The organism is Streptomyces sp. CG 926, assembly GCF_003148825.1.
In the GTDB taxonomy this organism is placed as follows: Bacteria; Actinomycetota; Actinomycetes; order Streptomycetales; family Streptomycetaceae; genus Streptomyces.
On the sequence record NZ_QGGZ01000021.1, the window covers coordinates 1 to 57,671 of the forward strand.

Consider the following 57,671-nt stretch of genomic DNA (forward strand, 5'->3'; position numbering starts at 1 on the left):
CCGTGAACGTCTCCACCCACACCGGCTCAGCCCTCAACACCCCACCCATACAGGCAAAATGCCCAAAACTGAGCCTTCTGCAACAACCTTTAGGCTTGCCGTTTAACCTCATGGGCAGTCCGCGCTTACCGTAGGTGCGTGAACGACATCAACACCGAAACCCTTGGCTGGGACCTCATCGGTTGGGACAGCGACGAGCAGGCCGCACATGTCACTGGTCTCAACAGAGTTGAGATTCTGAGGATCAGGGACCTGCTCCCCGGCCGGGACGACGACTTCCTTGAGACGGCCGTCTACGAGGTGCCGCCCGCGCTGTACTCAGCGATGCAGGGTGCAATCCCGCACCTGGAGTTCCGTGAGGGGCTGGAATACCAGATCGGTGGATTCCTCCTACGAGTCTGAGCTTGACGGCCCGCTGGTGCGTCGGGGCTTCGTGCCGACCTTGTGGTGTGCGGGTCGCGTGTAGGGCTCGCCGGTGGCGAGGACGCGTCCGACGCCGTAGCGGGAAGCCGGTCGCCGATTCTTGGAGCCAGGAGGGCAGCCGGGGCCGGGCCGGCTGGGTTTCGGTGCACGGGCTGGCGTGCCGGTCTTCGCGTGCAGGTTCCTGAACCCTCGGCGGACTCGGGCAGGGGTGAGCCTGTTCGGTTCCGCCGGTCGTTCCCAGGGTCGGCGCAGGTCCCACGCGAGGGGGCGGGCGAGGCAGAGTTGGGCATGTGCGGCCAGAACGAGCCAGGTCCAGCGGTCGGCCGCAGCGGAGTCCCGGAGCTTGGGCCGGGTCCAGCCGAGGGTCTGCTTAAGCAGGCGGAAGGTGTGCTCCACATCGAAGCGGCGGAGAAACGCCTGCCAGCACCGGTCAACGTCGCCCCTGACGGCGCCGGTGCCCGACCACCACAGCCAGACAGGCTTGTTCACCCCGCCGCTGGGCAGCTTCTCGACCGTCAGGCGGATCACGGTGCCCTCGATGACCGGCAGCGGCCCCTCATGGTCGAGCCACGCCGCCCGGCGGGTCAGCCGGGGATGGAGCCGGTCCCACGCCTCCGCGGTCGCCGTCCCATACCGGTCGGTGTTGGTGACGGTCACCGCGGTGACCTCGCCCCAGGTCTCAGGCCGTCCGAAGACGAACTCACCGCCGTGTTTGGGCGGACGACCGCCCTGCGGCGGGCAGATCCACGGCACCGGGACAGGCTTGCGCATCACTCGGTCCGAGCGCAATCGGCCCAGCACCTCGACTGGCAGATCACTCAGGAGATGGGCGATGCGGGGTGCGTCATAGCCGGCGTCCAACACGACCAGGACGTTCGGCGCCCCCAATTGCCACTGGCCGGCGTCCTTGAGACGTTGGACGACGTCGCGGACCTGTTCGGCCGTGACCGCGGCCAAGTCGGCGCCGGGCTCCAGCCGGATGGCGTCCAGCAGGGCCGTCCATGAGGTCCGGCCCGTCTCCAGTGCGGCGACGATCGAGTACGGCCAGCCGGGGACCATCTGGTGCTTGCCCTGGCCCCGGCCGAAGGTGTGGCAGAAGGAGCGGTCCGAGCAGGTGTCGGCGTCCGGCCGAAGCCAGGGGGAGACGTCCACGGCCAGCACCAGGCGACCGTCGTTCGCCCGGGGCAGCGGCACACCCGCCAGTGCGCGACGCAGCCGGGCGACGTCGATCCGGCCTCGGTTGATCCCGGAGTACAGGGCGCCGTGCCCGCGTCTGTGTTCCGGTGCGAGCGCCAGGTCCACAAGGGTCCGGACCGGTCCGTCGGTGCACAGCAGCGCGTCGCACAGGTCGAACAAGGCGTCCGCCCGTGACGTAATGCACCCGTACAGTTCAGACCGGAAATCCGACAACTTCGACAACGCGTCTCGCTGAGCGCTGTGCTCGACCAATCCCACGATCCCGGCCTCCGTGCTACATCAACCTTGAGTACAGGATCGGAGCCCGGCCTCGCGCACGTCCGGTGAACTGCGGAAACTCCGAACAAGTTCGAGCCCGGTTCGACGCCGGTGGATAAACGGCAAGCTAGGGCATCTCCTTGTGCGCTCGACCGGCCAGGAGAGCAGAGCCTGGCGGTACGCGGGGAAAATCCAGGGGAGCGGACGGCCGCGCGCTGCTACGGTCGGGCGCCATGAGCTGGCTTCCCGATGACTTCGTCCACCCTGTCCTGGTACCGCTGCCGGGCGGTGGCCATCACCTGCGGCCGATCCGGGAGGTGGACACCCCGCTCGACTATCCGGCTGTGATGGGTTCGCGCGAGCGGCTGTGGACCATCTTCGGCCCGGCCTGGGGCTGGCCCGCGGACACCATGACCTACGAGGCCGACCAGGCCGACCTTCTGCGGCACGAGAAGGAGATCGCCGCGCACCAGTCCTTCAACTACGCGCTGTTCGACGCGGCGGAGACAGTCCTGCTCGGCTGTGTCTACATCGACCCTCCGGAGAGGGCCGGTGCGGACGGCGAGATCTGCTGGTGGGTGGTGGACGAGCTGGTGGGCAGCGAGGTCGAGCAGGCCCTCGACGTGCTGGTGCCGCAATGGATCGCCGCCGACTGGCCGTTCGAGCAGCCGCGCTTCCTCGGCCGTGACATCTCCTGGTCGGACTGGCTCGCCCTGCCGCAGCCTGCCGACGCGTAAGGCCCGGCCTCCGTGGCCCGCCGCAAGGGCCGCGACGGTATCGCCATCGCCGACCGGGGCGGCCGGGCCCGCCACTCCCGGTCAATGCTCGGCTCCATGCAGCACGGCGCAGGGACCGTTCCCCTGATGGGGCATCATCTCCGAGGGCCCCGACGGCGGGGCATCGCGTGGAGGAGACGTCGCATGGTCGAGTGGAAACGGATCAGTTCGGGCGTTCGTCCCGTACCCAGCCCTGCCGCGACCGGCTCGGTCTGGGCCGCAGCGGCCGTCGCGGCCGTCGCTCTGGTCGCCGTGCTCAATCTCCTGGACGGGCCCGACGATCCCACCGTCGACCTCTTGGCGCTCTCCCTCGCCGTGGCCGTGGTGAGCCGGGGAGCCCGCCTCACCGCGGCACCCGGGACCGCCTTGCTCTGTTGGCTCGTGCTCAACTTCTTCGCGACCGCGCCCGTCGGTGAGCTGAGCTGGGAGACACCGTACGACGTGGTACGCCTCGTCTGCCTGCTCGCCGCGGCGGGCGCGGGAACCGTCGTCGCCCGCCTCCTCCACGCGCGCGCCGCGCACCACCGGCTCACGCCGTAGGGGACGCGCGGCTGCGGGTCAGCCGGCGGGCGTGGCTCCGGAGGTCTTGCGCAGCACACCTATCTTGTCGATGCGGTGCTCGGGATTGCCTTGCGCGTCGCTCCAGAAGTTGCCCTCGGCGTGGTCCTCGGGCGTGGCGCAGGTCGAGATCGTGATCATGGCCTGGGTGGGGGCCGCCCCGGGCTTCCCGGGCACCGCGGCACGCTGTTCGCCCAGTGAGCGCTCCGACCGGAAGGACGTCTTGCGGGTCTCGGTGATCTCGTAGATGTACACCACCTCCCCGACGGTCACCTGGACCGTGTCGCCCACCTCGACGGCGGGCAGGCGCCCCAGCGGGCCACCGGCCGACAGGCGGTGCGCGGTGATCAGGAAATTGCCCACCTGCCCGGGCGCGACCCCGCCCCGCTTCCCGTAGGGGCTGGCCGCCACTCCGAGGTCCTGGATGCGGGTTCCCGGTACGTCGTCGGTGGTGCCCTCGTACGGAACCACGCGCAGCCCGGTGATGCCGGCGGCGGGTATCGACAGCGTGGACTCCACGGGCGCGGACGCGGGTGCGGGGGCCGCAGCGCGGGTGACCACCGCCGGAGGCCGGGCGGCCGTAGCGGATGCAGATGCGGATACGGATGCGGATGCGGACACCGCCGCACCGGCGGCCGTCGAAGGGGTGCACGCCACCAGCAGGGCGGTCGCGGCACCGGCCAGGACGGCGGGAACGGCTCGGTACGGGAACGGCAAGGACATGGGCGTTTTCCGTGTCGGTCGGGTCGGCCGGAACAGAGCGGGCCGGGGCGGGCCGGGCGGGCGGCGCCCGGGTGAGCCGATGCGCCCGGCCAGAGTGACATACGGAGCAAGAGGTCCATAAGGGTCCGACCCTGTGACCTGGCTCCCGCGGGTCGGCACACGGAATCGACGGAATCAGAAGTCACGGGAACTTCTCTCCGCCCCGCTACGACTACCTCGCCGGAGGGAGTGCCGTCCCGGCTCCGGCACGGCCCGATCGGCACCCCGTCCGTCTGGAACCGAGTACAAGAATCCGGAGTGACGATGACGGACCGGCTTGAGTACCCGACCCTGGCGATCACCGCGCTGAAGCGGTGGGCGCCGCCGCCCGCTCTCGCCGGCTTCGTGGCGCTCCTCATAGTGATGTTCGCCGTCGCGTACGGGGTGGGGGCGAGCGCCGGACCCGTGGCCCCCGGCATGCGCTCCACGGAGGTCGACGGCCCCGGATTCGTCGGGGACCTGGGACGGCCGCACGGGCACACCGGCGGTACGGGTGGTACGCGGTGACGGCCGAGCGGACCGAGGTGGTGACCACCACCGATCTGGTGGTCGGCGGGATGACCTGCGCGGCCTGTGTCACCCGCGTGGAGAAGCGGCTGGCGAAGATCGAGGGCGTGAGCGCCACGGTCAACCTCGCCACCGGGCGGGCCAGGGTGCTGCACCCGGCGTACGTGACGAGCGGCGACCTCGTCGCGGTGGTCGAGCGGGCGGGCTACCGCGCCGAGGTGCCGGCTCCGCCCGAGCCCGCGCGGGACCGGGCGCCGGCGGAGCCGGCCGAGGGCGCCCCGGGCGGCGAGGAGGTGCGGCGGCTGGTGATCACCGCCGTGCTGTCCGTGCCGGTGCTGGTGCTGTCGATGGCGCCCGCCCTGCAGTTCCGCAACTGGCAGTGGCTGTGCTTCGTGCTGGCCGCGCCGGTCGCCGTCTGGGGTTCGCTGCCGTTCCACACCCGGGCGGTGCGGGGGCTGCGGCATGCGGCGGCGACCATGGACACCCTGGTGTCCCTGGGCGTGGTCGCTTCCTTCTCCTGGTCGGCGTACGCGCTGTTCCTGGGCGGGGCGGGCGATCCGGGGATGCGGATGCCGTTCAGCCTGTTGCCCTCGGCCGGCGGCGGGGTGGCCCACATCTATCTGGAGGCCGCGGTCGGGGTCCCGCTGTTCGTACTGACCGGGCGCTTCCTCGAATCCCGGGCACGCCGCGGCACGGGTGAGGCACTGCACTCACTCGCCGATCTGGCAGCCAAGGACGTGACCGTACGGGAGGACGGCCACGAGCGGTCGGTCCCGATCGGGCAGTTGCGGGTGGGGCAGGAGTTCGTCGTCCGGCCGGGCGAGCGGGTCGCGACGGACGGGGTGGTCTCCTCCGGCGGTTCGGCCGTCGACCTCTCCCTGGTCACCGGCGAGAGCGAGCCCGTCGAGGTGGGCCCCGGCCAGGCCGTGATCGGCGGTGCGGTGAACGCGGGCGGTCTGCTGCTCGTCCGGGCCACCGCGGTCGGTGCGGACACCCAGCTCGCCCGGATCACCCACATGGTCACCGAGGCGCAGGCCGGAAAGGCCCGGGCCCAGCGGCTGGCCGACACCGTGGCGGGGGTCTTCGTACCGGTGGTGCTGGCGCTGGCCGTCACCGTGCTCGGCTTCTGGCTCGGGGCCGGAGCAGATCCGCAGGCCGCGGTCACGGCCTGTGTGGCCGTCCTGGTGGTGGCCTGCCCCTGTGCGCTCGGGCTGGCGACGCCCACCGCCCTGCTGACGGCCACCGGCCGGGGCGCGCAGCTGGGTCTGCTGGTCAGCGGCCCGCGGGCGTTGGAGACCCTGCGGCACGTGGACACCGTGGTCCTGGACAAGACGGGCACGCTGACGACCGGCCACATGACCGTCGCGCGCGTGACGGCGGTACCGGACGGGGTCGGCCCGGAGCGGGCCCTGTGGCTGGCCGCGGCCGTGGAACAGGGTTCCGAACATCCACTGGGCCGTGCCGTGGTCGCCTACCACCGGCAGGAGTCGTACGGCCGGCCGCCGGGCGAGGTGTCCGATTTCCGGGCCACCGCGGGCATCGGGGTGACCGGGGTCGTGGAGGGCCACCGCGTGGAGGTGTGCGCCGCCGGCGCCGACCTGCATCCTTCGCTGGACCGGGCCCTGGCCGAGGCGGAGGCGGCGGCGCACACGCCGGTCCTGGTCCGCGTGGACGGCGCCGACCAGGCCCTGATCGCCCTCGGGGACGTCCTGCGCCCCGGCAGCTACCGGGCCGTCGACCGGCTTCGGCGCCTGGGGGTGGAACCGGTACTGGCCACCGGCGACCGCGAGGCCACCGCGTCCCGGGTCGCCGCCGCGCTCGGCATCACCGACGTGCACGCGCACTGCTCGCCCGAGGACAAGGCACGGCTCGTACGGGAGTTGCGCGCTCAAGGGCGCCGGGTCGCGGTGATCGGCGACGGGGTGAACGACGCCGGGGCCCTGGCCGGGGCCGATCTCGGCATCGCGATGGGAAGCGGAACGGACGTGGCCATCGGCGCGGCCGACGTCACGCTGGTACGGGGCGACATCGAGGCGGTCGCCGACGCCGTCGAGCTGGCCAGGCGCACGCTCGGGACGATCCGGGCCAACCTCGTCTGGGCCTTCGGGTACAACGTGGTCACGGTGCCGCTCGCCGCGGTGGGGATGCTCAACCCGATGGTCGCGGCCGCGGCGATGTCGATGAGTTCGGTGATGGTGGTGGCCAACAGTCTTCGGTTGCGTACCTGGCGACCGGCGCCGCAGTCGCACCGGGCGGGAACGGGCAGCCGAGCGAGAGGTACGGGACGATGACGCGTTCACCTTCGGAGCAAGCCGTGGGCGGCCGGCTCACGACCCGTCTACGCGCGCGCGAGGGGCTGCGGGCCGCGCTCGTCCCGGTGGTGGCCTGCTCGCTCGCGCTGGCCGGGCTGACGGCCTGGACCTCGTCCGGCGCCGCGGGCAGCCCGCCGCGGATCGCCGCCGGGAACGGTCGTGTCCTGCTGCCCCAGGGCAGCAGTCGGGACACGGCCGCCTTCTTCGACATCACCAACATCGGTGGCTCGGAGGACCAGTTGACCGAGGTGACCTCACCCGGGGCCGAGGAGACGTTGCTCAGCCGGCGCGAGCGCGCGGGGCTCGGGGCCGCCGACCTCGTCCGGACGACGGGTTCGGTGAGGGTGCCCGCGGGGGGCACGGTCACGATGTCCCCCTTCGACCTGAGTGTCACGACCCGGGCGAAGGAGCTGGGTTGGCAGGCGGGCGACCTGGTGCCGTTCGTCCTCCACTTCCGCTACAGCGCACCGATCGAGGTGGTGGCGGTGGTGGTCCGGCCCGGCAGCTGACCGCGGGTACCCGCACGCGTTCCCGACACGGGCCCCTGCGAGGGTGTGTCGTAGGGGCGAACTCGTGGAGGAGGTCGACGATCGGGACCGTGTCGTGGCGGTCGTGGACCGTGCGGCGGCGATCCGGGGGCGCCGGCCGCACCGGGTCGCGACCGTCGTGTGCCGCGACGGCGACGGACGGTTCCTTGTGCACCGTCGCCCGGACGACGTGTCCCGCTTCCCGGGGCAGTTCGACTGGATGCTCGGCGGCGCCGTCCAGGCCGTCTCTTTCGGATCGTGGCGGCCGAGCCCGCGGCGTCCGGTGCCGTGCCCGACAACGCGGCCGGGTGCGGTGCCGGACGCCGCGGGCCCGGCAAGATCCGAAAGAGACGGCCTAGGTCGGCGAGTCCTACGAGGAAGCCGCCGCGCGGGAACTGGCGGAGGAGCTCGGTGTGCGCGGCACCCCCGCTTCGTGCTCAAGTTCCTGTGCGACGGGGCCATCAGGCCCTACTGGCCGGGCCTGCACGAAGTCGTGGTCACGGCACCGGTTCGACCCGACCCGGGTGGGGTCGCCTGGTTCGACCGGCCGACCGAGCCCGCGCCCGCGCTCGACGAGCTCGTACGCGGCTCCGCGAATCGGCCGTGAGTGGTGTGCGTGGCGCCGCATCGATCCGGATCGACCGGGTAGTCGCGCGAGGACGAACACGGCCGTCGTACCGACTCCGCGTGACATCGCGTGACATCGCGTGGTGGACGGTCGGCGCCGTGACCGGTACCGAGCCGAGGTGGTCCCCGTGCACGCCCTTCCCGACGACCCCGTACCGCCCAACCCGACGCCGGCGCCGGGACCCGGCCCCGGGCCGGAGCCAGGTCCGCTTCCGGGGCCCGTTCCCGGTCCCGGCGGCCCCGATCCCGTACCTCCGGAGCCTCCGCGGCCCGAACCCGATCCCTGGCCGGATCCCGCGCCCGGGCCCGATCCGCTGCCTCCGCCCGGCCCGCTGCCCGGTCCGGTTCCGGCACCCGCGCCCGTGTCCACCACGGGCTGAGACGGGCCGACGGTCCGCCCGTCTCAGCTCGGCCGCTCACGAAGGGTGACGTGCGGCCACGGCGTGCACAGCTTCAACCTGCCGGTAGGGGGGTATGTGGTGGTGAGGGAAACCCCCGAGGAGGCGACATGCCTGCCACTCTCCGTACCGAGGCCAGCTCGGCGCCGCTGCGGGACATCCGCGAGATTCGCGATCCGCAGTCCGTGAGCACCGCTGAGGCCCATGACCTGTCGGTCACCCTCTTCCACCGGCTGCGTGCACTGGACGAGGGGACCGCGGAGTACTCGTACGTACGCAACACCCTGGTCGAACTGAATCTGAGCATGGTCAAGTACGCGGCCACGCGCGTCCGGCACGTCGGCGCACCGTGGGAAGACGTCCTGCAGGTCGGCACGATCGGCCTGATCAAGGCCATCAACAGGTTCGATCCGGAGCGTGGGTTCGAGTTCATGTCGTTCGCCCTGCCCACCATCGTGGGAGAGATCAAGCGGTACTTCCGTGACACGACCTGGGCCGTCCGCGTACCGCGGCGGCTGCAGGAGTTGCGCATCGACCTGGCCAAGGCGAACGACGCCATGGAGCAGGAGCTGGGCCACACCCCGAGGGCGCGGGAGCTCGCCGAGCGGCTGGACATCACGGTGCGGGAGGTGTGCGAGGGTCGGCTCGCGGCCAACGGCTTCACCAGCCTGTCCCTCGACGTACCCGCGACAGGGGAGGACAACGAGCCGCCGGGAGTGTCGGCCCGCAGTCTCGGTGTCGAGGAGAGCCGCTACGAGACGGTCGAGGACCTGGAATCGCTCAAGCCGCTGATGGGGGGGCTTTCCGAACGGGACCGGACGATACTCGCCCTGCGTTTCGGGGAGGAGCTGACCCAGGCCGAGATCGGCGAGCGCCTGGGCATGTCCCAGATGCACGTGTCCCGGCTGCTGGCCCGCATCCTGGGCCGGTTGCGGGAGGGACTGCTCGCCGAGGAGCCGCAGGCCGAGGTGGTGTGAGGTATACCCTTCCGCACGGGACGGACAGGCATATCGCGCTGGAACCCGGGCAGGTGCAGCAGTGCACGAGGGAAGGGTGATGCCGGATGGTCCCGGAAGCGAAGAGCGAACGCTTCACCGTCGCGGTCCAGGCCGTGGACGGAGCCGTAGTCCTCGCGCTCGCGGGGGAACTGGACCACGACACGGCGCAGCCGTTGCGCGATGCGCTCGACGGGGCACTCGCCCCCGGTCGCCGGCTGCTGGTCGATCTGGCAGGGCTCGGATTCTGTGATTCCACGGGGCTGAACGTGCTGCTGAACACGCGCCTCGCGGCTCAGGAGACGGGAGCCACTCTGGAGCTGGTCGGCCTGCACGGACCTGTCGCCCGCATGTTCCGGATCACCGGTGCGGACGGTGTGTTCCCCGTCCACTCCGATATGGGGGAAGCCCTGAGGACGTCACGCGGCGGAGGAGCCTGAGCATCATGGAGCACCCCGGGCCGTCAGACCGGACCTGGAGCCTGATGCTGTCGGGGACCACCGACGTGGTCTCACGCAGCCGTGACTTCGCCCGCCAGGCACTGACCGCCTGGCATTGGCTCCCGGGGACGGGAGAGATCCGCGAGACCGCCGAGGACGTGCTCCTGCTGGTGTCGGAGGTGGTGGCCAACGCCTGCCTGCACGGCGGAGGGCCCCGGGCACTCGTCCTGGACTGCTCGCCCGAGCGGCTGCGGATCGAGGTCACGGACGGTAATCCTGCCCCGCCGGTGCTCGTACCGGCCCATGGGTCGGGAGACCGGGGACAGCCGGGCGGCCACGGGCTGTTGATCGTGGAACGGCTGGCCCGGGACTGGGGTTCCGAATCGGGGGTGGACGGCAAGCGCGTCTGGTGCGAGGTGTCGTGCCCACCCGGGATCCGCGTTCCCGGCTGACGGCGCCCAGCCGGGCGGGCGCCCGGGATGTCCTGGGCCGCACCGCGTGTCACAGTGGTTGCGGAGGCGTCCATGGACGATGCGCGACAACGCCCTGAGCTGGGTGAGGAGGCGCTGCGGCGGCTCCTGGACGGGCTGACGGCCGTCCGCGACGGAGACTTCACCACCCGGCTGCCGGCCGACTCCGAGGGCCTCCTGGGCGAGATCGCCACGGTCTACAACGGCATGGTGGAGCAGCTGTCCCTGGTGACGTCGGAGGTGACCCGGGTGGCTCGCGAGGTGGGCGGCCAAGGGCTGCTCGGCGGGCACGCTCAGGTACACCGGGTGAGCGGCATCTGGCAGGAGCTGGCGACCGGGGTCAACACCATGGCCGACAACCTCACCTCCCAGGTCCGCTCGATCGCCCAGGTCGCCACCGCTGTCGCGGGCGGCGACCTCACGCGCAAGATCCGGGTGGAGGCGAGCGGCGAGATCCTGGAGCTGAAGGAGACCATCAACACGATGGTCGACCGGCTCTCCTCCTTCGCCGAGGAGGTCACGCGCGTGGCCCGTGAGGTCGGCACGGAGGGCAAGCTGGGCGGCCAGGCCACCGTGCAGGGCGTCTCCGGTACCTGGAAGGACCTGACCGACAACGTCAATTCCATGGCCGACAACCTGACCAATCAGGTGCGCAACATCGCCCAGGTGACCACGGCGGTCGCCAAGGGCGATCTCACGCGCAAGATCGACGTGTCGGCCCGGGGCGAGATCCTGGAACTCAAGACCACCATCAACACCATGGTCGACCAGCTGTCCTCCTTCGCCGCCGAGGTCACCCGCGTGGCGCGCGAGGTCGGCAGCGAGGGCAAGCTGGGCGGCCAGGCCGAGGTCGAGGGCGTCTCCGGTACCTGGAAGCGGCTCACCGAGAACGTCAACGAGCTTGCCGGCAACCTGACCCGCCAGGTGCGCGCCATCGCGGCGGTGACCAGCGCCGTGGCCGAGGGCGACCTCACCCGGTCGATCACGGTCGAGGCGCCGGGCGAGGTCGGGGATCTGAGGGACAACATCAACGCGATGGTCGAGTCGTTGCGCATGACCACCCGCGCGAACCAGGAACAGGACTGGCTCAAGACCAATCTCGCCCGGGTCTCGGCCCTGATCCAGGGAACCCGGGACCTCACCGACCTGGCGCAGCTGATCATGAACGAGGTACCGCCGCTGGTGAACGCGCACTACGGCGCCTTCTTCCTCGCCGAGGACGACGAGGAGGGCAGGTACCTGATCATGCGGGCCGCCTACGGGATGCCGGACGACCCCGCCACTCCCCCGCGCCGTTTCCGCTTCGGCCAGTCGCTCGTGGGACAGGCCGCCGGCGGGCGTCGCACCCTCACCGTGGAACGGGTGCCGCCCGGGTACGCCACCATCGCCTCCGGCGCAGGAGCCGCCGAGCCCGCCGTCCTCGTCGTCCTGCCCATCGTGGTGGAGGGCCAGGCCCTCGGCGCTGTCGAACTGGCCTCGCTCGCCCCCTTCTCCCCCATCCACCGGGACTTCCTCGACCACTTCATCGAGGCCATCGGAGTGAGTGTCAGCGCGCTGATCGCCAATGCCCGTACCGACGAGCTGCTGGAGCGGTCGCAGAGCCTGACCGTCGAACTGAGCTCGCGGTCGCAGGAGCTCCAGTCCCGTCAGGGCGAGTTGCAGCGTTCCAATGCCGAGTTGGAGGAGAAGGCCGCCCTGCTGGCCGATCGGAACCGGGACATCGAGCGCAAGAACCTGGAGATCGAGCAGGCGCGGCGGGAACTCGAAGTGCGGGCCCAGCAGCTGTCGCGGACCTCCATGTACAAGTCGGAGTTCCTGGCCAACATGAGCCATGAACTGCGCACTCCGCTCAACAGCCTGCTGATCCTGGCCCAGTTGCTGTCGCGCAATCCGGACGGGAACCTCACCGACAAGCAGGTCGACTATGCCGAGGTCATCCATTCCGCCGGCTCCGACCTGCTCCAGCTGATCAACGACATCCTCGACCTCTCCAAGGTCGAGGCGGGCAAGATGGACCTGCATCCCGAGGTCTTCCCGCTCCAGCAACTCCTGTCCTCCCTCGACGCCACCTTCCGGCCCGTCGCGGCCGCCCGCGAGCTGGAGTTGCGGGTCGTCACCGGGGGTGGGCTGCCCGACGTCCTGTTCACCGACCAGGCCCGGTTGCGGCAGGTGCTGCGCAATCTGGTCGCCAACGCGGTGAAGTTCACCGAGCAGGGGCATGTGGAGCTGCGGGTGGACCGGGCGGGTGGCGACGAGCTACCGGCCGCGTTGGGCCAGGGCGACACGCCCGTCGCGGCCTTCCGGGTGACCGACACGGGCATCGGCATCCCCGAGGACCGGTTGGAGACCGTTTTCAACGCCTTCCAGCAGGGCGACGGCACCACCAGCCGCCACTACGGAGGCACGGGGCTGGGGCTGTCCATCAGCAGAGAGGTGGCCCACCTGCTGGGCGGCCTGATCGAAGTCCGGTCCACGCCGGGGGAAGGCAGTGTCTTCACCCTTTTCCTGCCGCTCCGCACGCCGGAGCAGGCCGCCCTGCGGTCCGCGGCGCCGCCGAGGTCCACCGCCGCGGATCCCTCCGACGCGGATTCCCCCGACGCCGATTCCCCCGACGTCCCGGTGGACGGAGCGGCGGCGACCCGGCCTCTCCCGCACCCGACCGCCGACGTGCTGCAAGGCTCCGTACCGGCCGAGCCGGTCCCCGAGGAGCCCACGGTGGCACCCGGCCCCACCGTGCTCGTCGTGGACGACGACGCCCGCAACGTCTTCGCGCTCACGGAGATACTCCGACGCGAGGGCATGCGGGTCCTGCGGGCCGAGGACGGCCGCACCGGCCTGGAGCTCCTGGCCGAGCACGACGACGTGGACCTCGTGCTGATGGACGTGATGATGGCGGGCATGGACGGCTACGCCACCACCGCCGCCATCCGCGCGCTGCCCGGTTACACGAACGTCCCGATCGTCGCCGTCACCGCCCAGGCCATGCCGGGGGACCGTGAGAAGGCGCTGGCCGCCGGAGCGGACGACTACGTCACCAAGCCGGTCGACGCGGACGACCTGGCCGCCCGCATCCACACCTGGCTGACGTGACCCCCGCCCTGCTCCTCTCCCCTACCGCAGGACCCGGACGAGCACCAGGCTGGTGTCGTCGTCGGTGTCCCCCCGCACCTCCGCCAGCAGGCTGTCGGCCATGTCGTCGAGTTCGGCGCCCGCATGCCTCTCGACGATCCGGGTGAGCCGCCTCACCCCGTCGTCCAGCGAGCTGTGGTGTCGCTCGACGAGCCCGTCGGTGTAGAAGACCAACAGGTCACCGGCTTGCAGCGGGGTCACCGTCTCCGCGTAGACGACCGAGGGGACCGCGCCCAGCAGCACGTCCCGGGGCGTGTCGAGCAGCACCGCCCGGCCCTCCCGGAGCAGGATCAACGGCAGGTGGCCGGCGCTGGACCACCGCAGGACCCCCTCGTGCGGGTCGTAGTGGGCGCAGACCGCGGTGGCCGTGGACCGCCGTGGGTCCGCGAACGCGACCCCGTTGAGCCATCCCATCAGTTGACCGGCGGAGCCGCCGGTGAAGGCCAGGCCCCGCAGGGCGTTGCGCAGCGCCACCATCGTGGTCGCCGCGCCGACCCCGTGCCCGGCGATGTCGCCGACCACCAGCATCACCCGGTCCCCGGGCAGGGGCAGTACCTCGTACCAGTCACCGCCCACCCGATAGTCCTGGGCCGCGGGCCGGTAGCGGGCGGTGACGAGCAGCCCGGGGAGCCGGATCGGAGCCGGCACCTCGGGCAGGATGGCCTTCTGGAGCTGGAGGACGAACTGGTGGCGCAGTACGGCCTGCGCCTGCGCGGCGGTGAGCTCGTCGTACGTGGCGCCGAGGGCCAGTTCGGTGCGGTGCTGGGCGGAGACGTCCTGGAAGACCCCGGTGACCGCCACGGTGAGCGGCCCTTTCAGCAGCGGTTCCGCGCTGATCCGCACGTGGCGCATGCCGCCGTCGTCCCGGATCACCCGGATCAGGGTGTGGGCACCTTCCTGACGTACGGTCAGTGCCTCCAGGAGCGCGGCCAGTTGACCCTTGTCGTCCCGGTGGGTCCGGGTCATCAGGTCGCGCAGCGGGACTCCGGGGCCGCTCCGGTCCATTCCGAAGATCGAGTACGCGCGTTCGCCCCAGCGCGACACCCCGCTGACGAGGTCGTCCTCGAACAGGGCCAGGTGGTCCAGCCGGTCCAGCACCGAGGGCAGCAGCAGGCCGGGGTCGTCGGAGGTGTGCCACAGGACCACGGCCCGATCCGGCCCGAGTGGGAGTGTCCGTACGTCGATCAGCGCCCCGGCGCCCTTGTTCGCGATCCGGTCCACCCGGCGGGGAGCGGCTGTCGTGCGTGCCTCGTCGATCAGGCGCACCAGGTCCATGCAGTGCGCGGGCAGCACCTGGGCCAGATGGCGCCCGGCAGGGCGTGGCACGCCGGCGAGCTGCCGCGCCGCGGCCGGGTTGGCGTGGGCGATGAGCCAGTCAAAACCGTCCGGCCCCTCGGTGCGGGTGAGCGCGAGCGCCGCGTCGGTGAGGCAGTCCAGCAGGATCCGGAGCATCAACGGGCCGTCGAAGCCGTCCGGATCCGGCGCGGCGTCCAACACCCGCACGGCGTTCTCGGCGACCGCTTCCACTTCCTCGCGCATGGGCGGGTCGAAGGCCACCGGTCCCGACCAGCAGGCCAGCAGGACGCCGACGACCGCTCCCCGGGTCCGTAGGGGGAGGACGGCCCGCCCGGCGTCGGGCACCGGGCCGGGCAGCGGATCTCCGTCCGGTGGGCCGTGGGGCAGCCAGCCGCACTCACCCGTGTCCAGCGCGTGGCGCAGGGCGCCGTCCACGTGGGCGGGCAGCCACTGCCAATGCGTGGACTGCAGGTCGTTCCCGCCGGCGTGCGCGGCAAGCTCCAGACAGTCCGTGGCGGTTCTGCGCCACAGCCACACCGCTTGTGCGCCGAGGTGGCTCAGACCGCCGTGCAACAGTGCTTCGGCGGCCTGACCGGCGGCCGATGCCACCCCCAGGGCGGCATCGGTCCGCCGTAGCCGACGTGCCGTCGCCGGGTGGTCCTCGGCGGCCGGCGGACGGGGGGCCGCGGTGGTGGACCCGGCGGCCGCGTTGACGATGTCCGCGGCGACGTCGGGCGCGGCGACTCCCGTGCTCGCGGCCAACCGGCTCAGGTGATCGGCCGCTGCCGAGGGGGGCGAGGCCAGCTGGGCGACCAGGATCCCGGTCGCCAGATCGAGCAGGTGACGATCCGCGCGCTCGGCCTGAAGCTCGGCGATCTCCTCGGCCAGGGCCCGTACGGCTCGCTGGAGGCCACTGGGATCGGAGGGAGGGCGGGTGGCCGATCCTTCGGCGGGGACGTCCATGTCGGCTCCGGTGGGCCGGGGGGACGGCACCGACCGCGCAAGGAAGAGGTCCGGGTCGAGTCTACTCGGGCACGCGCCCCGGCGCGGGGCGGCCGGCGCCGTCCGCCCCGCCCACCGGGAAGGTTTTCGGTCCGGTCCGCCGGGCAGAAGCCGAATGCCGCCCTGTGGGAACGACCGCGGGGCGGACCAGAGCTCCCCCAGGGCCGCGCAGACGTCGTCCAGGTCGGCCGGCTTGCGGCTGGTGACCAGCGTCGCGGGTTCGGTGTGGCAGACGTGGACCGCCTCGTCCACCCAGGTGCCGCCCGCGTTGCGGATGTCGTTCGCCAGGCTGAGCCAGGAGGTCAGCGTCCGCCCGCGTACGGCGTCGGGATCGGCGACGCCGCCGGGCAGGACGAGGGCGTCGAAGCTCTTGGCCGTGCGGCCGGCAAGAACCCGGTCGACGGGATGCGTGCCCGCCTTGTCCAGGTGGTGGAAGGCTTGGATCCGGCCCGGTTCGGTGGAGACCAGCTGAGGGGTCCAGCCGGCTTCGAGCACGGCTTTCCAGGGTTCGTCGTGTGGTCTCGGCCCGGCCCTCAGTCAGGGGGTTCCGGTACCGCCGGCGGCCTGTCGGGGTCGGGGCTCGGAGCGGCGGGTTCACCGGGCGCTCCGCCCGGGTCCGGCCGGCCGGGGTCACGCGGCACCGGGTCGGGCGACGTGGGGGTGGGTCCGGGCCCCTCGGGCTCCGGCTCGGTGGTCCGGTCCATCCGGCTCACCGTCCTTATCTCCTCGGTTACGGGCACGTCCTGCGCCTGCCCGGGCCGGCGCGCGTCAAGCCGGTCCGGCGCATCGGTCCGGGCGCGTCGGTCGGTTCCTCGACGCAGATCCGATGTCGGGGTGCTCCCGGGCCACCCCTGCCTTTGGGCCCGGCTGCGCTACCTCCGGACGCGACGGCGCCGACCCGGCGACCGACCCGCCTCATCGGCACCGCACGGTCAGGCCCTGGATGACCTCATCGGCGGCAGGCCGGGCGTCGCCTGCGGCCGCTTCGCATGCGTCCCCGGTTCTTCGCGTGCCAGGCTCTCGCCGTGGAGGCACCGTTCGCCGGCGGCCTGGACACCGCCTCGCGAACCCGCGGGCCCTTGACCGGCGTCGGACCCCGTCCCGGACGCGGCCGCGCCCGCCATCACGCGCCGCGCACCGACGGGCCGAAGGGGATCCGCCTCACACGCCGGGCACGGCACGCACGCTCACCCGGGAGGAGGGCTCCTGGTGACCGCCGCTCGCGATCATGCGTACGTCGCCCTGGTCGCTGATCTCCGCCTGCACGATTCCGGTGTCGTCGGCGTAGATCGGGTGGCCGCCGGGACCGGTCCGGTCGGTGCGATGCACGAGGACCGATTCCTCGCCGCCCGGTGCCGCATGGTCAGGAACGGCGAATACCAGTTCGTACCTGCTGTCCCGTCCCATTCCGGCCTCCTCCGAGCGAATACCTCTTCAGCGCCCATTATCGGGCACACCCACCCACCCGCGCGCTGCCGATCCCGGTCCGGAGGAGGAACCGTCAACGGGAAGAACGGCCCGCTCCCACTCAGGGTTCCGGATCTCCATGTGATCTTCCCCTGCCCCCGCGTGCCTTTCCGGCACACCTCTCACCTGCGCATACTCCAGGACCCGCCACACCCTGAACCACCCAGGGACATTGGCCGATCGGATGGAGTTGATCAATCAGATGACGTCGCACACGGTCTCCGCGGCAGCTTCGGGCACCTGGGTGCTCGGTGACCTCACGGTCAACCGGCTCGGCTTCGGTGCCATGCGTCTGACCGGCAGCGCCGCCTTCCACGACGGCACGCCCAGCGACCGCGGCCGGGCGATCGCCGTCCTGCGCCGGGCGGTCGAGCTCGGCGTCGACCACATCGACACCGCCGCGTTCTACTTCTCCCGGCTACGTTCGGCCAACGAGCTGATCAACTCGGCCCTGGCGCCGTACGCGGACGACCTCGTCATCTCCACCAAGGTCGGCCCCGTCCGGGACGCCTCCGGTGGCTGGCCCGAGCCGGCCCGGCCGGACGAGCTGCGCGGCCAGGTCGAGGAGAACCTGCGCCAACTCGGCCGCGACCACCTCGACGTGGTCAACCTCCGCCTCATGGGTCAGGACTCCATCAGCGAGCACTTCGGGGCCCTGTCCGAGCTGCGCGACGCCGGACTGGTCCGCCACCTCGGCATCTCCAACGCCCGCCCGGAGCACCTGGTCCAGGCCGAGGCGATCGCCCCGGTGGTGTGCGTCCAGAACCGCTACGGACTCGACTCGCCCGACAGGACGGGAATGCTCCGCGCCTGCGCGGCGCGCGGCATCGCCTTCGTCCCCTTCTTCTCCATCGCGGGAGAAGGGCGCGAGGCCGGTGCCGTACGCGACGAGCACGACGAGGTCCGCGCCGTCGCCCGGGCGCACGGAGCGACACCGGCGCAGGTGCGGCTCGCGTGGATCCTGGGGCAGGGCTCCCACGTTCTGGCCATCCCGGGCACCGGCAACCCGGATCACCTCGCCGACAACGTGGCGGCGGGCGCACTGCGGCTGACCCAGGACGACTTCCGGCTGCTGGATTCGATCGGCCGCTCCGTCTCCTGAGGCCGAAGCCGAGCACCTCGACGCCCCCTGACGGCTTCCGGCGGGCCGAGTGACAGAACACCGGAACCATTCACGTTCATGTGTCCGAAGAAACGGTTGGAACGGGTGTTACGGGACGCTGAACCCGTTCGGCGCAGAGCGGGAGGGGGTCGCGGGGGCGGCACGTGCGGCGGGGAAGACCTCCGTCTCCGGGCCCCGCAAGGCTTGTTCGGCGCATCCTCACCGCTCGCGTCAGCACGCCATTGACAGATGCCCGATACACGCGAGAGTCACCGTTAGATCCGCATTCTGCAACACGCCCCGAATTAGTGGCTTTTGGTGGTGGTTGGGGGCCAGAGTGTGGCTCCTCGGCAGGACGCCGGGAACTGTTCAAGGCCCACTCGCCCCGCACGAGGCGGGCCGGGCTGCTGTCTGTTGAAGGGGTCATCTTCATGTCTGCTTCTCTCGCCACCCGCCGGTTCGTCGCCGCGTTCCTGGCCGCCGGCGCCCTCGTCGGCGCCGCCGCGCTCCCGGCCTCCGCCGACGACCACCGGCGCGACCACCGGGCTCCGCAGTCCTCGATCGTCATCAGCGACGTCCAGTACGGCACCGCCGGCCGCGACCGCTCCGACCGTGCGCTGAACCGTGAGTGGGTCGAGGTCAAGAACACCGGGCGCAAGAGCGTCAACCTGCGCGGCTTCACCCTCACCGACCGACAGGGCAACCGCTACCGCTTCGCCGACTTCCGCCTGGACGGCCGTTCCAGCGTGAAGGTCCACACCGGCCAGGGCCGCGACACCCGCCACGACGTCTACCAGGACCGCCGCCACCAGATCTGGGACGAGCGCGACACCGCCACCCTGCGTGACAACCGCGGCAACGTCATCGACACCGACTCCTGGAACGGCCGCCGGCACCACCGCAACGGCTGATCCGGACGGCTCACCGGCCTGACGCGCGCCCGCACCCCGCACGATCGGGGTGCGGGCGCGCGGCGATATAGGGCGGCGATTGTCAGAGGGGGATGGCAGGATCGACGGCGGTGATCCGACCACCTACAGGGGGCAGGGATGGGGAGCACGACGTTCGAATGGCCACGCGGCGCCGAGGCGCGGGACACGGCGGCACTGGAGCTGTGGCTCGCCGTGCACGGCTGGGAGGTCGACCCGACGGTGTTCATGGCCGGCGGACTCGGCCCGGCCGTGCAGGTGCAGCCGATCGGCGGGGGATGCCAGGACGGGGAGCCCGGACTGCTGATCCTGCCGGGCGAGACCGTGGAGTACGCGCGGGACCGGATACGGATCGCGGCCCGATCCACCGCTCCGGCCGCCTGCGGAGCCTCGTAGGACGACCCTCGACGGCCGTCAGTGGGCTGTGCGGTCCGCCCATGCCTCGTTCTCCGGGGCACGGCGGCGGACCGTGCCGTGCGGATCCGTCGGGTGATGCGGATCGCGCCGTCGACGTACGGATCCGGTCCTGACAGCCGTACCCAGGAGGACAGGCGGCCCCGGTGGGGAGTGACTGCCTGTCGGAGCAGCTGTCGGAGGCGTGCGTCACAGTGGAAGGGATGCCGATTTCCGCGCGAACGAGGTGATCCCGTGACATACGCGATCCGGGCCGAGGGCCTGGCCAAGCGGTTCAAGGAGACCCGCGCGCTGAACGGGGTGGATCTGGAGGTGCCGGCGGGTACGGTGCTCGGCCTGCTCGGCCCCAACGGCGCGGGCAAGACCACCGCGGTCCGTATCTTCGCCACGCTGCTGCGGCCGGACGAGGGGCGCGCCGAGGTGGGCGGGTACGACGTGGTGCGTGAGGCGGGGCGGGTCCGCTCCCTGATCGGGCTGACCGGGCAGTACGCGGCCGTGGACGAGAACATGACCGGCACGGAGAACCTGCTGATGATCGGGCGCCTGCTCGGCATGGAGCGCGGTACGGCCCGGGCCCGCTCCGCCGAACTGCTCGACCGTTTCCACCTGAGCGACGCGGCCGGGCGGGCCGTGAAGACGTACTCGGGCGGCATGCGGCGGCGTCTGGACCTCGCGGCCAGCCTGGTCGGGCGGCCGCGGATCCTCTTCCTGGACGAGCCGACCACCGGTCTCGATCCGCACAGCCGCGGCGAGGTGTGGGACATGCTGCGCGTGCTCGTGGCGGAGGGCATGACCACCTTGCTGACCACGCAGTATCTGGACGAGGCGGACCGGCTCGCCGACAGCGTCGTGGTCATCGACAACGGTCGGGTGATCGCCGGCGGTACGCCCGACGAGCTGAAGGCCCAGGTCGGCGGTCAGGTACTGCACTTGCGACCGGTCCGGCCGGCCGATCTCGACGCGGCGCACGCCCTGGTCGCCGAGGAGGCCGGGCCGCACACCACGATCGAGGGCGACGGGATCGTCGTCCCGGTCAACGATCCGGCGCTCATGCCGCGTGTCGTACGTCGGCTCGACGGGGCGGGTATCGCCGTCGGGGAACTCACTCTGCGTCGCTCGTCCCTCGACGAGGTGTTCCTCGCCCTGACCGGCCACCGCGCCGAGCCCGGAGCCTCCCCGCAGGGCGACTCCGCCGCCGGATCCGGATCCGATGACGACGCCGATGGCCGGTACGCGCAAGCGGGGAGTCCGTCATGACCGGCACGACCCTCACCGACAGCCTGGGCCGCGGTGGCCGGGTGCGGCTGCCGGCCGCCCTGCGGCAGACCGCCACCATGGCGTGGCGCAGTCTGGTCTCGGTGAAGCACAATCCGCTCGAGCTCGTCGACTACAGCATCACGCCGATCATGTTCGTGTTCCTGTTCACCTACGTCTTCGGCGGGCAGATGGCGGGCTCCCCCGAGGAGTACCTCCAGTACGCGCTCGCGGGGATCATCGTCCAGAACACGCTGTTCATGAGCATGTATACCGCCATGTCGCTGAACACCGACCTGACCAAGGGCGTGTTCGACCGGCTCCGTAGCCTGCCGATCGCCCGTTCGGCTCCGTTGTTCGGGCGGATCGTGGCCGATCTGGCCAAGCAGTTGTGGGCCATGCTCCTGATGATCGCGCTGGGCGTGGTGCTGGGCTTCGAGATCACCGGCGGTGCGGCGGGGTTCGTCGGCGCGACCCTGCTGCTGCTGACGTTCGCCGCGGCCGTCTCGTGGACCGCGGTGCTGATCGGGATGATGGCCGCCGACGTGGAGAAGGTTCAGGTCTTCGCCTTCACGTTCATCTTCCCGCTGACCTTCACGAGCAGCGCGTTCGCCGAGGTCGACACCATGCCCGGGTGGCTCCAGGCATGGGTCGAGGTCAACCCCGTCACCCAACTGTCGGACGCCTTCCGCGGGCTGCTGCTCGGTACACCGGCGGGCGCGCCCATCTTCTGGTCGCTGGTGTGGGCGGCGGGCATCACCGCGGTCTTCATGCCGCTGGCGATGCGCGCCTACCGTTCCGACGAGCGCTGAGTCGGGCTCAGTACGTGACGACGATCCGGCGCGCCGGGCCGTCCACCCGGATGCGGCCGCCGACGGGGATCACGACCTGCGGGTCGGTGTGGCCGAGGTCGACGTCGAACACCACCATGGTGTCGGGAGCGTACTGGCGCAGGGCGCGCAGGACGGCCTCGCGCTGCTGTCGGCGGAAGTCGGCCTTGGCCTGGGCTTCGAGCCGGTTTTCGAGGGACCAGCTCTTGGCCCTGCCCATGAGCAGGGCGGGGAACTGGCGCAGCAGCCCCCGTTCGCCCATGCCGCGCAGGATCCGGTAGACCTCTTCGGCGGGCGGCATTTCCTCGGACGTCTCCAGGAACAGCACGTTGCCGGCGTACGAGTCGACCGGTCCGGCGACGCGGTCGGCCATCAGCAGCCAGGAGATGATCTCCAGGTTGCCACCCCAGCTGATGCCTTCGACGACCTGGTCGGCGTTGTGCCAGAACCAGCCGTCGGAGGGTTCGGTCGGCGGCTCGGACTCGAAGGTGTTCGGGTCTTCCCAGGGCCTGTCGACGTCCCCGTAGGAGTTCGCCTCGGTGAGTTCGTACTCGCCCGAGGTGAACAGGGCGGCCCGGAGGGAGGCGGCGGTCGTCGGGTGCATCGCGCCGGGTCGTCCGAAGCCGACCATGACCGATCCGCCGTGATAGCCGACGATGCCCAAGTCCCGCAGGAACAGCAGCAGGTTGGTGTTGTCGCTGTAGCCGAGGAACGGCTTGGGGTTGGCGCGCAGGAGATCGCGGTCGAGGTGGGGAAGGACGGTGATCTGGTCGTCCCCGCCGATGCTGGCGATCACCGCCTTGATGTCGGGGTCCGCGAACGCCGCGTGGATGTCCGCCGCGCGTGCCTCGGGCGTGGCACCCATCGTTCGGGTCGTCGGGTATTCGACCGCCTTCAGCCCGAAGTCGTCCTGGAGACGGCTCAGCCCCAACTCGTAGGGCAGCGGGAACAGGCCGGGAAGGCCTGCCGAGGGCGAGAGTACGGCGACCAGGTCTCCGGGGCGGGGCTTCGCGGGATAGCGGGGGTTCTCCATCCGATGATCATAGAAGTCGGCGGTTCCGACCTCGCATCGATTATCCGGGGCAGGTCCGCGTCGACGCCGTAGACCGGCGTGTCGGGCGCGCCGATATGGCAATCATTCAGCCCTATGATCTCGAATCGAAAGCAAAATCGAGACAAATCAGACTGTGTCCCGCGCTGTTCGGTGGATCCCGTCGGAGAAAACTGGTCCGCCGTCAGACCCATGACGCATTCGACCGAGAACAGGACCCCGACCACTGACCTGACTGTTACCTGTCAACCGATTGCGGAGGTGTCACGATGTCCTGCTTCAGGACCGACTTCCGAAAGGCCCCCAAGGGCCTTCTCCCCCCGTGTTGTTGCCCCAGAGCCCGCGCTGCCCTCTCCCTGTTGCTCCTGACAGCCGCCGCGCTGACCGGCCCCGCGGCACCGGCGCACGCCGCCGCCCCCTATGGCGCCAAAGCCGTCGCGGTGGCCGCTTCCAAACAGGGCTCGCCGTATGCCTACGGCGCCACGGGCCCCAAACGCTTCGACTGCTCGGGCCTCACCCTCTACGCCTTCAAGAAGGCGGGCAAACGGCTTCCACGCACCGCCGAGCAGCAGTACGAGCACACCCGCCACATCCCCGAGGCCGATCGCGCGGCCGGGGACCTGGTCTTCTTCCCCAGTGGCGCGACCATGACCCATGTGGGGATCTACGCCGGCGACGACCGGATCTGGCATGCCCCCCGCCCCGGCACCCGGGTGCGGCTGGAGCGGATCTGGAGCACCGCGGTCCGTTACGGGCGGGCCACCTGATCGGGCGCCCGGCCGGTCCGGCTCCGGCGATCCTGGTCTTCCGCCGCCACAGCGGCCGGACCCGGGTCCGCGGGCAGCCTGCGTACCGCCCGCACGCTCGGGGCGAGCAGCAGCACCAGGCTCGCCAAGGTCATCAGTACGGCACTCCACAGCAGGACGGACTCCGTACCGAGAGAGGTCGCCGCGGCGCCCACGACGAGGTAGCCCAGTGGCACGGACATGAGTTCACCGGCCGAGCTGAAGGAGCTGACCCGCCCGAGCACCTCGGACGGGAGCTGTTCCTGCACGGCCGTGTTCCAGCAGACGATCGCGATGTCCAGGCCGATGCCCGCCATGGCGGCCGCACCGGCCAGCACGACCAGCGGCGCGCCCCAGGCGAGCGCGAGGAAGGGCAGCGCGAGAGGCAGGTTGGCGCACACGCACACGACCATGATCCTCGACGGCTTCCACTTGAGTGAAACGATCCCGCCCAGGAGCAGGCCCCCGGCGAAGGCCCCCTGGACGATTCCCCATGAAGGAGCACCCAGATGACTGTTCCCGGCCATCACGGGACCGAGGAGCTGATATCCGCCGAGCCAGAGGGCGACCACCATGGCGCCGGAGAGCGTGTAGGTCCACACCCAGGAGAGACGGGAGAACTCTTTCCAGCCATCTTTGAAGTCGCGGAAGACTGATGCCGTGGTCTTGGCGGGTCCGGACACGTCAAGACGACTGCACAGGACCGCCGCGACCGCGAAACTGGCGGCGTCCCAGCCCAGGGTCAGCTCCGGCCCGAAGAACGCGACGAGGGCGCCGCCGACCGCGGGCGCGAGGATGCGGATGACATTGCCGGGCAACCGCATCAGCGCGTTCGCCTGCTGCAGCTCGCCGGGACCGACGAGCTGCGGCAGCAGGCTGTTCATGGCGGGCTGGGTCAGCGCGGACGCACAACCCGCCAACGCCGCGAACAGGGCGATGCGCCCGGTGGTGGCCGTTCCCGTCGCCACGAGGAGTGCGACGCAGCCCTGGGTGACGGCAGGCACCACGTTGCCGAAGACGATGACCCGTCGGCGGGAGAACCGGTCCGCGATCACTCCTCCGACGAGGAGGAGGACGAACTGCGGGGCGGTGTTGGCGGCGAGGACGATCGCCAAGGACGCCGGGCTGCTGTCGAATCCGAACACGGCGAAGGCCAGGGCCACGGGTGCCATCGCCGTGCCGCTCATCGAGATGAGACGTGCCAGGAGGAACAAGGTGAACGGCTTGTGCCGCATCACGGAGAGGGATCCCTGTCGAACCATTCGAGGGAGAGTAGCCTCCTCCGCCGCAGGTGGCGGAGCCGGGAGGGGGCCGTTGGGGGGCCGGAAGGGGGTCGGAAAGGGGGCCTGGGCCTCAGAGGGATTCGCCGGGCCGGAGATACCGGTAGCCGTGCGAAGTCTCCTCGGCCAGCCAGCCGTTGACACTGCCGAGGCCCCGGTCGTTGATCTGCGCGTCGTGGATGCCGAACGCCCGCCGTGGTCCCACGGCTTTGACGAAGTCGATGGCTTCCACCATTTTCAGCCACGACCCCTGTACCGGCACGAGCAACGTCTCGATCTGCTGCTCGGGCACGTGCAGCGAGTCGCCCGGGTGGTAGACCGCCTCGTCGACGACATAGCCGAGGTTCGCGCAGTCGGGGAGGCCACCGTAGATGGAGGCGTGGCGGCCGCCGACCGCGCGTATGCGGAAGCCCGCGGCGGTGAACTCCGTCCCGGAGGACACCCCGATGACGTCCAGCCGCGGAATGTCCGCGTCGGCGGGCGCGTAGACCGGTACGCCGAGCCCGGCCAGACGCAACACGTCGACATGGTCGGTGTGTTCGTGGGTCACCAGCACGGCGTCCGCGCCGGCCAAGGCGTCCGGCTCGCTCCAGGTGCCGGGATCGATGACGAGGACCCGGCCGTCCTGCTCGATCCGGACACATGCGTGGGTGTACTTCGTGATCTGCATGGCCTGGGACCGTACCGGGCCGAGCCCCACCACGGCGCGGCCGTTTCAGGATCGGCGCCCGCTCATTCCCCGGTCGCCCCGTCGATCGCCTCGCGCAGCAGGTCCGCGTGCCCGTTGTGACGGGCGTACTCCTCGATCATGTGGGTCAGGATGTAGTGCAGCGAGTACGTCTGATCGCCGAACTTCCCTGTCACGTCGAGGGATTCGGCGGCGTCCACGATCGTGCGCGACCGCTCGCAGGTCTCCTCCCAGATGCTGAACGACGCGGCGACGTCCGCGTCCTCCACGTGGAACTCCGTCCACTCCCCCGCCTCGTTCTTCGGGAAGTAGCCCCGTATGTCCTCTCCGGCCAGGACGTTGCGGAACCAACCGCGCTCGACCTCCGCGAGGTGACGCACCAGCCCGAGCAGGCTCAGCCCCGACGGGGCGACCGCCCTCATCCGCAACTGCTGCTCGCTCAGCCCGGCGCACTTCATCATCAGGGTGTCCCGCTGCCACTGCAGAACGCTGGTCAAGGTGGCGCGCTCATCGCCCGTCAGTACGGGTCGGGTCCGTTGTTCATCGATCATCGGGCGATCATCACACCAGGTGCGGGCCCGGGCCCACCGCGTTTTCACATGCTGGTCGGCGTAGCTGTCGGAAGAAGGCGCGGATGTCCCCCACCAGCAGTTCGGGCACCTCCATGGCGGGGAAGTGGCCGCCCCGGTCGTACGAGGTCCAGCGCACGATGGCATCGGTCCGCGCGGCGACATGGCGCAGCGGGATGAAGTTGTCCCGGGGGAAATCGGCCAGTGCGGTCGGGGTCCGCGACACCTCGGGCGGTCGACCGGAGTACGCGGCGTGCGCCCGCTCGTAGTAGATGCGGGCCGCGCTGCCGGCCGTTCCCGTGAGCCAGTACAGCATCACGTTGGTCAGCATCTGGTCCCGGTCCACCGGGCACGCGGGGTCGCTCCACTCGGTGAACTTCTCCGCGATCCAGGCGAGCAGCCCGACCGGCGAGTCGTTGAGCGCGTACGCGAGGGTCTGCGGCCTGGTCGCCTGGATGTCGGCGTACCCCTGCCGTTCGCGCGACCATGTCCGGTAGCGCTCCCAGGAGGCCAGCGTCCGCTGTTGTTCGGCGGGGGACAGGGCGGCCAGTTCCTCCGGCCGGGGTTCGGCGGTGGCCCCGCCCCCGGGCAGCAGGTTCAGGTGCACTCCGATCACGTGGTCCGGCCGGATCAGCCCGAGTTCCCGCGAGATCGCGGCCCCCCAGTCACCGCCCTGCAGCCCGTACGAGCGGTGGCCGAGGCGTTCCATCAGCACGCCGAAGGCCCAGGCCACCCGCTTGAACTCCCAGCCCGTCTCGGTCGTGGGTCCCGAGAGCCCGAAGCCGGGGATGCTCGGCAGCACCAGGTGGAAGGCGTCCGCCGGGTCGCCGCCGTGTGCCCGGGGATCCGTGAGCGGACCCGCGACGCGCTGGAATTCCACCGGCGAGCCGGGCCAGCCATGGGTCATCAGCAGCGGGGTCGCGTCCGGCTCCGGCGAGCGGAGGTGCGCGAAGTGCACCCGCGCACCGTCGATGACCGTGGTGAACTGCGGCCACTCGTTGAGCCGGGCCTCGGCCGCCCGCCAGTCGTACTCCTCGCGCCAGTGGTCCACGAGATCCCGCATCCGGTCGAGCGGTATCCCGTACGCCCAGCCGACCCCGGGCAGTTCGTCGGGCCAGCGCACCCGCCCGAGCCGTTCGCGCAGGTCGTCCAGCTCGCCCTGCCCCACATCGAGCCGAAACCCGCACAACCGCTGGTCAAGATCACTCATGCCCGCATGCTAGGCCGTCCCGTCCGGGTCCTGCCGGGCCGGGCCGGGTCCGGCCCGGTCCGGCCCGGTCCGACCGGGCGTGATGTCAGTCGCCGGTCGCGCGGCGGGTCATCAGCAGTTCGAGCCCGTCCAGGACCCGGGCCAGCCCGAACTCCAGGGCCTGATCCTGTCCGCCGTGTTCCGCCACCGAGGCCAGTGCCGCCCCGAGGGCGGGGAACCGTTCCCCATGCGTGCGCATCACCTCGCCCAGCATCAGCGCGAGTTGGGCGTCCGGTCCGCCCCCCGCCGAGCCGGGTCCCGCGCCGGCGGCCCGTTCCTGCTCCGCGATGCTTCGCACGTGTCCGGCGAGCAGCACCACCGCGTCCATCGCCTCGGCCCCGGTGAGGCCGCACCCGTCCAGCGCGGCGAGTGCGGCCTCCATCCACTCCAGCTCCCGCGGGCCCATGACCCGTACGCCGACGGTCGCCTCCAACAGCCACGGGTGGCGCCGAAAACCGGCCAGCAGGCCCCGCGCCCACACCTGAAGGCGCTCCCGCCACGGGCCGCCCGGGGACGGCGCCGCCGCGGGCATCGCGGCCTCCACCATCAGCGCGACCAGTTCGGCCTTTCCCGGTACGTACCGGTACAGGGCCATCTTGGTGACGGCCAGCTCGGCGGCCACCCGCTGCATCGACGCGCCGACCAGGCCCTCCGCGTCGGCGATCTCGATCCCCGCCCGGGCGATGCCCTCCAGGGCGAGTCCCCGCTTCGGCCCGCGTGCGGGCCCGGCGGGCGGCGGCCCCCACAACAACCGCACGGCCGGGCCCCACTGCTCGCTCGTCATCGCCTTCACCTTGCGCTCGCACGAAAACTGCGTCTACCGTACACGGTATTGATCTGTATCCGATGGACACAGTTATCGTGTCACGCAAGGAGTCCCCATGACCGCACCGACAGAACACCCCGCCGCCCCTCGGCCCGAGGCCCGTACCGTCCTGATCTCGGGCGCCGGCGTCGCGGGCCCCGCCCTGGCCCTCCGACTCGCCCGCCACGGCCTGCGCCCGACCGTCGTCGAGATCGCCCCCGCCCCGCGTCCGGGCGGCCAGGCCGTCGACTTCCGGGGGGAGACCCAGCTCCACGTCCTTCGACGGATGGGGATCCTCGACGAGCTCCAGCGCCTTCGGACCGGCGGCAGCCCGATGACCTTCGTGGATGCCGAAGGCCGTCAACTGCTGCACCTTCCGGCCGAGTTCGCGGGCGGCGACATCGAGGTCCTGCGCGGCGACCTCTCCCGGGTCCTCCACGAGGCCTCGCTCGCCGCCGGCGCCGAGTACGTCTTCGGGGACTGCCTGACCTCCCTCACCGAGACGGCCACCGGCGTCGACGTCACCTTCCGGCACGCCCCACCCCGCAGCTTCGACCTCGTCATCGGCGCCGACGGCCTCCACTCGCACGTCCGGAGCCTCGCCTTCGGTCCGGATGCCGACCACGTCACCCACCTCGGCCACTACGCCGCCACCTGGAGCCTGTCGAACCACCTGGATCTGGACCTCCGTCCGGGCGCCGGCTCCCTCGGCCACAACGCCCCCGGGCGCCTGGCCGCCGTCGCCGCGGACCACACCGACCCCACCCGGGCCCGCGCCTTCCTGGTCTTCGCCTCCCCCGAGCTCGCGTACGACCGGCACGACCCCGAGGCCCACAAACGCCTTCTGCGCCGGGCGTTCGCGGGTCTGCCCTGGAAGGTGGACCGCCTCCTCGACTCGCTCGAGACCGCCGACGACCTCTACTTCGACTCGATCAGCCGCGCCGACGCCCCCGCCTGGTCCACCGGCCGGATCGCCCTCCTCGGTGACGCCGCCTGTGGGGCGACCATCGGCGGGATGGGAACCGGCACCGCGATCCTGGGCGCGTACGTCCTGGCCGGCGAACTCTCACGCTCGCCCGGGGACCATCGCGGCGCCTTCACCCGCTACGAGTCCCTGCTGCGTGCCTACGCCCAGGAGCGCCAGAAGGGTGGGGACCGCACCGGCCGCTTCCTCGCCCCCGCGTCGAAGCTCGGCCTGCGCCTGCGCAACACCCTCCTCGGCAGACGCCGCGTCCTCGCCTGGATGCTCAGGGCGGCGAAGGAAGGGACCGCCCTCGCACTCCCCCACTACCCGGACCACTCGGACCACTCGAACCACCCGGTCAAACCCGCGGAGCCCGTCGTGCAGCGCGCGGACGCGCCCGTGAACTCGACCTCGGCGCAGCTTTCTTGACGTTCCGACATGCTCGCCGCCAAGAATGATTCACCCAAAGATCCACACAAGCGTCCGAACGACCCTCCGCCTCCGCAAAAAAGTACCAGCCGACTGGTTTTTTTTCGGGTTGTCCGACTAGATTGACGGCACACCGCGGCGATCACCGCTCGGGCAGTGACCAGAGGGAAGACCGGAACGTGGCGAGGGCCAGACAGGAGCGGGCTGAGATCACCCGCCAAGCCATACTCGACGGCGCGGCGACCGCCTTCGACCTCAGCGGGTTCGAGGGCACCAGCCTCAGCGACGTCGTCAAGAACGCCGGAGTCACCAAGGGCGCCCTCTACTTCCACTTCCCGTCCAAGGAAGCCCTCGCCCGCGTCCTGATGGACGAGCAGATCCAGGTCCGCGAACACGTCCCCACCATCGAGGACCCGGGCCTGCAGACGGTCATCGACCTGACCCACCAGATGGCCCACGGACTGCGCAGCAACATCCGCATCCGCGCCGGCATCCGTCTGGTCATCGAGTTCGGCTCCTTCACCCACCCCGACCCGACTCCGTACGACGCCTGGATCGACACCTGTCACAGCTGCCTGACTCCCGCTCAGCAGCGCGGCGACATATTTCCGTCGCTGGACGTCCAAGAGCTGTCGACACTGCTCGTCGGCGCCTTCACCGGTATCCAGGTCACCTCGTACGTCCGCACCCGCCGCGAAGACCTCCACGCCCGTGTCACCGATCTGTGGAAGTTCCTCCTCCCCTCGATCGTCCCTCCGGAGCGCATGAACCTCTTCATCCCCACGGGAACGCCCGAGACGGACCCGCCCGCCCTCACCCACTGACGCAGGGCGGTCTCGCACACGCCGTGGCGAACCACGGGGGTGCTCGCCACGGCGTGCCCGAGACCGCCCTGACCTGACCTGACCGACCCGACCCGCCCGACGCGACCGAACCGACGGACCCGACCGAACCGAACCAGCCCTGCAGCCGGGGGCTCGTGAACCGGCCGGGCCGACGGCGACGCCGACGTTCGGGCTGATCGATTCGAAAGTCCCCCATCGCGCCGGGTACCCGAGGCGCTCACGCCGCAGGGCCGTCGGGCCGGTCCGCCTCCATGGCGAACTCCACGCCGGGTCCGCTCGCCCGGCCCGCCCCGCCGCCATCACCCACCCGGCGTTCCAGGACTGTTCACCCCCTCGTGGCCCGCGCCTTCCCGGAGCTACCGGGCACAGCCGGCCGAATGGGACCCGAGAGGTCTGGACCATTGAAGTCACGCCAATCCATGGCGCGTTGACTTCGGTGCCACGTTCTCGCAACGACTGGTCTATACCTTTAACCCTAGGATGGGCCACCTGAAACGGGTACATGCACAGCCGTGGGGGGCTTTATGACCTTTCATCATCTTCCGCAACCACCATCCGACGAAGAGCTCTACTGGTACTTCGGACCGCAACGGCGCTGGGTCCTCGTCAGCACCTCGCTCGCCTTCGTGTTCACGGCGGCGACCATGTTCACCTTCGCCCTAAAGACACCGGCGCTGTGGGCGTTCCTGGCCGTCCTCGGGCTCAACCTCGTCGCCCTCGCCCTCTCCAGCGTCAACAGCCTGCGCCTGCGCCGGCTCACCCGGCAGTCGCACGAGGTACTCGTGCACGCCTGGCGGCCGGCCGCGCTGCCCGGCGTCGACCTGTACCTGCCGACCTGCGGAGAGCCGCTCGACGTGCTCGGCAACGCCTATCGCGCGGTGTCCGCCGTCGACTGGCCCGGCGCGCTGACCGTCTGGATCCTGGACGACGCCGACCGGCCGGAGGTCGCCGCGCTGGCCGCCTCGTACGGCTACGAGTACGTCGTACGACCCGACCGCGGCCACCTGAAGAAGGCCGGCAACCTCAACCACGCGCTCACCCTGAGCAGCGCCGAGTTCATCGCTATCCTGGACGCGGACTTCGCCCCGCGGCCGGACTTCCTGCGCCACCTCGTGCCGTATCTGGCCGACCCGGCCGTCGGCATCGTGCAGAGCCCGCAGTGCTTCGACACCGACGAGACCATGGGGTGGATCCAGCGGGCCGCCGGCTCCGCCCAGGAGTGGTTCTTCCGCTGGATCCAGCCGTCCCGGGACGCGAGTGACGCCGCCATCTGCTGCGGCAGCAACGCCGTGTACCGGCGCAGCGCGATCGACCTGGCCGGCGGCTTCGCCCGGCTCGACCACAGTGAGGACCTGTACACCGGACTCGCGCTCCACGAGCAGGGGTTCCGCACCCTGTACGTGCCGGTACTGGTCGCCAAGGGCACCTCGCCGGACCGGGTCACGTCCTTCGTCAACCAGCAGTACCGGTGGGCGATGGGCAACCTCCACCTGCTCGGCACGCCCGTCCTGCGGCGGATGCGCGCGCCCTGGCGGATGCGGCTGTGCTTCTACGAGGGGATCGTCGGCTACCTGACCACCGCGGTGAACACGTTCATGGCCCCGCTCCCGCCGCTCGTGATGATGTTCTGGTTCCCGGACCACATCCGGCCCTGGCACGTACTTCCCCTGCTCGCCCCGCTGTGGCTGTGGCACGTGCTGCTGCCGCGGATCAGCCGCACCCGCTGGCGGGTCGAGGTCATCCGGGCGAACGTCCTGACCAGTGTGGCCGCGGCGACCGCGTTCGTACACACGCTGCGGGGGCGCAGCGCGGCCTGGGTGCCCACCGGCACGGGAAGTACGGGGGCGCCCGGTGGGATGGCGCGCCGGGTGGTCGCCGTCTCGCTGGTCTGGCTCGCCCTCTCCAACGGCGCCGCGGGCACGGGGCTCGCGCTGGCCGTGGCCGAGCACGGCTGGGAGCCCAACTGGGGGCTGCTCCTCTATGTCCTGGTGCAGTACCAGATCAACGTTCCGCTGATCCGGGATCTGGTCGCCGAACTGCGCCCGAGCGCGGGGCCGGTGCGCACCCGGGTACGGGCCGCGCTGCGCTCGCGCGGTGGTGTGCTGCCGCGCCGCTGGCCCGAGACCGTCGCCGCTTCCGCGGTCCTCCTGCTGACCGGCCTGCTGGCATCGGGGTGGGTCGATCCGATGCTTCCCTGGCTGAGTTGAAAGGCAGCATCCGCATGTCCTTCCTCGTCACACCCGGCCGGCGCCGGCTTCGCGGCGGCGCCCCGGGGGCCGTGGATCTGCCCTCCGGATCCCGCTCCGGCAACGAGTCCGGGCCGAGCCCGCACCGGTCCGCCTTCCGTCCTGACATCGAGGGGCTGCGCGCGGTCGCCGTCCTCTCGGTGCTCGCCTTCCACGCCGGCATTCCCTGGACGACCGGCGGTTTCGTCGGCGTGGACGTCTTCTTCGTCATCTCCGGCTACCTCATCACCGGCCTGCTGGTCCGCGAGGCGATCACCACCGGCCGGATCCGGCTCGGTGACTTCTTCTCCCGACGGGCCCGGCGACTGCTGCCGTCCGCCGCCGTGGTGCTGGCCGCGGTGGCCCTCGCCGGGGCCTGGCTGACCGTACCGCTGCGCCGTACCGACATGGAGTACGACGTCGTCGCGGCGGCGCTGTCCTTCGCCAACTGGCGGTTCGTGTCGCAGCGGACCGACTATCTCGCCGCCGGTCACGACCAGAGCCCGCTGCTGCACTTCTGGTCCCTGGCCGTCGAGGAGCAGTTCTACCTGTTCTGGGCCCCGCTGTTGGCGGTACTGGTGCTGTGCGCCGCCCGGGCGGTCCGCCGGGGCCGGGCCGTCCGCCTCGTCGTGGTGTCGGCCGCCGCACCGCTCACCCTCGCCTCGTTCGCGGCGGCCCTGTACTGGACCGAGCACTCCGTATCCCTCGCGTACCTCGGAACTCCCTCGCGTGTCTGGCAGTTCGGTGTCGGAGCGCTGCTCGCCCTGCTGCCCTGGCACCTGATGCGCGGTCCGCGGCCGCTGCGGCTGCTGTGCGGCTGGACCGGGGCCGCTGCGATCGGCTGGTGCGTCGCGTCGTACGACGACGGGACCCCGTATCCCGGTTTCGCGGCGCTCGTACCGACCCTGGCCGGCGCCGCCGTGATCCTCGCCGGGACACCCGATCGGGGTGAGCGGCACACCCAGGGCGCCTGGGACGTGGGACGGCTGTTGTCGGGGCGGGCGCCCCGGGCCGTGGGGCGGCTCTCCTACACCCTTTACCTGTGGCACTGGCCGGTGCTCGTCCTCGCCGAGGCCCGACTCGGCACTCTCGGCTGGCCGGCGAAGACCGCGCTGACGCTGGCGGCCGTACTGCCCGCCCTCGCCACCATGCGCTGGGTCGAGCGGCCGCTGCGTCGCAGCCGTACGGTCTCCGAACTCCCCCGGCGTGGGCTGTCGGTGGGCGTCTCGGCGATCGTGCTGCCGGTGGTGCTCGCGCTGGTGGTGGGTACGACCACGCTGCGGGTGCTGGGTCCGGCCGGCCCGGTCGACACGCAGGGACTGCCCCCGGGCGCCGCCTCGGGCCCCACCCTGCTCGACCGTACGGCCGGAACGCCGCTCGTCGACGGCCCGGTGGTGCCGAGTCCCGCGCAGGCGCGGGGGGACTTCCCGCCGGACGGGGCGTGCGAGGTCGCCCCGGCCGGGACGCGCAGCCCGGACTGCCTGTTCGGCGCGGTGGACAGCCCGGACCGGATCGTACTGCTCGGGGACTCGCACGCCGGGCAGTGGTTCTCCCCGATGCTGGCGCTGGCGTCGCAGCGCGGCTGGGCACTGCAGGAGTTGGTGAAGCAGGGCTGCCCGCTGCCGGAGCTGACGGTGGACAGTCCGCAGCTCGGCCGTGTCTACCGGGAGTGCGACGCCTGGCGGGCGGACTCCCTTCAGCGGCTACGAGAGCAGCCGAAGCCGCGGCTCATCGTGATCGCCTCGCTCAACCGGTACACCGAGGACACGGAGCTGCTGGCCGAGGCGTGGGAGCGGACGCTGACGCCGCTGCGGGCCCTGGGCGCGCCGATCGTGTACGTCGAGGACACGCCGGTACCGGGTCAGGACATCCCCGCGTGCGTCTCCGGCAGTCCGCGGTCCCCCGGCGACTGCGCCTTCGATCGGGCGCGGGCCCTGGGGCCGGATCCACTGGCGCGGCGGATCGGGTCCGGCGCCCAGCCCGGCGTACGGAGCGTCGGCGTGAACCAGGTCCTCTGCCCGGGCGACGGGCCGACCTGCCCGGCCGTGCTCGACCGGATCCTGCTCTACCGGGACGACGCGCATCTGACCAATGCGGCGGCGGTGGTCCTGACCGGCCGGTTGGAACGGCTGCTCACGGAGGCCGGGCTGCTGCCTGCCGCGGGTGGCACGGCGGCGTCCGGAGCGAGGACGCCGGGGCCGGACGGGTGGACGTCGCTGATGCGCGACGACTTCGACGGCCCGGCGGGGGCGCCGCCGTCCGCCGCCGCCTGGATCCACGACGTCGGCACCTGCTACCCGGGCTGCCCGGCGCCGCAGTGGGGCACCGGCGAGATCGAGACCATGACGGACTCGACCGACAACGTCCGCCTCGACGGGCGGGGCGCGCTGGAGATCGTGCCCACCCGCAAGGAAGGGCGGTGGAGTTCGGGGCGGATCGAGACGCGGCGCTCCGACTTCGCGCCTCCGCCGGGTGGGATCCTGCGGATCGAGGCCTCGATCGCCCTGCCCGATGTGACCGGGGAGAAGGCGGCGGGGTATTGGCCGGCCTTCTGGACCCTGGGGGCACCGCTGCGGGACGGGTACACGGGGTGGCCGGGCGTCGGGGAGCTCGACGTCATGGAGTCCGTGAACGGGCGGGACACCGTCTTCGGCACGATGCACTGCGGTGTCCTGGAAGGCGGTCCGTGCCGGGAGCCCGGCGGCCTGACCTCCGGTCCGCAGCCGTGCGTGGGCTGCCGCACGGCGTTTCACTCGTACGCCGTCGAGGTGGATCTCACGCCGGGCGCGGAGGAGGTGCGTTGGTCTCTGGACGGGCGCGTGTACCACCGGGTGACCGCGGACCGGATGGACCCCGGGACCTGGAAGGCCGCCGTGGACCACGGGCTGTTCCTGATCCTGAACGTGGCGGTCGGTGGCGATCTGCCGCTCGCCGACGGCGCGAACGCCGGCCCGGCCACCGAGCCGGGCCATGCGATGCGGGTGGACCACGTCGACGTCCGGGTCCGGGAGCGGAACACATAGCGGTACGCGGGCACGGGGGTACGCGGGTGCTGAGGTAGGGACCTGTGGCGGGGGGAGCGCCTCGCTCCGGGCCGGCGAGCGGTCCGTGAGCGGGGCGCGCTCAACGGGGATCGATGCGGATCGATGCGGATTCCCGGAGCACGCCCGGCGCCTGCGCGGCACAGGTCCGACGCGGGATCAGAAGGCGAAGACGGCGTTCCCGTTGAGGGTCGCGGCCATCACGCAGGTGTTGGAGAAGGTGTACTTCCAGGCGACGCGGCTGCCCTTCCACACGCCGTCGGCGGTCACGGTGACCGGGGCGTAGTGCATCGGGCAGGCGCGGTCCGGGTTCGGCGAGGCCAGCAGGCGGTCCAGCGCTCCGCCAGCGGAGTTCAGGGCGGCGCAGGCGGCCTGGGGGTCCGGGTGGGTACCCAGCGCGGTCGGGGCGCAGCTGAGGGTGGAGGCCCGGACCACGGTGGAGTTGGTGGCGTCGTCGCCCTGCGCGACGGTGAACACCAGGGCGGACGGGGCGTACAGGCTGGAGGGTTGGGCGGCGGCCACGCCGGTGGCGCCGGCCACACAGAGGAGCGTGGCGGCGGAGGCAGCTGCGATGCGGTGACGCACGACGGAACTCTCTTTCGATTCAAAGGTTGAACGCGATATTTGGTTTCGATATCGCGCCGTTGCGGCATCAGACTGTCTGACGCGAAGGCAAGTTGCATATCGACGACCGATTTACGGACAGGGCGTTCGCATATCGACGACCGAATGGTCGTTCGGGCAGCTCACGCGGGGTGCGCCCGCCCCACCGACGCAGCCCTGGCGCCGACCTCCTCGCCGCCGACCTGCGCCTTCACCCCCGCCTGACCTGCCACGAGCCGCGCTCGGTTCACCCGATGGCCACTCAGCTTGACCGAATATGCACGTTCGATCACCGAGAGCGACGCATGCGGGAGGCCCGGTTCCGCGCCGACCCGAAGCCCGCGCGATCTGGGTGACGCCCTGTCGGATCACGGCGTGAGCCAGGCCGGCGGCACTCGGGCGGGTCGGGTCGTGCGGAGCGGTGCTCGCGGGCGTGGTGTGTGACCATCCCAGGATTCACTCGTTTGACGCGGGCGTGAGCACCTCTCAGAGATTCGACTCGGCCGCCGTCGAGCACGCCGAGGCGGTCCTTGTCGAGCAGTACCCCCGACTGGTCCGGCTCGCCTACCTGACGCTCCCGGACTCGCTGGGCCGGCACGCCCGCGTCCTGCTGGCCCACAAGGCCGTGCAGCGGGCGCTGCCCCGCCCCGGCACACCGGCGGAACCAGCCGGCGCCGAGGGGGGCTCGGACGAACCGGACCCGCACCTCACGCTGGTCCGCACCCGCGTCCTACGCGCCGCCCTCGCTCCCGCCGGACCCGCGGGCGGCATCCGGGCCCGCATCGGCCGGCCGCCCGTACCGCCCTTCGTGTGGGGGCTGCGACTGTGGCCACCCGCGGGCGGGATCGACGAGGCCGCCCAGACGCTGGACGGTGCCCCCGCTCCCGTGCGGGCGGCGTTCGTCCTCCACCACCTGGACGACCTGACCGAGGACGAAGCCGTGCGCCTCCTCCGCCGCGCCGGGGCTCCCGATCCCGCCGGATCCGTACGCGCCGCCCTTGCCCTACCCGTCCGGGAAGGACTCCTCCAGGCCCTGCGCCGGCCGGAGTTCGACGCCAGCGTGGTCAGCACCCGCCCCACCGACCTGCTGCGCCGACGCCGCAGGGCCCGGGCCTGCTGGGCCGGCCTCGCCACCCTGGCCGTGACCCTCACCGCGCTCTCCGTCCACGGCTCGCCCCCGGACCCGGACGTACGCCCCGCAGCCGGACCCGCGGCCTCCGGCGTGCTGGACCCCGCCCGGCTCCAGCGTGTCCCCGCCGAGGCGTGGGCCGACACCGCCCGCGTCGACTTCACCGCCTGGCCCGCCCGCGGCGGCCGGACCGGCGACCGTGACCTGCTGGCCCGTGCCCTGCGCACATGGGCCGCGCCGGGCACGACCCCGGTCACCATGACGCCGGGTACCACCGCCGAACCGCCCGCACGACCGCCCCAACTGCTGTACGCGGGCGAACTGGACGGTCGCGCGGTGGTGCTTCTGCGCGACGAGGACCGAGTCGTGCGCTACGGCGAAACCACCACCGGATCCGGGGCCCGCACGCTCGATGTCACCCGCACCGACGACGCGGGCGTCACCACGGCGGCCGCCCTCACCCTGTCCCGGGCTCCCGGCGGGGCGTCGGCCCGCTACCTCCTCGCCCCGTGGATCGCCACGGCCGCCACCCGCGACCTGCACCGCGCCGCCGACGCGCCGCACACGCTCGCCGTCGCGGGCGACGGGGTCACCGCCCCGGCCGCGGTTCCTCCCGCCGGCGGAAGCTGCGCCTCCTGGCCCGTCCTCGAACTCACCTCATCGACCCGCATCGTCGAGAAGCACTCCTTCGTCCTCACCGACCTCGGCGCGCTGTCCCCGGTGCACCTGACCTACACGCCGCTGCCGGACGGCCCCGCCGCCGCCCCCGCGCGCCAGCCGCGGGAAGCCACCGGCCCCGAGGCCCGTGCGGCCTGGGCACCCCTGGCCTGCCGGCTCGGCGAACTGCGGACCGGCGCCTACCGGGCCGTCAACGTCTGGGACTTCGCCACCGCCCAGCTGCCCGACGGAGGCGGCCGCGCGGTCTGGTCGTGCACACGGGCCTCCGGCTGGGCCGGGCCGGGCGACGTCACGGTCCGGATGCGCCTCGAAGCCGGGCCACCGCAGGACGTGGCGCGGGCCCGCTCCACCGCCGCCTGCGGCCGGTTCGGCCAGCACCTCCTCGCGGGCTTTCGCTGGCGCTCCCCGGCCGGCCGGTGGTACCTGCTGGCCGCCGGAAGCCGACAGGTCACCGGGATCACCGCGACCGGCGCGGTGCGGGCCGGCGCCGCCGACCGTACCCTCGCCGCCCCCTGGCCCGGCCCGGACGGTCCGGTGTCAGTGACGGGAACCCTCGCCGGCGGCGGCACCGTGACCGCCCTCGACGGAGCGGGAGGCGGCCGCGACTGACCGGTGACGCGAGCCGTCACCGGCCGTCGGAGCTCCCGGCCGACCTTGGTGGGCCGGCGACGTCCAGCTCGTCGAGGCCGTTGCGGGAGCGCGTGAAGGGCGTCACCCGGACTCCTCCCACGTGCATCGCGGTGACGTCCCGCCAGGTACCGAGCCGCGTGCTCCCCACCTTGTCGCCACTCGTGAGGACAGCACGGGGGTGGTAGTCATCACGGCGCCGGTCTGCGACGTTGTCACCCGCCCGATCCGCGGTGTCCATCCCGGATCGGGAGCGGCCACCCGCGTGATGGTCCGCTACCCCCGTCCGTGCTCCGGCGGCGCCCTGGGCGAGCCGGGGGGGGCGGTCGGAGGCGGCGGCAGAGCCTGCCACCGCCCCCGCCCCTCACCTGCAATGGCCCCGCATCAGCCGGGCTTGAACGGCTGAGCGCCGTGGAACAGGACTTGGCTGTCGTGCCGTTCTAGTACGACAGGTCCTTCTGCTCCGTGATCAGGCGGCCGGCGATGTGCAGGTTGCCGTCGGAGTCGAGCACCGCGATGACCTTCTTCGTGGAGCCGTGGTGGGTCGTGAAGTAGATCTTGTCCGCCTCCTGCGAGGAGGAGAAATTCGTGTTCACCGACAGCTCGATGCTCACCGGCGAGCTGATGAGCACGTCCTTCTTCGGCGAGTTCGGGTAGACCTGGTTCTGCCGCAACGCGATGCGGCCGTGGGTGTCGCCCTCGTCCCAGTCCGACGCCTGTCCAAGATCGATATCGGGCATGTGACCTCTCCTCCAGTCCGGGCGGACCGCTACTCCTCTCGCGGGTCTCCAGCCACGTCGGTTCATGACTGCAGTCCGGAAAGGACGCGCCCCGCTCCCCCAGCGAAAGAACCATCCGGCCCGGGCTCATCGCAACGCCGCCCGAACCAGATCGAGAAACTACACGGCCCGTTCATCTGATGATGACCAAACAGCCGAGATAGTCACAAAAGGCTGAAACATCTTCAGATGTCTGAATAATTGCGTACTGGAGTGCGGGGAAAGCGCCTGTCCGATCACTCCGCGCCTGACAGCGATCCGACCGCTCCGGTCGAGTGCGCCTGGGCCGAGGACAAGGTCGGAAGCGGCCCGAGACCGGACGCGGTCCTGGGCCTGCGGGTCGAGCTTCAGCAGCAGCTCCTCGCCGACCACCCCCTCGCGCCGCCAGATGGCGCAGAGGGTCTCCGGACCCACTTCGGCGACCTCCGGCTCCGCGTCGGCTGGGGTCTGCACCAAGGCTTCGACGACCGGCCTGCCCCGAATTGCCGCGATCGCCCGCGCCATCCGGGCCCGCTGCTCCGCGGGGACGGCCGGGTCGGCGAGCGAGCGCAGCACGTCCACCGTGTCGCGAGCGTCCTGGCAGGGCAGCTCGATCCACCCGCCGCCCTGGATCCGCGATGCACCACCGGTCGGCGGCTCGAACCGCCTACCGACCGACAGAACGAGGACGAACATGGTCAGGAGCGTCTGAGCGCAGCACACAGACCCCACCCCATTATTAATTAGGTAAGCCTTACCTAAAGATGCCTTACGATGCCGTCATGCAGAAGATCATTCGCGTACTGACGGCGCTGGCGACCGGTCTGGTGCTCACCGCGCCCGGCGCGCTCGCCGCGCCCGCCGTGGCCGCGCCCGCCCCGGGGGTCGCCTCCCGAATCGAACTCCCGCGACCCACCGGCAACTTCGCCGTGGGCCGCGACACCCTCCACCTGGTGGACCGGGAGCGCAAGGATCCCTGGGTGCCCACGGCCGACCGGGAATTACTCCTGTCGCTCTACTACCCGGCGCTCGCGCGCACCGGAACTCCCGCTCCCTACATGGCCACTTCCGAGGCCAAGGCGTTGCTGACCGACCGCGGGCAGCTCGGCTCGTACGTCACCCCCGAGCGCCTCGCGGCCGCCCGGACGAACGCACGCACGGACGCGCTGCCCCGGCCCGCCGCGCACCGTTACCCGCTGATCGTGCTCTCCCCCGGCTTCACGATGCCCCGCGCCTCACTGACCACTCTGGCGGAGGACCTCGCCTCCCGCGGGTACGTGGTGGCGGCGGTGGACCACGCGTACGAGTCCGACGGCACCGTCTTCCCCGGCGGGCGGCTGCTCACGTGCAAGGCCTGTGAGCAGGTGTTCCCCGACGGCTCGCTGCACCGGGTCTCCGACGGCCGGGCCCGTGACATCCCCTTCGTGCTGGACCGGCTGACCGGCCCGGGCGCGACGTGGCGGTACTCCTGGCTGATCGACCCCCGGCGCATCGGCATGGCCGGGCATTCCATCGGCGGTGCGGCCGCGTCGGCCACCATGGCCGTGGACCCGCGCGTGGACGCCGGGGTCGACATGGACGGCACCCTCTTCACACCCGTACCCCAGGCCGGTCTCGGCGGGCGGCCCTTCCTGCTGCTCGCCGGTGACCCGGCCCTGCTGCCGCCGGACTTCCCCGACACCTCCTGGGAGGACAACTGGCCCCGGCTGGACGGCTGGAAGCGCTGGCTGACCGTCACGGGGGCCGGGCATCCCGGTTTCACCGACTGGCCCGTACTGGGCGACCAGGTCGGGTACCCGCACCCGGAGACACCGCTGTCCGGCACCCGCTCGCAGCAGATCACCCGGGCGTACGTCGGCGACTTCTTCGACCTGCACCTGCGAGGGAAGCCGGCGCCGCGCCTGGACGGCCCGACGGCAGCCGACCCGGAGGTCGTGTTCCACCGCGGCTGACCGAGCCGAACCGAGGACTCCACACGCAGGTCGCACACCACCGAGGGCGGCGCCGCCGCCGATGGCCTGAGCGGCGTGGCCATGACGCTGCTGACGCCCTCTATGGCCGCGCCCACGCGGCAGAGTTCCTGCCGGGCACGGCGTTCCGCGATCCTACGGCCGCGTCCGTAATGGCCGCGCCGCCCGGACATACGGCGCCCGAAGTCCTGACCGACCGGGGCAATGCGCTCGGCTCGGTCCACCGGGCCATCGCCTGCGAGGAGTTGATCGCCGCCTTCTGCCGGGAACACAGGACGCGGATGCGACGGTCGGCAGGGCAGGGGTTCGTCGTCGTTCAGTCCGGTGAGCTCGGCGTGGACCGGGACGCCGACGAACGATGGTGCCACCCGCGGTTCCCGGGCGTGCGCCTCCGCGGTCGTGCGACCGTGCCGGCGTAGCCGCGGCACCAGGGAGGGGACCGCCGGCAGACGGGCCTGGGCCCGAGGAACTCCTCGGTGCACGAAGGCCGTCGCTCGGACGGGTGGGGGCGCTCCGCGTAAGGGGCGCCCCGTCGCCGTTCGCGTCCTGCCCCGGCCGGCGAGCGTCTGCGTGGGGCGTGAGCTCGGCTCAGCCCGATGACGTCACCGGAGTCCGCACGCCGAACCACTGCTCGGCGCCGAACTCCTCGAATCGCTCCACCTCGGTGAACCCGAGCTTCGCCGCGAGGCGCTTCGCGCGGTCGTTGGCACTCTGGGTGCAAAGGACCACGGGCTCGTCCGGAGCTGCGTCGGCGACCCAGTCGAGTGCGGCCGCGCACGCCTCGGTGGCGTACCCGTGCCCCCATGCCTCCGGCAGGAACATGAAGCCGAGTTCGACCTCTCCGGCCTCCGGGCGGACGTGCCCCTTGCGTTCGGGGCCGCGCCGATCGAGCGTGACCATGCCGATCATCGCTCCGTCGAGGTCGATCACGAAGAAGCCGGGGCGTCGCCCCGGTACCTCCGGCACCGAGCCTTCGAGCTCGGCTCGTGGTCGGGCGCCACCGACGTAGGTGCCCACCTCGGGCGATGCGAACAGCTCGATGAACGCGGCACGGTCGCGCGCCTCGGACCCCCGCAGAACCAGTCGATCGGTCCGTATCGGGGTGGGTTGCCAGGCCTCGGCTCCGATTTCAGTCATGCCGGACAACGTATCCCACGCATGGAGGAACGATCCGAGCATGCGCCGACGGCTCGGAACGCCGTACCGCCGTGGCGCCGTAGGAGGTCTGCGGCACATTGTTCGGCCATGAGTGGCGCGCGCCCCGATCGGCCCGACCGTTCGCGATTCAACCAGCTTGCCCACAAGCGCGGTTGGGTCGCTGCGACACGCCTCGGAAAGCCCACGACTGCGACGACATTTCTCCCCTTTCACTGCACTCTTAGGTTAGGCTTACCTAAGAGTGGGGGTGTGGGGATGCAGGACAACGCGCGAGACCAAGCGCAGCAGGACGAATGGGCCGATGAGGTGCTGGCCTGGATGAGTTCCCAGGAGGAGATGGACCGCGCACTACGTGACGCGCTGCGCCGCACGCCCAGTCAGCGGGAGGAGACGATCGCCCGGATGGCGGACGCCCTTCGCGGAGCGGCCCAGGGGTTGACCATCCCCGGGTGCGCGGCCGCGGCCGGCGTTCCCGAGCGCATTCTGCGCGAGTGGCTGGAGATCGACACCAGCTTCGCCACGGCACTCGACTCCGCACACGCACTGGCCGAGGCGCACGGGCTGAGCCCCGGGGCGGCACCGACTCCGGCCGCGTTGCAGCTGATGCTGAACGCGATCCGCAAAGGGGCCGCCTGGCCCGCCGCGGCGACCCTCGTAGGCATCTCCGTGCGCGGCTTCAACCGCCTACGGGCCGAGGCACCACCGGTGGGTGCCCTGATCGCGGCGGCCCAGCGGGCGCGCTCGGCGAAGGCGGGCGCGAGCCGGCGACGCAGACCGCCCAGAACGGCGAGCCGCCGGGTCGGATACCGGATCGTGCAACTCGACGATCCGCTCCTGTCCCCGGACAGCCAACCGGACGCCCCCGGAGGTGGGTTGGACGAACGCGCCACACATCGGGATTGAGCGCGCGATCACGCGAAGACCGATTTCGGTGGGCGCCGTCCACCCTCCCGACGGTAAAGTTAGGTTAGGCTTAGCTAAGTAAGAGATGAGAGTCGGAGCATCCTCCGCCCCTCGTCGAGCTCCGCGCGCCCGTTCACCACCGACGCTCCGCGCAGCGCCGGTGACAAGGAGATCCAGCCGTGGGCCCTGTGACCATCGACCCTTATCCCATGCCCACCCAGGACCTGGTGCCGCGCTCCGTGGCGCCCTGGTCCGTCGACCCCGACCGGGCCGCCCTGCTGATACACAACATGCAGAACCATCTGCTGCGGCCCTTCCCCCGCGATCGCTCCCCCCTCGTGGACCTGATCGGCAACATCGCCGATCTGCGCAGGTCGGCACGGCGGCTGGGCCTCCCGGTCGTCTTCAGCACCGTACCGGCGGGCGAGCGCCCCGAACAGCGAGGTCTCGTCGCCGAGATGGAGACCGATCCGGTGGCGCCGGACCGCGACGCGTCGATCACCGAGGAACTGACCCCGCGCAAGGGCGAGCACATGATCGCCAACGCGCGGCACAACGCCTTCCTACGCAGCCACCTGGAGCGCATCCTGCGCACCACGGGGCGGGACCAGCTGATCCTGTGCGGCGTGTTCGCCCATTCCGGCGTGCTGCTCACCGCGGCGGACGCGTTCATGAACGACATCCAGCCATTCGTCGTGGCCGACGCGGTGGCGGACACCTCCGCGGAGGAGCACGCGCTCGCCCTGCGCTGGACGGCCGCACGGGGCGCCGTCGTACGCACCACCACGACCCTCATCGACGAACTGGAAGCCTGAATGACGACCGTGGACCTCGCCCCATGAGCGCACCGGCGGCGCCGCGGGCGCGCACCCTCATCGAGGCCCTGCCCTGGCTGGAGCGGTTCCAAGGCCGCACGGTCGTGGTCAAGTTCGGCGGCCACGCCATGGTGAACGAGGAGCTCAAGGCGGCCTTCGCGCAGGACGTGGTCTCCCTGCACTACGCGGGGCTTCGGCCGGTCGTCGTGCACGGCGGCGGCCCCCAGATCAGCGCGATGCTCGAACAGCTCGCACTGGAGGTCCGGTTCGCCGCGGGCCTACGGGTGACGACCCCCGCGGTGATGGACGTCGTCCGCATGGTGCTGGCCGGGCAGGTGCAGCGGGACATCGTCGGCCTGATCAACCGTCACGGCTCCTTCGCCGTGGGAATGACCGGCGAGGACGCCCGCACCCTGTCCGCCGTCCGGCGGCCGGCCCTGGTGGACGGCGCCGAGGTGGACATCGGCCTGGTGGGCGACATCGTGCACGTCGACCCCGACACCGTGCGGGGGCTGTTGGAGCGCGGGCGTATCCCGGTGATCTCTCCCATCGCCCGGGGAGCGCACGACGACAACGTCTACAACATCAACGCCGATCTGGCGGCCGCAGCCCTCGCCGAGGCACTGGACGCCGAGAAGCTGGTGATGCTCACCGACGTCGCCGGCCTCTACGCGGACTGGCCGCACAGCACGGAGATCATCGACCGGCTCACGGCCGGTGAACTGGCGGAGCTGCTGCCCTCGATGGCGGGCGGCATGGTGCCCAAGATGGAGGGGTGCCTGCGTGCGGTGCGCTCCGGGGTACGGATGGCGCACGTACTGGACGGCAGGGTTCCGCACGCCTTGGTGCTGGAGGTATTCGCCGACGAGCACACCGGAACCACGGTGGTGCCCGACGGTCCGCCGGGCGAGGAACACCTCCCCCGCTGAACCGGGGAAGGTCGACCTGCCCGACCCTCCCCCACCCCCGGAGCCACCTCGGCTCCGGGGGCCTTCGGCGTGCCCAACTTCGGCTACTCGCCGTGCGGTTGGCGCCGCCCGCGACAGCCACGGGCTCAACTTGACAGCTTCCGACCCGTCAGAGATGTTAGGCCAGCCTTACCTAACTAAATTGGGTAGGACCGAGGAAGGATGGGCATGTCCGCACCGCACGCGAGCTCCACACCCGGGGACGCTCTCCCGGACATCAGGGACCTGGTGGGCATCGGCTTCGGGCCGGCCAACCTGGCCCTGGCGATAGCGATCCGGGAGCACAACGACCGTCGCGCCTCCGGCGAGGCGCTCCGGGCCTCGTTCATCGAGCGCCAGGAGGACTTCGGCTGGCACCAGGGCATGCTCCTCGAAGGGGCCACCATGCAGGTCTCCTTCCTGAAGGACCTGGTGACCATGCGCAATCCGGGGAGCCCCTTCAGCTTCCTGCACTACCTCCAGGACCGGGACCGGCTGGCCGACTTCATCAACCAGAAGTCCTTCTTCCCCACCCGCCTCGAATTCCACGACTACTTCCGCTGGTGCGCCGCCTCCTTCGGTGAGCTGGTCGACTACGCCACCGAGGCCGTCGAGGTGCGCCCGGTGGGGCCGGCCGGCGCCGCGGACACGCTGGACGTCATCACCCGGCCCACCCCCGCCGCCGGGCCCCGGCGCGCCACCCGCACGCGCAACCTCGTACTCGGGACCGGGCTGCGTGCACGCGTCCCGGCCGGGATCCGCACGGGCCCGCACATCTGGCACAACCGCGACCTGCTGCACCGCGCACCGCGGCTGACGGCCCGTCCGCACCGCCGGTTCGTCGTCGTCGGCGCCGGCCAGTCCGCCGCCGAGACCGCCGACCACCTGCACCGCACCTTCCCGGACGCCGAGGTCTGCGCCGTGTTCACCCGGTACGGGTACAGCCCGGCCGACGACAGCCCGTTCGCCAACCGGATCTTCGACCCGGCCGCCGTCGACGAGTTCTTCCAGGCCCCGGAGGAGGTCAAGCGGCAGCTCATCGGCTACCACGCCAACACCAACTACGCGGTGGTGGACGGCGATCTGATCGAACAGCTGTACCGGACCGTCTACCAGGAGAAGGTCGCGGGCACCGAGCGGCTGCGCATCCTGAACACGACCGCCCTGACCGCCGTGGAGGAACTGCCCGACGGGGCGCGCGCCGTGGTGCGCTCCCTGACCACGGGTCAGACCCTGACCCTCGACTGCGACGCGGTCGTGCTGGCCACCGGGTACCGGCCCACCGAGCCGGCCGAGCTGCTCGGCGACCTGGCCGAGGAGTGCCTCACGGACGGGCAGGGCAGGCTGCGCGTCGGCCGTGACCACCGGGTGGAGACCACCGACCGCGTGCGGGCCGGTATCTACGTCCAGGGCGCCGCCGCCGAGCACACCCACGGCATCACCGCCTCCCTGCTGTCCACGCTGGCCGTGCGCTCGGGCGAGATCTGCGACTCCCTGCTGCTGCGGGTCGCCGAGCGCGAGCTACAGGCCGCGCCGGCGACCCGGGCGGCGGCCGTCGCGGACGCCGTACCGGGCCGGCGGGGCTGAGCGGCCGTGCCGCGCACCGATCTCCCGGCTGCGGCCGGGCCGCCGCCCGGACTCACGGCGGCGCAGGCCCACATCCTGGCGGCGCAGAGCGCGGATCCCTCGTACGCCGGCCACAACGTGGGCCAGTACATCGAGCTCGTGGGTCCGCTCGACACGGGGGCGCTCGACGAGGCCGTGCTCCATACCCTCGACGAGGCCCCCTGGCTCCGCTCGCGGCTGATGAGCCGGGGCGGTCTGCCGCGCCTGGACACCTCCGCGGCGGCCGACCCGGTGGGCGCCGCCGTCGCGCTGGTACGGGGCCAACTCGCCTGCCCGCCGCGGCCCGAACTGCTCACCGCCCCGACAGGCGACGACCTCGCGCCCGACCTCACCGGCGCGCTGCTGGTCACGGTGGGCCCGCGACGCCACCTGCTGGTGCAGTACTTCCACCTGCTGGCGGTCGACGGGTACGGGGTGGCGCTGCTGAGCCGGCGGATCGCCGAGGTCTACACGGCCCTGGTGCACGGCCGCCCGCCCGGCCCGACCCCCTTCGCGCCGCTCTCCCTGCTGACCGACGCGGACCGCGCCTACTCCGGCTCGGCGGCGCAGGCCGCGGACCGGCGGTACTGGACGGGTCGGTACGCCGATCGTCCCGTGCCCGTGTCCCCCGCCGGGCGGCCGGCGCCGGCCCAGGACACCGCGCGACGGCACACCGTGCACCTGGGCGCGCAGGACAGCGCGGCCGTACGCGCCGCCGCCCGCTCCGCGCAGGTCACCTGGGCCGAGGTCGTGCTCGCGACGACCGCGGTGCGGGTGACCGCGCAGGTCGGCGCCCGGGAGGCGGTCCTCGCCGTGTACGCGGCGGCGCGGACCGCCCCGGGGACGCTACGGGTACCCGCGACGGCCGTGAACCTCCTGCCGGTGCGCCTACCGGTACGAGGGGCGGACACCTTCCGGTCGCTGCTGCGCGCGGCGGCGGGCGAGCTGACCCTGCTGCGCCGTCACCAGCGGCTGCGTGGCGAGGAACTGGCACGCGAGCTGTGGCCGCAGTACGGGGGCGGCCGCGTCCCCGGACCCGTGGTCAACCTGCGGCCGTTCGAGACGGAGCTGGACTTCGGCGGCATCCGCGGCCGGGTCGTCAGCCTCGCCTCGGGGCCGGTCGACGACCTGTCGGTGTCCGCCGCGGCAGGACCCGACGGGCGACTGCGCCTGGACTTCGACGTGAACCCGGCCCGCTACGAGGAGGCCGAACCGGCCAGGTTCGCCCGCCTGTTCACCGAGGACCTCATGGCGCTCTGCCACGCCCCCGACGTACCGGTCGCCGCTCTGCGGGCCTCCCCGACCCTCCACTGATCCCATCCCCGAACCGACCGCCCCCGGTCATCACCCAAGGAGAGAAACCATGGCCACCAACCCCTTCGAGGACGACGACGCCCGCTACTACGTGCTCGTGAACGCCGAGAACCAGCACTCCCTCTGGCCCGCCTTCGCGGAGGTTCCCGCGGGCTGGACCGTCGTGCACGGTGAGGACAGCCGAGAGGGCTGCGCCGCGTACACGGAGACGCACTGGACCGACATGCGGCCGGCGAGCCTGGTCGCCAAGAGCTGATTCCGGGGCCGTCCGGCCCCGTTGTCCCACGCGCGGGGCCGGACCGGAGCACGTGCTCCGGTCCGGCCCCGGTCGTGTGCGGGCCGTACGGCTCACAGCCTTCGGGAGAGCACCTCGGACCCGCGTGCGGGATCCAGCGCGGCCGCCCAGGTCGCGGGCGCCCGTCCCGGGTGGGGCGGCACGAAGCCGTGCCGTCGGAAGAAGGCGGCGCCGCTCGTGGTCGCCGTGAAGACCTCGCGCACCAGGCGGTGCCGGGCTTCGGCGAGCGCGGCGCGAAGCAGCGCGGCGCCCAGTCCTTGGCCCTGGTTCCCCCGGGCCACGCAGAAGTTGTAGAGCACGGCGGCGCCGTCCCCCTCGTCGCTCAGCGCGAGGCAGCCCAGGGCCGACGTACGGCCCCGACCGGTCGTCAGGAGGAACTCCCCGGCGTGCGCCAGGTAGTGGTCGATGCTGCGGGGCCGCAGGGCACCGGAACGGATGAAGGCCAGCGAGAGGGCGTACAAGGCGGGGGCGTCGTGCGGACGTGCCCGCCGGACCAGGGGCGGGAGGCCGTCCGCGCCGTGCAGCGGGAGGCGGGGGGTGGCGGCAGTAATCACGAACTTAGGCTAGCCTTCCCTAACTTGTGTCGCAATTCCGCCTCTCGGCCCAACACATCACACCCAGAGGCCAGTTCATCAAAGCGACAGCACCGCGTGCACCACACCCCGCTTGACGTGCAGCTTCGCATTTAGTTAGGTAAGCCTTACCTAATGGAATGCTGAAATATCGCCGCGTTCGCGCCGTTCCGCCCGTCTCCGAGGAGAGAGAACCTCATGTCCGCTTCCCCGCCCTTCACGCTCGACCGGCTGGTCCGCGACGTCGCCGACGTGCTCTACACGGAGCCCTCCGACGTCAGCCTGGAAGAGGACCTGCTGGACCAGGGCCTCGACTCGATCCGACTCATGTCCCTCGTCGAGAAATGGCGGGCCGAAGGCGCCCGCATCAGCTTCGTGGACCTCGCCGAACGGCCCACCCTGCGCCAGTGGGCCGAGCTGCTCACCGCCGCCCCCTGATCCCACCCTCCCTCGTACCCGCCCTCCCCCGCACCTGCCCGCCCCGGAGCCTGCCGTGCCTCTGCGTGACTTCGTCATAGACATCGAACCCCTGCGCACCAGCAGGGACTTCCGCGCCATCTTCATCGCCCGCGTGGTGTCCCTGTTCGGCCTCGGCATGGCGACGGTGGCCCTGTCCGCCCAGGTGTACGGACTGACGCGCTCGACCTTCGACGTCGCCGTCGCCAGCATGATCATGAGCATCACGGTGCTGCTGGGCTCGCTCTGGGGCGGCGTCATGGCCGACCGGACCGACCGCCGCCGGCTGATCGTGTGCGCCCGCGGCGCCGCCTCCCTCGCCTTCGCCGGCCTCGCCGTGAACGCGATGCTGCCGGACCCGACCCTCTGGGGCATCTACGTGTGCGTCGCCTGGGACGGCCTGGCCACGGGTGTCAGCGTGACGGCTCTGATGGCCGTCGCCCCGACGCTCGTGCGCCCCGACCAACTCCCGGCCGCGGGTGCCCTGATCTCGCTGACCGGTGAGATCGGCTCCATCAGCGCGCCGTTCCTGGGCGGGGTCCTCCTCGCCCTGTGGGGGCCCGGCCCGGTCTTCGCCTTCACCGCCGTCACCACGGCCGTCACCACCCTCCTGATCTCCCGGATCCGGCCCCTGCCCCCGATCGAGGACGACGCGGACGACGCGGAGTCCGAAGCCGACACCGGATCGCTGCTGGTCGCCTTCAAGTACGCCGTGCGCAACCGCGTCGTGGGCGGACTGCTCGTGCTCGGCGGCGTGATGGCCCTCTTCAACCTCCCGGTCGTGCTGTTCCCCGAGATGGTCGACCGGCAGTTCCACGGCGGCGAGGTCATGCTCGGCCTCCTCTACACCGCCCCCGCGGTCGGCGCGGTCGCCGTCTCCGCCACCAGCGGCTGGCTGACGCGGGCCGCCCGGCCCGGCCGGCTCCTGATCGTCTCGGCGGTCGCCGGCGGTCTGTCCGCCGTCGGCTTCGGCCTCAGCGGCGACATCTGGGTCGCCTTCGCGCTGCTGGCCGTGGGCGGAGCAGCCGGGACGGTGTACGAGATCCTCGAGTACGCCCTCGTCCAGCACAGCACCCCGGACCGGCTGCGCGGCCGCATCGTCAGCGTCATCACCACACAGGGCACCACCGGAGGCGTCGTCGGCGACGTCGAGGTCGCCGCCCTCGCCCGCTGGTTCAGCCCCGGTGGGGCGGCCGTCGTCAACGGCGCCATCTGTGCCGTGGCCGCCGTCGTCGTGGCGATCGCCGTACCCGGCCTGCGCAGGGCCACCCTCCCCCGCGACGAGCGCGACGAGCGGGACGAGGCGGGCGAGGGCAAGGGCGACGAGCAGCACGGCTCCGGCCCCGGCGCCGGCCCGGACACCGCCGGCCTGGCGCTGCCCGCGACCCCCGCCACCTAGGCCGTCTCCTCCGGATCTTGCCGGACCGCCCTGCCGCAAGCCCCCCCCCACCCCCGCCCCCACCCGAAGGCCTCGCCCGCCCGCAGGGCCCGCATCCCGTAGACCTCCCCCGCCCGGTCCCGCCACCGGCCGGGGACCCGCAGCGAATCTGGAGCACGATGTCCATGACCGAGCGTCCCTCCCAGCGCCTCCCCCTCACCGGGGCCCAGTCCGGTGTCTGGTACGGCCAGCGGCTCGATCCCGACTCACCGGTCTACAACGTCGGCCAGTACGTCGAGATCGACGGCCCGCTGGACGCCGGTCTGTTCGTCACGGCGCTCCGGCGGACGGTCGCCGAGAGCGAGGCCCTGACGGCGCGCTTCGCGGAGGGCCCCGACGGCGAGCCGTACCAGGTCGCGTGGCGCGGGCCGGCCGCCGGACCGCTGGTCGCCGTGCTCGACCACACCGACCAGGACGACCCGTACGGCACCGCCCTGTCCCTCATGCGCGCCGACATGGCCCGCCCGGTGGACCCGGTCCGGGACTCCCTGTACGTGTTCACCCTGCACAAGGTCGGCCCGGACCGCACCCTCTGGTACCAGCGGGCCCATCACCTCGTGCTCGACGCCTTCGGGTTCTCCCTGGTCTCCCGCCGCACCGCCGAGATCTACACGGCCCTCGCCGGGGGCGAGGAGCCGACGCCCGACCCGTTCGGTGGGCTGGAGGTGATCCTCGCCGAGGAGCACGCCTACCGGGCCTCCCCGCGGTTCGCCGAGGACCGTGCCTACTGGCTGGAGCGGCTCGCGGACCGCCCCGAGCCGGAGCCGCTGAGCGGTGCCCGGTTCCCCGCGGCGCACGCGTTCCTGCGCGACGGCGCCACGCTGACCCGGCGGGAGACGGCCGGTCTGCTCGCCATCGCCCGCGCAGCCAAGGCCAGTTGGGCCGACGTCATGACCGCCGCGTTCGCGGCCTACCTGCACCGGGCCACCGGCAGCCGGGACGTGCTGCTCTCCCTGCCCGCCATGGCGCGACTGGGCTCGGCGGCCCTCAAGGTGCCGTCCATGGTCGTCAACGTGCTGCCACTGCGGGTGGCCGTGCGCCCGCAGACCCCGCTGGCCGAGCTCGTCGCCGCGGTCGCGGCCGACGTCCGGGACCTGCGCCGCCACCAGCGCTACCGCGCCGAGGACATCCGCCGCGACCTCGGCCTGTCCGGCCGCGCACAGGGCCTGCTCGGGCCCATGGTGAACATCAAGGCGTTCGACAACTCCCTCGACTTCGCCGGAGCGCCCGGCTCCGTGCACAACGTCGCCGCCGGCCCGGTGGACGACCTCACCCTCGGTGTATACCTCGACGCCGCCGAGGGCCGGATCCGCTTCGAGCTCGACGCCAACCCCCAGGCGTACGACGCCGGGACGCTGGCCGCGCGCCGCGCCGAGTTCGCGCACTTCCTCCGGGACGCCGCCGCGGCCGGGCCGCAGGCTCCCGTCGGGCGCCCGGACCTGCTCGCGCCCGCCGCCCGCGACGCCCTGCTGCTCGACCGGAACGACACCGACCACCCGATCCCGGCCGGCACCGTCGTCGACGCCTTCGAGCACGCCGCCCGGCTGCACCCCGAGGTGCCCGCCGTGATCGCGGGCGCCGACACCCTCGACTACGCCGCCCTGGAGGAGCGCGCCAACCGGCTCGCCCGCCTGCTGATCGGCCGGGGCGCCGGCCCGGAGCGTCTCGTCGGCCTCGCGCTGCCGCGTACCGCCGACCTGGTGGTGGCCCTGCTCGCCGTGCTGAAGGCCGGCGCCGGCTACCTGCCGCTCGACCTCGACTACCCCGCCGACCGGCTGGAGTTCATGGTCGAGGACGCCCGCCCGCTCTGCGTCCTGACCACCCTGGCCGGAGCGGCCGGTGCCCCGGTCGTGGACGGGGTCGAGACCGTCGTCCTCGATGCCCCCGACACGCTCGCCGAGCTCGCCGACACCTCCGCCGACGCCCCCACGGACGCGGACCGCACGGCTGCGTCGACCGGCGGCCACCCCGCGTACGTGATCTACACCTCCGGGTCCACGGGCCGCCCCAAGGGGGTCGTCGTCCCGCACGCGGCACTGGCCAACTTCTTGCGCATGCAGGCCCACGAGCTCGAACTGGGCCCCGGTCAGCGGCTCGTCGCGGTGACCACCATCTCCTTCGACATCGCCGCCCTGGAGATCCACACCCCGCTGATCAGCGGTGCCACGGTGGTCCTGGCCGACCGCGACACCGTACGGGACCCGGCCGCGCTCGCCACGCTCGTCGACGCGCACCGCCCCTCCGTCATGCAGGCCACGCCCTCCCTGTGGCACGCCCTGCTGGAGGACGGTCGCCCGGCCTCGCTCGGCGGTACCCGGGTGCTGGTCGGCGGGGAGGCCCTGCCCGCCGCCCTCGCCGAACGCCTCGCGCGCACCGCGCACTCGGTCACCAATGTGTACGGCCCGACCGAGGTCACGGTCTGGGCCACCTCCAGCCGGCTCGACCCCGGGCACACCGGGGTTCCGGACATCGGGGTGCCGTTCTGGAACACCCGCGCCCATGTCCTGGACGGGGCCCTGCGTCCGGTCGGCGTCGACCGCCCCGGTGAGCTGTACCTCGCCGGGGACCAGCTGGCCCGCGGTTACCTCGGCCGCCCCGCGCTCTCGGCGGAACGTTTCGTCGCGGACCCGTACGGGCCCGCCGGCAGCCGGATGTACCGCACGGGTGACCTCGTACGCCGTCACGCGGACGGCCGGATCGCCTTCCTCGGCCGTGTCGACGACCAGGTCAAGCTGCGCGGCTTCCGCATCGAACTCGGCGAGATCGAGAGCGCGCTGACCGCCGGGGAGGGCGTGGACCGGGCCGTGGCCCTGGTCCGCGAGGACCTGCCCGGCTTCCCGCACCTCGTCGGCTACGTCACCCCCTCCGCCCAAGGCCCCGTGCCCGACGCGGCGGGGCTGCGCCGGGAGGTGGCCGAGCGGCTGCCCGAGTACATGGTCCCGTCCGCCGTGGTCGTCCTCGACGCCTTCCCGCTGACCGCCAACGGGAAGATCGACCGCCGTTCCCTGCCCGCACCCGACCTGGCGGCGACGGCGGGCGCCGGCGCGCGTACCCCGCGCGGCGCCCGCGAGGAGATCCTCTGCGGGATCTTCGCCGATGTGCTCGGCCTGGAATCCGTGGGCCCCGACGACGACTTCTTCACCCTCGGCGGCCATTCGCTGTCGGCCGCCCGGGTGATCGCCCGCGTACGGACGGCCCTGAGCACCGAATGCGGGATCCGGGACGTCTTCGAGGCGCGCACCGTGGCCGCGCTCGCCGCGCTGCTCACCGAGCGCACGGCGGCCGCCCGGCCGGCGCCCGTCGCGGGTCCGCGCCCCGATCCGCTGCCGCTCTCGTACGCGCAGCAGCGCCTGTGGTTCGTCCACCAGGTGGAAGGCGCGAGCGCCACCTACAACATCCCGTTCGTGGTGCGGTTCGACACGGCTCTCGACGCGGAGGCCCTGGACACGGCCCTGCGGGACGTGGTGGAGCGCCACGAGACCCTGCGCACGGTCTTCGGCGAGCGGGACGGCGAGCCGTACCAGCGGGTCCTGGACCTGGCGGAGGCCGGCGTACGGCTGCGCGTCCACGACGTGGCCGCGGACGGGTTCGAGGCCGCGGTCGCGGCGGCGCTGGGTCATCACTTCGACCTGTCCGCAGAGGCTCCGCTGCGGGTGACGCTGGTGCGTGACACGGCCGGCGGGGAACACGCCCTGGTGGTCCTCCTGCACCACATCGCGAGCGACGAGTGGTCGATGGGGCCGTTCCTGCGGGACCTGGAGCGGGCGTACGCCGCCCGCTGCGCGGGCGAGGACCCGGCGCTCGGCGTCCCCACCGTGCAGTACGCCGACTTCGCGCTCTGGCAGCGGGAGCTGCTGGGCTCGGCGCGGACCCCCGGATCGCTCGCCGCCACACAGGCGGCGTACTGGCGCGAGGCCTTGGCGGAGCTGCCGCCGGAAGCCGGACTGTCGGCCGACCGGCCACGCCCGGCCGTGGCCGACCCGGCCGGTGCCATGGTCTTCAAGACGGTGCCGCGCGAACTGGCGGCCGCGGTGCGCTCGCTGGCCCGCGAAACCGGCACCAGCGTGTTCATGGTGGTGCACGCGGCGGTGGCCGCGGTGCTGCACCGGCTCGGGGCGGGCGAGGACATCGTGCTCGGCAGCCCCGTGGCCGGGCGCGGCGACAGCGCGCTCGACGAGCTCGTGGGCTTCTTCGTCAACACCGTGGTGCTGCGCAGCGACCTGTCCGGCGACCCGTCCTTCACGGAGCTGTTGGACCGCGTGCGCACGGCCGACCTGGCCGCGCTCGACCACGCCGACCTGCCCTTCGACGCGGTGGTGGAGGAGGTCAATCCGCAGCGCTCGCTCGCCGGCCACCCGCTCTTCCGGACGATGGTCGCGCACAGCACGGTGACCCAGGACGTGGCGAACCTGTTCGGGCTCCCGGCCCGGGTGGACCGGGTGGATCCCGGTGTCACCAAGTTCGACCTGGACATCACCTTCTCGGACGCGGCGCACGGCGAGGACCTCGAACTGGAGGTGTTCTACGCGACCGCGCTCTTCGACCGCCCGACCGTGGACACCTTCGTCCGGCGCCTGCTGCGCGCGCTCGCCGCGGCGGTGGCGGCCCCGGCGGACCCGGTGTCCTGGTGGGAGCTGCGGGACGAGGTCGAGCGGGCCCGGTCGGCCCGCTGGAACGACACGGACCGGCCGGTGGAGCCGGGTGCGGTGACCGAGGTGTTCGCCGCCCGGGCGGCGGCGAGCCCCGACGTGGTGGCCGTGGTCGCCGGGGACGAGCGGCTGACCTTCGCCGAGCTGGCGGACCGCGCGGGCCGGCTGGCGGCCCTGCTCGTCGAGCGGGGCGTCGGCCCGGACACGGTGGTGGCCCTGGCCGTGCCTCGTTCCGCCGAGACCGTGGTGGCCACCCTCGCCGTCCTGAAGGCGGGCGCCGCCTATCTGCCGCTGGACCTGGAGCACCCGGCCGAGCGGATCGCGTACATGCTCGGGGATGCTGCGCCGGTGTGCGCGGTGACCACCCGGGCGGCCCGGGACCGGCTGCCCGGCGTGGACCTGGTGGTGCTGGACGACCCGGAGACGGTGGAGCGGCTGGCGGCCGCCGCGCCCGGGGCCGATGTACCGGTGGACCCCGAGCACGCCGTGTACGTCATCTACACCTCCGGGTCCACCGGCCGCCCCAAGGGGGTCGTGCTCCGGCACGCCGGTCTGACCCGGCTGTTCCGCGACCACGAGCGGGAGCTGTACCGGCCGGTCGCCGAACGGCTCGGGCGCCGGGTGCGGGCGCTGCACACCGCCTCCTTCTCCTTCGACTCCTCGTGGGAGCAGCTGCTGTGGCTGGTCGCCGGGCACGAGCTGCACGTCCTGGACGAGTACGGACGCCGGGACGCGGACGCGGTCGTGGCGTACGTACGCGCGGAGCGGATCGACACGCTCGACGTCACCCCCTCGTACGGCCGGCAGCTGGTGGACGCCGGGCTGCTTGCGGGCGAGTGGCGGCCGCCGCTGTTCCTGCTGGGCGGCGAGGCGGTGCCGCCCGCGCTGTGGGCGGAGCTGCGCGCCGTCCCGGGGGTGGAGGTCGTCAACTACTACGGGCCGACCGAGTTCACGGTGGACGCCCTGGTGGCGCGGGTGAGTGACTGCGTCTCGCCGGTGGTGGGCCGGCCGCTCGACAACAGCCGGGCGCACGTGCTGGACGGGCGGCTGCGGCCGGTGCCCGTCGGGGTGCCGGGTGAGCTGTATCTGGCGGGCGAGCAGAACGCCCGCGGCTACCTGGGCCGGTTCTCCCTCACGGCGGAACGTTTCGTCGCCGATCCGTTCGGCTCTCCGGGCTCCCGGATGTACCGCACGGGCGACCTCGTACGGTGGCGGGCCGACGGCCTGTTGGAGTTCCTCGGTCGGGTCGACGACCAGGTCAAGATCCGCGGCTTCCGGGTGGAGCCGGCCGAGGTCGAGGCCGAACTCGCCGCCCTGGACGGGGTGACCTCGGCCGCCGTGGTGGTCCGCGAGGACACCCCGGGCCTGCCGCGGCTGGTCGGCTACGTCACGGGTACGGCCGATCCGGCGCAGCTGCGGGCCGAGCTGACCGAGCGACTGCCCGAGCACCTGGTCCCGGCCGCCGTGATGGTGCTGCCGGTACTGCCGACGAACGTGAACGGGAAGCTGGACAAGGCGGCGCTGCCGGTGCCGGTCGCGACGGCCGACGTCGCCGGGCGGGCCCCGCGCGGCGCCGCCGAGGAGCGCATCGCCGAGGTCTTCGCCCAGGTCCTGGGCGTCCCCGCGGTCGGCGCCGACGAGGACTTCTTCCGCCTCGGCGGGCACTCCCTGCTCGCCACCCGCCTGGTGGCCCGGATCAGGACGGCACTGGGCACCGACTGCACGGTGCGGGACGTGTTCGAGCTGCGTACGGTCGCGGCGCTCGCACAGCGGCTCGCCGGCCGCCGGGCGGCGAGCCGCCCCGCCCTGACCTCGGGTCCGCGGCCGGCACGGCTGCCGCTGTCGTACGCCCAGGCACGGTTGTGGTTCCTGCACCTGATGGAGGGGCCGAACGCCACGTACAACATTCCGCTGGCCCTACGGCTGCGCGGGGAGCTGGACACGGCCGCGCTGGAGGCGGCCGTGCACGAGGTGACGGCCCGGCACGAGGCTCTGCGTACCGTGTTCGCGGAGGACGCCGAGGGCCCGTACCAGCGGGTGCTCGATCCCTCGGACGTGGCCGTTCCGTTCGCGGTGGCCGACGTCGAGCCGACGGAGCTGGGTCGGAGCATCGACGCGGCGGTCGGGCACGCCTTCGACCTGGAGACCGA

46 protein-coding genes and 2 pseudogenes (1 of these 48 running past the window's edge) are annotated in these 57,671 nt (G+C 72.1%); 33 read left to right on the forward strand and 15 right to left on the reverse strand.

Annotated elements, in window-relative coordinates; all coding sequences use genetic code 11:
• Positions 1 to 138 precede the first annotated feature (138 nt).
• Entirely contained in the window at positions 139 to 402 is a 264-nt protein-coding gene (locus BCL76_RS36100) for a hypothetical protein (RefSeq protein WP_109783616.1), read from the forward strand.
• Here BCL76_RS36100 and BCL76_RS36105 read toward each other — a convergent pair.
• Complete coding sequence (locus tag BCL76_RS36105; protein ID WP_109783618.1) at positions 391 to 1,878, reverse strand: NF041680 family putative transposase; 1,488 nt, start codon at positions 1,876 to 1,878, stop codon at positions 391 to 393. The two genes, BCL76_RS36100 and BCL76_RS36105, sit on opposite strands and share 12 nt — an antisense overlap.
• Before the next feature lie 233 nt (positions 1,879 to 2,111).
• On the opposite strand from BCL76_RS36105, the gene BCL76_RS36110 reads away from it, so the two are divergent.
• Together BCL76_RS36110 and BCL76_RS36120 are read left to right on the forward strand one after the other, a co-directional pair.
• Positions 2,112 to 2,615: a GNAT family N-acetyltransferase gene (locus BCL76_RS36110; protein ID WP_109783620.1), complete on the forward strand. Its 504-nt coding sequence runs from the start codon at positions 2,112 to 2,114 to the stop codon at positions 2,613 to 2,615.
• Positions 2,616 to 2,798: 183 nt separating this feature from the next.
• A complete protein-coding gene (locus tag BCL76_RS36120; RefSeq protein ID WP_109783744.1) occupies positions 2,799 to 3,194 on the forward strand; it encodes a DUF4118 domain-containing protein in 396 nt (131 codons plus the stop codon).
• 18 nt (positions 3,195 to 3,212) lie between these two features.
• Here the strand turns inward: BCL76_RS36120 and BCL76_RS36125 are convergent, their stop codons facing one another.
• Entirely contained in the window at positions 3,213 to 3,935 is a 723-nt protein-coding gene (locus tag BCL76_RS36125; protein ID WP_109783622.1) for a class E sortase, read from the reverse strand.
• A gap of 303 nt (positions 3,936 to 4,238) precedes the next feature.
• On the opposite strand from BCL76_RS36125, the gene BCL76_RS36130 reads away from it, so the two are divergent.
• The 9 genes and pseudogenes from BCL76_RS36130 to BCL76_RS36175 all read left to right on the forward strand — a co-directional run bounded on the left by BCL76_RS36130 (position 4,239) and on the right by BCL76_RS36175 (position 13,340).
• On the forward strand, positions 4,239 to 4,481 hold the full coding sequence (locus BCL76_RS36130) for a hypothetical protein (protein ID WP_109783624.1): 243 nt from the start codon (positions 4,239 to 4,241) through the stop codon (positions 4,479 to 4,481).
• 50 nt (positions 4,482 to 4,531) lie between these two features.
• Positions 4,532 to 6,772: a heavy metal translocating P-type ATPase gene (locus BCL76_RS36135; RefSeq protein ID WP_109783746.1), complete on the forward strand. Its 2,241-nt coding sequence runs from the start codon at positions 4,532 to 4,534 to the stop codon at positions 6,770 to 6,772.
• Positions 6,769 to 7,302, forward strand: a complete 534-nt coding sequence (locus tag BCL76_RS36140; RefSeq protein WP_109783626.1) for a copper chaperone PCu(A)C — start codon at positions 6,769 to 6,771, stop codon at positions 7,300 to 7,302. The genes BCL76_RS36135 and BCL76_RS36140 overlap by 4 nt, the downstream gene beginning before the upstream one ends.
• Before the next feature lie 43 nt (positions 7,303 to 7,345).
• A pseudogene (locus tag BCL76_RS40200) lies at positions 7,346 to 7,561 on the forward strand (NUDIX domain-containing protein); the annotation flags it as partial.
• A gap of 118 nt (positions 7,562 to 7,679) precedes the next feature.
• Positions 7,680 to 7,927 (forward strand): annotated as a pseudogene (locus BCL76_RS40580) (NUDIX domain-containing protein); the annotation flags it as partial.
• Between the two features lie 528 nt (positions 7,928 to 8,455).
• A complete protein-coding gene (locus BCL76_RS36160; RefSeq protein WP_109783628.1) occupies positions 8,456 to 9,322 on the forward strand; it encodes a SigB/SigF/SigG family RNA polymerase sigma factor in 867 nt (288 codons plus the stop codon).
• Between the two features lie 86 nt (positions 9,323 to 9,408).
• Positions 9,409 to 9,780, forward strand: a complete 372-nt coding sequence (locus BCL76_RS36165) for an STAS domain-containing protein (protein WP_109783630.1) — start codon at positions 9,409 to 9,411, stop codon at positions 9,778 to 9,780.
• 5 nt (positions 9,781 to 9,785) lie between these two features.
• Positions 9,786 to 10,232, forward strand: coding sequence for an ATP-binding protein (locus BCL76_RS36170; RefSeq protein WP_181382879.1), 447 nt, complete (start codon positions 9,786 to 9,788; stop codon positions 10,230 to 10,232).
• Between the two features lie 72 nt (positions 10,233 to 10,304).
• On the forward strand, positions 10,305 to 13,340 hold the full coding sequence (locus BCL76_RS36175) for a hybrid sensor histidine kinase/response regulator (RefSeq protein ID WP_258310122.1): 3,036 nt from the start codon (positions 10,305 to 10,307) through the stop codon (positions 13,338 to 13,340).
• 21 nt (positions 13,341 to 13,361) lie between these two features.
• Here the strand turns inward: BCL76_RS36175 and BCL76_RS36180 are convergent, their stop codons facing one another.
• Positions 13,362 to 16,172, reverse strand: a complete 2,811-nt coding sequence (locus BCL76_RS36180) for a SpoIIE family protein phosphatase (RefSeq protein WP_109783634.1) — start codon at positions 16,170 to 16,172, stop codon at positions 13,362 to 13,364.
• A gap of 666 nt (positions 16,173 to 16,838) precedes the next feature.
• Positions 16,839 to 17,084 (reverse strand): DUF6296 family protein, encoded by a 246-nt coding sequence (locus tag BCL76_RS36185; RefSeq protein WP_109783636.1) that lies wholly within the window; start codon positions 17,082 to 17,084, stop codon positions 16,839 to 16,841.
• 262 nt (positions 17,085 to 17,346) lie between these two features.
• Between BCL76_RS36185 and BCL76_RS36190 the strand changes: the two genes are divergently transcribed.
• The 5 genes from BCL76_RS36190 to BCL76_RS36210 all read left to right on the forward strand — a co-directional run bounded on the left by BCL76_RS36190 (position 17,347) and on the right by BCL76_RS36210 (position 21,655).
• Complete coding sequence (locus BCL76_RS36190; protein ID WP_109783753.1) at positions 17,347 to 18,246, forward strand: oxidoreductase; 900 nt, start codon at positions 17,347 to 17,349, stop codon at positions 18,244 to 18,246.
• A gap of 431 nt (positions 18,247 to 18,677) precedes the next feature.
• A complete protein-coding gene (locus tag BCL76_RS36195) occupies positions 18,678 to 19,157 on the forward strand; it encodes a lamin tail domain-containing protein (RefSeq protein WP_109783638.1) in 480 nt (159 codons plus the stop codon).
• Between the two features lie 138 nt (positions 19,158 to 19,295).
• Positions 19,296 to 19,571 carry a hypothetical protein gene (locus BCL76_RS36200; RefSeq protein WP_109783640.1) on the forward strand — a complete coding sequence of 92 codons (276 nt, stop codon included), beginning with the start codon at positions 19,296 to 19,298 and terminating at the stop codon, positions 19,569 to 19,571.
• A 252-nt stretch (positions 19,572 to 19,823) separates the two neighbouring features.
• Complete coding sequence (locus BCL76_RS36205) at positions 19,824 to 20,846, forward strand: ATP-binding cassette domain-containing protein (protein ID WP_109783642.1); 1,023 nt, start codon at positions 19,824 to 19,826, stop codon at positions 20,844 to 20,846.
• Positions 20,843 to 21,655 carry an ABC transporter permease gene (locus tag BCL76_RS36210; protein WP_109783644.1) on the forward strand — a complete coding sequence of 271 codons (813 nt, stop codon included), beginning with the start codon at positions 20,843 to 20,845 and terminating at the stop codon, positions 21,653 to 21,655. Before BCL76_RS36205 ends, BCL76_RS36210 begins: the two co-directional genes overlap by 4 nt.
• Before the next feature lie 7 nt (positions 21,656 to 21,662).
• Here the strand turns inward: BCL76_RS36210 and BCL76_RS36215 are convergent, their stop codons facing one another.
• A complete protein-coding gene (locus BCL76_RS36215) occupies positions 21,663 to 22,706 on the reverse strand; it encodes a S66 family peptidase (protein WP_109783646.1) in 1,044 nt (347 codons plus the stop codon).
• 377 nt (positions 22,707 to 23,083) lie between these two features.
• Between BCL76_RS36215 and BCL76_RS36220 the strand changes: the two genes are divergently transcribed.
• On the forward strand, positions 23,084 to 23,491 hold the full coding sequence (locus BCL76_RS36220) for a C40 family peptidase (protein ID WP_309136884.1): 408 nt from the start codon (positions 23,084 to 23,086) through the stop codon (positions 23,489 to 23,491).
• On the opposite strand, the gene BCL76_RS36225 is transcribed toward BCL76_RS36220, so the two are convergent.
• The 5 genes from BCL76_RS36225 to BCL76_RS36245 all read right to left on the reverse strand — a co-directional run bounded on the left by BCL76_RS36225 (position 23,473) and on the right by BCL76_RS36245 (position 28,079).
• Complete coding sequence (locus BCL76_RS36225; protein ID WP_109783650.1) at positions 23,473 to 24,771, reverse strand: MFS transporter; 1,299 nt, start codon at positions 24,769 to 24,771, stop codon at positions 23,473 to 23,475. The two genes, BCL76_RS36220 and BCL76_RS36225, sit on opposite strands and share 19 nt — an antisense overlap.
• A gap of 91 nt (positions 24,772 to 24,862) precedes the next feature.
• Positions 24,863 to 25,459, reverse strand: coding sequence for an MBL fold metallo-hydrolase (locus BCL76_RS36230; protein WP_109783756.1), 597 nt, complete (start codon positions 25,457 to 25,459; stop codon positions 24,863 to 24,865).
• Positions 25,460 to 25,521: 62 nt separating this feature from the next.
• Positions 25,522 to 26,028 (reverse strand): DinB family protein, encoded by a 507-nt coding sequence (locus BCL76_RS36235; protein WP_109783651.1) that lies wholly within the window; start codon positions 26,026 to 26,028, stop codon positions 25,522 to 25,524.
• A gap of 10 nt (positions 26,029 to 26,038) precedes the next feature.
• Positions 26,039 to 27,256 carry an epoxide hydrolase family protein gene (locus tag BCL76_RS36240; RefSeq protein WP_109783653.1) on the reverse strand — a complete coding sequence of 406 codons (1,218 nt, stop codon included), beginning with the start codon at positions 27,254 to 27,256 and terminating at the stop codon, positions 26,039 to 26,041.
• Between the two features lie 85 nt (positions 27,257 to 27,341).
• The gene (locus BCL76_RS36245; protein ID WP_109783654.1) at positions 27,342 to 28,079 is read right to left on the reverse strand and encodes a TetR/AcrR family transcriptional regulator; all 738 of its coding nucleotides are present in this window, start codon (positions 28,077 to 28,079) and stop codon (positions 27,342 to 27,344) included.
• Positions 28,080 to 28,176: 97 nt separating this feature from the next.
• Between BCL76_RS36245 and BCL76_RS36250 the strand changes: the two genes are divergently transcribed.
• From BCL76_RS36250 to BCL76_RS36265, 4 genes are all read left to right on the forward strand, one after another.
• Entirely contained in the window at positions 28,177 to 29,493 is a 1,317-nt protein-coding gene (locus BCL76_RS36250) for an FAD-dependent monooxygenase (RefSeq protein ID WP_109783655.1), read from the forward strand.
• A 179-nt stretch (positions 29,494 to 29,672) separates the two neighbouring features.
• Positions 29,673 to 30,317, forward strand: a complete 645-nt coding sequence (locus BCL76_RS36255; protein WP_258310123.1) for a ScbR family autoregulator-binding transcription factor — start codon at positions 29,673 to 29,675, stop codon at positions 30,315 to 30,317.
• Between the two features lie 545 nt (positions 30,318 to 30,862).
• The gene (locus BCL76_RS36260) at positions 30,863 to 32,545 is read left to right on the forward strand and encodes a glycosyltransferase family 2 protein (RefSeq protein ID WP_109783656.1); all 1,683 of its coding nucleotides are present in this window, start codon (positions 30,863 to 30,865) and stop codon (positions 32,543 to 32,545) included.
• Positions 32,546 to 32,559: 14 nt separating this feature from the next.
• Positions 32,560 to 35,586: an SGNH hydrolase domain-containing protein gene (locus BCL76_RS36265; RefSeq protein ID WP_109783658.1), complete on the forward strand. Its 3,027-nt coding sequence runs from the start codon at positions 32,560 to 32,562 to the stop codon at positions 35,584 to 35,586.
• Between the two features lie 177 nt (positions 35,587 to 35,763).
• Here the strand turns inward: BCL76_RS36265 and BCL76_RS36270 are convergent, their stop codons facing one another.
• Positions 35,764 to 36,189: a subtilase-type protease inhibitor gene (locus BCL76_RS36270; RefSeq protein ID WP_258310124.1), complete on the reverse strand. Its 426-nt coding sequence runs from the start codon at positions 36,187 to 36,189 to the stop codon at positions 35,764 to 35,766.
• Between the two features lie 493 nt (positions 36,190 to 36,682).
• Here BCL76_RS36270 and BCL76_RS36275 point away from each other — a divergent pair, with 493 nt between their 5' ends.
• The gene (locus tag BCL76_RS36275) at positions 36,683 to 38,623 is read left to right on the forward strand and encodes a hypothetical protein (RefSeq protein ID WP_109783661.1); all 1,941 of its coding nucleotides are present in this window, start codon (positions 36,683 to 36,685) and stop codon (positions 38,621 to 38,623) included.
• Between the two features lie 458 nt (positions 38,624 to 39,081).
• Here BCL76_RS36275 and BCL76_RS36285 read toward each other — a convergent pair whose 3' ends face one another.
• Entirely contained in the window at positions 39,082 to 39,381 is a 300-nt protein-coding gene (locus BCL76_RS36285) for a DUF6342 family protein (RefSeq protein ID WP_109783666.1), read from the reverse strand.
• A 159-nt stretch (positions 39,382 to 39,540) separates the two neighbouring features.
• A complete protein-coding gene (locus tag BCL76_RS36290) occupies positions 39,541 to 40,095 on the reverse strand; it encodes a hypothetical protein (protein ID WP_146228505.1) in 555 nt (184 codons plus the stop codon).
• An 86-nt stretch (positions 40,096 to 40,181) separates the two neighbouring features.
• Between BCL76_RS36290 and BCL76_RS36295 the strand changes: the two genes are divergently transcribed.
• Positions 40,182 to 41,351 (forward strand): alpha/beta hydrolase family protein, encoded by a 1,170-nt coding sequence (locus BCL76_RS36295; protein WP_109783671.1) that lies wholly within the window; start codon positions 40,182 to 40,184, stop codon positions 41,349 to 41,351.
• Positions 41,352 to 41,957: 606 nt separating this feature from the next.
• Here the strand turns inward: BCL76_RS36295 and BCL76_RS36305 are convergent.
• A complete protein-coding gene (locus tag BCL76_RS36305; RefSeq protein WP_109783676.1) occupies positions 41,958 to 42,506 on the reverse strand; it encodes a GNAT family N-acetyltransferase in 549 nt (182 codons plus the stop codon).
• A 276-nt stretch (positions 42,507 to 42,782) separates the two neighbouring features.
• Here BCL76_RS36305 and BCL76_RS36310 point away from each other — a divergent pair, with 276 nt between their 5' ends.
• The 6 genes from BCL76_RS36310 (at position 42,783) to BCL76_RS36335 (ending at position 48,367) form a co-directional block, all read left to right on the forward strand.
• A complete protein-coding gene (locus BCL76_RS36310) occupies positions 42,783 to 43,430 on the forward strand; it encodes a hypothetical protein (protein WP_109783678.1) in 648 nt (215 codons plus the stop codon).
• Positions 43,431 to 43,639: 209 nt separating this feature from the next.
• On the forward strand, positions 43,640 to 44,245 hold the full coding sequence (locus tag BCL76_RS36315) for an isochorismatase family protein (RefSeq protein ID WP_109783762.1): 606 nt from the start codon (positions 43,640 to 43,642) through the stop codon (positions 44,243 to 44,245).
• Between the two features lie 23 nt (positions 44,246 to 44,268).
• Entirely contained in the window at positions 44,269 to 45,174 is a 906-nt protein-coding gene (argB, locus tag BCL76_RS36320) for an acetylglutamate kinase (RefSeq protein WP_109783680.1), read from the forward strand.
• 207 nt (positions 45,175 to 45,381) lie between these two features.
• Positions 45,382 to 46,779: a lysine N(6)-hydroxylase/L-ornithine N(5)-oxygenase family protein gene (locus BCL76_RS36325; protein ID WP_109783682.1), complete on the forward strand. Its 1,398-nt coding sequence runs from the start codon at positions 45,382 to 45,384 to the stop codon at positions 46,777 to 46,779.
• Positions 46,780 to 46,785: 6 nt separating this feature from the next.
• Positions 46,786 to 48,111 (forward strand): condensation domain-containing protein, encoded by a 1,326-nt coding sequence (locus BCL76_RS36330; RefSeq protein ID WP_109783684.1) that lies wholly within the window; start codon positions 46,786 to 46,788, stop codon positions 48,109 to 48,111.
• Positions 48,112 to 48,160: 49 nt separating this feature from the next.
• Positions 48,161 to 48,367 carry an MbtH family protein gene (locus BCL76_RS36335; protein WP_030768535.1) on the forward strand — a complete coding sequence of 69 codons (207 nt, stop codon included), beginning with the start codon at positions 48,161 to 48,163 and terminating at the stop codon, positions 48,365 to 48,367.
• Between the two features lie 92 nt (positions 48,368 to 48,459).
• On the opposite strand, the gene BCL76_RS36340 is transcribed toward BCL76_RS36335, so the two are convergent.
• Positions 48,460 to 48,960 carry a GNAT family N-acetyltransferase gene (locus BCL76_RS36340; protein WP_258310125.1) on the reverse strand — a complete coding sequence of 167 codons (501 nt, stop codon included), beginning with the start codon at positions 48,958 to 48,960 and terminating at the stop codon, positions 48,460 to 48,462.
• Between the two features lie 216 nt (positions 48,961 to 49,176).
• Between BCL76_RS36340 and BCL76_RS36345 the strand changes: the two genes are divergently transcribed.
• The 3 genes from BCL76_RS36345 to BCL76_RS36355 all read left to right on the forward strand — a co-directional run.
• Positions 49,177 to 49,416, forward strand: coding sequence for a phosphopantetheine-binding protein (locus tag BCL76_RS36345; RefSeq protein ID WP_109783686.1), 240 nt, complete (start codon positions 49,177 to 49,179; stop codon positions 49,414 to 49,416).
• A 55-nt stretch (positions 49,417 to 49,471) separates the two neighbouring features.
• Positions 49,472 to 50,833, forward strand: coding sequence for an enterobactin transporter EntS (gene entS / locus BCL76_RS36350; protein WP_109783688.1), 1,362 nt, complete (start codon positions 49,472 to 49,474; stop codon positions 50,831 to 50,833).
• Between the two features lie 164 nt (positions 50,834 to 50,997).
• Positions 50,998 to 57,671, forward strand: partial view of a non-ribosomal peptide synthetase gene (locus BCL76_RS36355; RefSeq protein WP_181382880.1) — the 5' end (the start) only. 7,618 nt of this gene lie beyond the right edge of the window; only the first 6,674 of its 14,292 coding nucleotides appear in the window; it begins with the start codon at positions 50,998 to 51,000; its stop codon lies beyond the right edge, outside the window.

Excerpts from the sequence above, each read along its gene's own strand:
- BCL76_RS36110 (WP_109783620.1), top strand. The coding sequence starts at position 2,112 with ATGAGCTGGCTTCCCGATGACTTCGTCCACCCTGTCCTGGTACCGCTG.
- BCL76_RS36120 (WP_109783744.1), top strand. The coding sequence starts at position 2,799 with ATGGTCGAGTGGAAACGGATCAGTTCGGGCGTTCGTCCCGTACCCAGC.
- BCL76_RS36125 (WP_109783622.1), bottom strand. The coding sequence starts at position 3,935 with ATGTCCTTGCCGTTCCCGTACCGAGCCGTTCCCGCCGTCCTGGCCGGT.
- BCL76_RS36130 (WP_109783624.1), top strand. The coding sequence starts at position 4,239 with ATGACGGACCGGCTTGAGTACCCGACCCTGGCGATCACCGCGCTGAAG.
- BCL76_RS36135 (WP_109783746.1), top strand. The coding sequence starts at position 4,532 with ATGACCTGCGCGGCCTGTGTCACCCGCGTGGAGAAGCGGCTGGCGAAG.
- BCL76_RS36140 (WP_109783626.1), top strand. The coding sequence starts at position 6,769 with ATGACGCGTTCACCTTCGGAGCAAGCCGTGGGCGGCCGGCTCACGACC.
- BCL76_RS36160 (WP_109783628.1), top strand. The coding sequence starts at position 8,456 with ATGCCTGCCACTCTCCGTACCGAGGCCAGCTCGGCGCCGCTGCGGGAC.
- BCL76_RS36165 (WP_109783630.1), top strand. The coding sequence starts at position 9,409 with ATGGTCCCGGAAGCGAAGAGCGAACGCTTCACCGTCGCGGTCCAGGCC.
- BCL76_RS36170 (WP_181382879.1), top strand. The coding sequence starts at position 9,786 with ATGGAGCACCCCGGGCCGTCAGACCGGACCTGGAGCCTGATGCTGTCG.
- BCL76_RS36175 (WP_258310122.1), top strand. The coding sequence starts at position 10,305 with ATGGACGATGCGCGACAACGCCCTGAGCTGGGTGAGGAGGCGCTGCGG.
- BCL76_RS36185 (WP_109783636.1), bottom strand. The coding sequence starts at position 17,084 with ATGGGACGGGACAGCAGGTACGAACTGGTATTCGCCGTTCCTGACCAT.
- BCL76_RS36190 (WP_109783753.1), top strand. The coding sequence starts at position 17,347 with ATGACGTCGCACACGGTCTCCGCGGCAGCTTCGGGCACCTGGGTGCTC.
- BCL76_RS36195 (WP_109783638.1), top strand. The coding sequence starts at position 18,678 with ATGTCTGCTTCTCTCGCCACCCGCCGGTTCGTCGCCGCGTTCCTGGCC.
- BCL76_RS36200 (WP_109783640.1), top strand. The coding sequence starts at position 19,296 with ATGGGGAGCACGACGTTCGAATGGCCACGCGGCGCCGAGGCGCGGGAC.
- BCL76_RS36210 (WP_109783644.1), top strand. The coding sequence starts at position 20,843 with ATGACCGGCACGACCCTCACCGACAGCCTGGGCCGCGGTGGCCGGGTG.
- BCL76_RS36215 (WP_109783646.1), bottom strand. The coding sequence starts at position 22,706 with ATGGAGAACCCCCGCTATCCCGCGAAGCCCCGCCCCGGAGACCTGGTC.
- BCL76_RS36225 (WP_109783650.1), bottom strand. The coding sequence starts at position 24,771 with ATGGTTCGACAGGGATCCCTCTCCGTGATGCGGCACAAGCCGTTCACC.
- BCL76_RS36230 (WP_109783756.1), bottom strand. The coding sequence starts at position 25,459 with ATGCAGATCACGAAGTACACCCACGCATGTGTCCGGATCGAGCAGGAC.
- BCL76_RS36235 (WP_109783651.1), bottom strand. The coding sequence starts at position 26,028 with ATGATCGATGAACAACGGACCCGACCCGTACTGACGGGCGATGAGCGC.
- BCL76_RS36240 (WP_109783653.1), bottom strand. The coding sequence starts at position 27,256 with ATGAGTGATCTTGACCAGCGGTTGTGCGGGTTTCGGCTCGATGTGGGG.
- BCL76_RS36245 (WP_109783654.1), bottom strand. The coding sequence starts at position 28,079 with ATGACGAGCGAGCAGTGGGGCCCGGCCGTGCGGTTGTTGTGGGGGCCG.
- BCL76_RS36250 (WP_109783655.1), top strand. The coding sequence starts at position 28,177 with ATGACCGCACCGACAGAACACCCCGCCGCCCCTCGGCCCGAGGCCCGT.
- BCL76_RS36260 (WP_109783656.1), top strand. The coding sequence starts at position 30,863 with ATGACCTTTCATCATCTTCCGCAACCACCATCCGACGAAGAGCTCTAC.
- BCL76_RS36265 (WP_109783658.1), top strand. The coding sequence starts at position 32,560 with ATGTCCTTCCTCGTCACACCCGGCCGGCGCCGGCTTCGCGGCGGCGCC.
- BCL76_RS36285 (WP_109783666.1), bottom strand. The coding sequence starts at position 39,381 with ATGCCCGATATCGATCTTGGACAGGCGTCGGACTGGGACGAGGGCGAC.
- BCL76_RS36290 (WP_146228505.1), bottom strand. The coding sequence starts at position 40,095 with ATGTTCGTCCTCGTTCTGTCGGTCGGTAGGCGGTTCGAGCCGCCGACC.
- BCL76_RS36295 (WP_109783671.1), top strand. The coding sequence starts at position 40,182 with ATGCAGAAGATCATTCGCGTACTGACGGCGCTGGCGACCGGTCTGGTG.
- BCL76_RS36305 (WP_109783676.1), bottom strand. The coding sequence starts at position 42,506 with ATGACTGAAATCGGAGCCGAGGCCTGGCAACCCACCCCGATACGGACC.
- BCL76_RS36310 (WP_109783678.1), top strand. The coding sequence starts at position 42,783 with ATGCAGGACAACGCGCGAGACCAAGCGCAGCAGGACGAATGGGCCGAT.
- BCL76_RS36315 (WP_109783762.1), top strand. The coding sequence starts at position 43,640 with ATGCCCACCCAGGACCTGGTGCCGCGCTCCGTGGCGCCCTGGTCCGTC.
- argB (WP_109783680.1), top strand. The coding sequence starts at position 44,269 with ATGAGCGCACCGGCGGCGCCGCGGGCGCGCACCCTCATCGAGGCCCTG.
- BCL76_RS36325 (WP_109783682.1), top strand. The coding sequence starts at position 45,382 with ATGTCCGCACCGCACGCGAGCTCCACACCCGGGGACGCTCTCCCGGAC.
- BCL76_RS36335 (WP_030768535.1), top strand. The coding sequence starts at position 48,161 with ATGGCCACCAACCCCTTCGAGGACGACGACGCCCGCTACTACGTGCTC.
- BCL76_RS36345 (WP_109783686.1), top strand. The coding sequence starts at position 49,177 with ATGTCCGCTTCCCCGCCCTTCACGCTCGACCGGCTGGTCCGCGACGTC.